Below are 57,671 nucleotides of genomic sequence, written 5' to 3'. Positions count from 1 at the left end.
GAAACCAGTATAATCATAGGGAACATCATCTATATAAAATGCTACTGGATCTCTAGAGAGAAAGTTAAAATTACTTAAACCACGCACGCTGTATTCAACAAAAGTGCGGCTTGGTGCAAAGGTCGAAAAATTTGGGGTATTGGCGGAAATTCCACTCAATGAAGTAATGTCAGCATCTTCAATTTCTTTTTTGGTCAAAGGGGTGATACTGATAGGTACATCCTGCACGTCTTCAGGTCGCTTCTCGGCTGTGACAAGGATTTCAATTGGCTCTGAAGAAGTCACGCTGAGAATCAAACCCTGCTGATTTTGAACCACCTTACCGACAGGTGTCTTGTCAATTCCAGCAACAATCACTTGCACGCTGTTTGCATCAGGAGCCTTTACGGTGATACTAGCAACCCCTGCAACAGGATTTTCTTGACGAAACTCCTTACCAGATGGAAGCTGTAACTGAGCATTAGGAATATTAATAATCAGGCTCTTTCCTTGACTGGAGGAAGAACTCTGAAGTGCTTTACCTCCAGCAGTTTCTACAATGACATCAATACCGTCATCTGTTGGATTGAGTCGCACACCCGTTATCTGAATCGGGGATTGAGACAGAGAACTGGGAGTTGAGGATTGAGAAAGCCACTGTTTAATTGTGGTAGCTCTTGGAGCAATTGTGTTGACTTGCTTGATTTCAGTTATCGGGGGAGAACCGGACGTATTAACCTCTACAGAATTCTCTTGCACTGGTTTAGCTTTAACAGGGAAAGCTATAAAAACTGACATGACAAAACTCATCCATATCCAATTGGATAATTTCTGTTGCTGCACCTAAATTCCTCACATCCTTAGTCGCAGACTGTACGCAGAAGTAGTCTAGTAGATCACCCTATCAATCTGTGTTCACCAGTGTCAAAAGACAATCTGTCAAACTTTAACCTTCAAATAATATGTTGTGAGACAGCATGTCTGTTGACTTAATATAGCTGCTTCACTTAGAGTTTTTTTGGAACTCGAAGTTTAACAATGCGAAAATCAACAGTTTCGAGCAAAGACCGATTTCCACTTTGGCAACCGTTAACTGTACGCGACTTCCGACTTCTCTATATCGGCGAAAGCGTTTCTCTTTTAGGTGATCAATTTTACTTAGTGGCGTTACCTTGGTTGACTATTCAGTTAACTCATTCTCCAATCAGTTTGGGTACAGTGCTGATGGCGGCTGCAATCCCCCGTGCTGTCTTAATGCTTATTGGTGGAGTCTTTAGCGATCGCCTTTCACCTCGATTTATAATGCTTGTTTCTAATGGCTTGCGAGCTGTGCTTACTGTTTTACTGACAGCGCTAATAATGTTCCGGAGAACGCAGCTATGGCATTTGTACGTATTTGCTCTTAGCTTTGGAGTGGTGGATGGCTTTTTCATCCCTGCTGCGAAGTCGATTATACCGACTTTAGTGACTAAGGAGCTTTTAGCAGCAAGTAATGCTTTGAGCCAAGGAACAACGCAACTGTTAGTACTGATCGGACCAGCATTAGGGGGTTTACTGATATCTAGTATCGGTATTGAAACCGCATTTGCAATTGATGCTGCAACCTTCATGTTTACATCTGTAACACTTTTGCTGATGAAAAGCAGCCATCAATCAAGTCCTGAGTCAATCTCAGCAGGTAGGCTTGTTAACTTATTTGGTAGTATTCGTGAAGGGTTGAACTATGTATGGAATAATCGAGAGCTTAGAGTAGTTTTGCTAGTTGTCACTATCCTAAACTTCATTTTCGTTGGACCAATACAAGTTGGCATTACATCACTGGCTCAAAGTCGCTTTTTAGGGGGTGCTATCGCTTTAGGGATTATGAACTCGGCGTGGGGTGGCGGTGGGTTGTTAGGGACACTTATGCCTGGAATATTTCGTCGTCTTCCACCCGTAGGAATTTTAATGCTCACTCTTGCAAGCATACAAGGGTTTGGACTTTTCTTGCTTGGCTTCTTACCAAGCATACTATTGGCTAGCGTAACCATTGCCGTACTAGGTTCCTGTAGCAGCTTTTTTACTGTCGTGGCAATCACTTGGATTCAAAAGCAAACTTCACCAGAGATGTTAGGAAGAGTCATCAGCTTGGGGATGCTTTCTTCTTTTGGGGTTGCTCCTTTTTCTTATGCTTTAGCTGGCGTCTTAGCCGATTTAAATATTACAACTCTTTTCACTGCTACAGGGGGTTTTATGCTGATAATCAGTGTCTTATTGATGATCAATCGATCACTACGTTCAATTAATTGAACAACCGCAAATTTTTTATTCTTCTTCCACAGGCTGGTTTTGTTGTTCGAGATACTTCCTAGCTTCTGTTGTTTCCACCTGAGGGAATTCTAAATAAAAGTGACTAACACTTAGGAAAGATTCGGGTGTTTGGAGAAAAATCAAGCGATCGCCCCATTGTCGCAACCAAGGTAGTAACTTAAATGGTACGACAGGCGCACATAACCAAACTTCTGCGGGAGAGAGTTTTCTTAGAGCTGTTGCAGCTACCGCGATTGTCATTCCTGTCGCGACACCATCGTCAACTAAGATGAGCGTAGCACCCTCTGGGCTGACTTGGGGACAAGCGGGACTAAGCTGTTCTTCTAGCAACTTAGCTTTATTTATAGCTGTATTTATCGCTGTTGACCGCCATGGTAGATTCGGTCTATTACGAAATAGATACTCATCCCACAGAACATTACCCGAAGCAGTTACTGCACCAATTGCTAACTCTGGGTTTTCTGGATGACTAATCTTTTTAGCCACCTCTACTGTTAACGGACAATTAAGGAGACGTGCTATTGGTGCTGCTACTGGTAATCCGCCTCGTGGCAAAGCATAGACAATTGTTCTGGGTTTTTTACCATACTCTGCCGTTTGCTCAGTCAAAACACCGCGAATTGCCAATGCTAATTTTTCACCAGCTTGAGTGCGATCGGCAAAAAGTGCGGTAGATGGCATGATTTACCCAACATGTAAAATACCATTACCTCTATAATGACTGATTTTTATTCATGTGACTGATAAGATGTTTATATGTATTATTTTTAAACAAACACAAAACACAGAACAAGAAATAGCCACTTAAGAGGTTATAAGTCTAACAAACTTTAAACAACTTGTGTATATACCTTAATATATAAATTTTCATGAGCAACGAACACCAACTCAGCCTCTTTGAGGAATCCGACTTTAACCAAAACGACCTAATTCCTCAAGATGCCAAAATTCCTATTCCATCAGGAACCTATACCAGCATGACAGAATTGGCACAGCATTGTAACCAGTGTCAGCGGTGTGGATTAGGAAAAACTCGTACTCATGCTGTTGTTGGACGGGGTAACCTTAAAGCCCCAATTATGATTGTGGGGGAAGCACCAGGTCAAAACGAAGACGAAACTGGATTACCTTTTGTTGGAAAAGCAGGACAGTTATTAGAGAAAATTTTAGCATCTGTACAATTAGATACAGAGAAAGACGTTTACATCTGTAACACGGTTAAATGCCGTCCACCAGAGAACCGCATCCCGACTACTGAAGAAATGGCGGCTTGCAAACCCTACCTTTTGGAACAACTTCGCCTAGTTGACCCAAAAATTATTTTATTAACAGGTGCGACTGCTGTAAAAGATTTAACCGGCGATAAACGTGGTATTACTAAAATTCGCGGACAATGGATGAACTGGGAAGGACGTTTGTGTATGCCGATTTTTCACCCATCTTACTTACTGCGTAACGCTTCTAGGGAAGTAGGCAGCCCAAAATGGTTAATGTGGCAAGATATACAAGCTGTGCGTGCTAAGTTAGATGAAATTAGAGGATAATGGGCATGGCGCATAGGGCATGGGGCATGGGGCATGGGGCATGGGAAGAATTAAACGAAGTACCCAATCCCCAATCCCTATTTCCTATCCCCTAAAAAAGATCCCACCAGATATAGGGAACCGCATAAAATGACTAAATTATCTTGCACAGAAAAAGCTGCTTCTAGCGCCGAAGATAATTCGGGGTAGGTGCTGCAAAAACTCAATGGGCAGATCTTCTGAGCTAGTTTTGCTAATTCATCGGGATCGGCTGAACTATGGTCAGGTACTGGGACTAAATATAATTGGTCATTTGGTCTAAGTAAAGCATTAAAAATGCCTGTATGATCTTTCGTGGAGAGCATTCCCATTACCCAGCTTGTAGATTGGGGGGTGTTGGGTGCGCTTGAAGAGGTGACATCATCCACATAGTCACGTAAAACTTGAGCGGCTGCCGGATTATGAGCACCATCAAGCAATAACTTGTGCTGATTCCAAGTAGTCCATTGCATCCGTCCTAGCCACTTGGTTTTTGTCATACCGTTAACAATATCTACTTCTGGTATTTGCCAACCCTGTTTTCGCAGAATTTCTAGCGCAGCAATAGCCAAAGCTGAATTTGTTAACTGAATTTGACCTTGTAGTGATAAGGGATATTTTATAGTTTTTAGATTGTCACTGTCGCGATTGGAAAAGTTTTCGCTGTTTTCCTCAAAACCCGATTTTTCATCGACTTCTTGATATTCTGCCCATCCTGTAGCGATTTTACGAGCAGCTTGAGGAAAAATATATGGGCATTTTAGTTCCAGAATACGCGATCGCACAACTTTTTGAGCATCTGGTGGCAAAGCTCCAACCACCGCAGGACATCCAGGCTTTAGGATCCCAGCTTTTTCTCCTGCTATTTCAGCAACAGTAGAACCAAGTTGCTGCCAATGTTCGCGGCTAATAGAAGTGATAATGGTAACGAGGGGGCGATCGCATACGTTGGTAGCATCTAGGCGTCCTCCCAATCCCACTTCTACCACAGCCACATCAACTTTTTCTTGAGCAAAATACAACCAAGCCGCCGCCGTAATCACTTCAAACTGAGTTGGAATCTCTTCTTGAGGAGCGATCGCCGCTTGAACTTGTAGTAATAATTGGCACAATTGCTCTTTTGAAATCGGTTGTTCGTTCAGAGAAATTCGTTCTGTCCAATCAACCAAATGAGGAGAAGTATAGCGTCCTGTGCGGTAACCCGCTTCAGTAAGAATAGAAGAAAGATACGCACAAACAGAACCTTTACCATTAGTACCAGCAACATGAATAACTGGTACTTGATGATGAGGGTTACCAAGATTTGCCAACAACTTTTGAATTCGTTCTAGTCCAAGATGAACCCCAAAGCGTTGAAACGGTTTTAGGATAGAGTCGATATCACTCGAGTCCCGGTTTTCGTTCATAATACTTAATTGGGCATGGGGCATGGGGCAGATAAACAGTGAACAGTAAACAGTAACCAGTGATCAAGGCGTAGGATGCAGTGTTCCGCATTCCGATCAACACATTATTCTTAACTGATAACTGATAACTGATAACTGTTTACCTGCTCCCTATTTACGCTTCTTTATTTAAAAAGCTTTGCAATTGTCTTAAAGCAGCAGCACCAATATTAAACACAGCCCAACCAGCAGCAATCAAGATTGGCGCTAAAACAACCGCCACACGTAGATCAATGTCCATTTTTAGATTCCCTCTATTAAGTAAAAATTTAAGTTTTGTCAACTCTTCTAATGTTTATTTTTATCTGAATTCAGGAATTTTTCCAAGCACTATGTAAAGAATGTTTACAGCCAACTTATTACTTGTTAATCATTACCCCATGCCCCATGCCCCATGCCCCATGCCCCATGCCCCATGCCCTATGCCCCATGCCCTATGCCCTCAGCGTGCAACAAAGCCAGCTTTTGATAGTTTTCAGCGTGTTCAATCAGTTCTGCTGCTTCAACGGCAGAAATTTGACGTACTATTTTACCAGGAACACCCATAACAACAGATAAGGGAGGTACATCCTTAGTAACAACTGCCCCAGCACCAATAATGCTACTGGAACCTACTCGCACTCCGTCTAAAACTATTGCGCCAATGCCAATTAAGCAACCACGTTCAATGTAAGCGGAATGTACTACAGCGCGATGTCCTACAGTGACATAATCTTCTAAGATTGTCGGTTTACCAGGATCGCCATGTAGGATTGCTCCATCTTGAATATTTGTACATTTTCCAATTTCAATACGTTCGACATCTCCTCTAATAACTGCTCCATACCAAATGCTAGCGTCTGCTGCTATTTTTACAGAGCCCATAACAACAGCATTTGCTGCGACAAAAGCAGCTTGAGAAATATCGGGAGAAGACCAGTGGAAAGCAGTAGACACGATAGAATATAAATAAGGTACCCAGGAACACTGGAAAAACTCCAACCCTGGATCTGGTTGCAAAACCAGGATATCACGGCGTTAAGCCTCTATGTGTAAGAGGGGGTATAAGTGAAAATACCTTCTACCGCAGCTTAGTATTCAGTACGCAGTAAGTGAGTACACCAATGAGGTGGAGTAGAAGTGTAAAAAAAACTAAGGTTTCTGGTAGATACAAAAATATGTTTGTACGCACTTCATGATGAATCCAGGCTTGCAGTACCCAATATTTGGTCCGGAAATACAGTGTCCCCATTGCCGCCAAATAATTCCGGCGCTGACACTAACAGATACGTATCTATGTCCCCGTCATGGGGCATTTGAAGCTAATCCCAAAACAGGAGAATTGATTCATTTACAGTCCGGTCGCCATTGGCGAAGATGGAATAGTGAATGGTATCGGCAGCATACTCATCCTGACGGCATTCGCTTTGAAATTCACGAAGCATTAGATAAGCTGTATACTCAAGGCTATCGAGCGACACGAATTATCATAGCTCGTCGCTATCAAGAATTAATGAGTGGCTATCTAGAACGCACTACACCTTGGCGTTCTGGACAAACAGAAACAACATCAGCTCGTCTTTACGGGTTACCAGTGGATTTTAGCCCAAGCTCCTCTGATGATACCTGCTGGGAAGTGATTAATTTTGATTTGGAAAAAGAGCCAGGAGTGCCTGTGCGCTACCCTTATTTCCGACTGTTTGAGTAAATTGGGTATTGGGTATTGGGGATTGGGTATTGGGTATTGGGTATTGGGTACTGAAGGTTAGACTACCTACTTCTGTGCTCCCCCTGCTCCTGTGCTCCCATGCCCTATGCCCCATGCCCCATGCCCCATTCTCCATACCCTATGCACCACGCTTCTATTCGTACTGCTAATATCCGAAGAGCGATCGCCTTCTACGAACAGTTAGGCTTCATAGTTTGTGAACGCTTTACTACAGGCTATACCCTAGCTTGCTGGATGGAAGGATTAGGCGGGAGAATTGAACTGATTGAAATTCCACAACCAAAACCTGCTCCTGATGCTTTCGAGGATGAACATTACGTTGGATATTATCATCTGTCATTTGATTTAACAGATTTCACCTCAGATTTACCTAGTTGGTTAAACAATTTAAAACAACGTTTTTCCGTATCACCTCAAAACACAACTGAGCAATTACAACCTCTAAAAGTACTTCTAGAACCTATACAACAGCAAATAGGCAGTCGCATTTACGAAGTTACTTTTATTGCAGATGCTGATGGTCTGCCTTTAGAATTTATTCGCCTCCTCGCAAACCTTGATTAAATAAGATATCAGGGATCTGAAAACAGTGAACAGTTAACAGTTATCAGTGTTCAAGGCTTGTCGTGCGGTGTTAACTGATAACTGTTACTCGTTCTGATTCCTGATTCCTGAACGCCAGATGACGCCAGATTCCTACGCCGGTAAACCCGGCTGCAGAACTGGCTCCTTTATGCTGGGAAACCAGTCCACCGCACTGGCTCCTCCTGACTCCTGACTCCTGAATTCTGACTCCTGAATTCTATTTATTAAATCTCTGTTAATCACTATACTTTTTTTAATTACTTTAGCGGTAAAATAATTCTTTAGTCTTTCTCTGTAGTGTTGCTGAGGCGACATAAATCAGACTGAGATTAGGCTGTATTAACAAAGAAAAAGCGTATCGTTTTTTACTGCTCAAGCAGCTAGTAGGATGTCTGTGTTTTATAAACCACGTCGACGCCGTTTTTATCGGTTTCGATCTTTTCTGTTAATTTTTGGGTTCATTTTTCTGTTATCTGTTGGTGGTGAGTCTGCTTATAGTCACTTGATAGCTGTATCAAAGTGGGTAAATTTTCCTAATACAGAAGTTTCAAAAAAAACATCTGTGTTGTTAACAGAAAATGTACGCAAGACGACGCTAGAAAACGGTCTTACCGTACTCACAAAAGAAGTACATACTAGTCCAGTGGTCACGGTGCAGGTTTGGTACAAAGTAGGTTCACGTAGTGAAGAACCTGGAGTTAATGGTATTGCACACCAGCTGGAACACATGATGTTTAGGGGGACGAAAAATCGTCCAATTCAATTTGGACAATTGTTTAATGCTCTAGGCAGCGACTCCAATGCTTTCACTAGCTACGATCAGACTGCATACTATAACACTGTCGAACCTAACAAACTGAAAGCACTCCTCACGCTGGAGGCAGACAGAATGGACAATTCGGTGATTGATACTAGTAAACTGGAGTACGAAAAACGGGTAGTGATTTCTGAGTTGCAGGGTTATGAAAATAGCCCTAATTATCGCCTTAATCGTGCTGTGATGCGCAAGGCGTTCCCTAATCATCCATACGGATTACCTGTTGGTGGTCTTCGTAGTGATGTGGAAAAGTTTCAAGTTGAGCAGGTTCGTAAGTACTATCGTAATTTTTACAGTCCTGACAATGCAGTATTAGTTATTGTCGGCGATTTTCAAACTGCACCAACTTTAAAAGCTGTTAAACAGACATTTGGAAAAATATCCAAGCAGAAGAGGGAGCTCTTAGCAGAGGCGCAGAGGCGCAGGGGAGTAGAGGAGCAAGGGAGCAAGAGAGCAGGGGGAGGTGCGCCAACAGTTTTGAAGGAACCGGGAGCAGGGAAGTTATTAGAAGCGATATACCCACTACCAAATGTTAATCATCCGGATGTACCGGCACTGAATGTGATGGATAACATTTTGACAGAGGGTAAAAGTTCTCGTCTTTATCAAGCACTAGTGGAAGCAGGGTTAGCTAGCGATGTTTCAGCTTCTGTGGTGAACATCTCAGACTTTGGCTGGTACGATCTCTCAGTGACAGCAGTTGAAAATCAAAACTTAACAAAAATTGACTCAACGCTAAGTGATGCGATCGCCTATTTTATCCAGAAAGGACCTACAGCAGAAGAAGTTAAGCGAGCCAAGACTCAGCTAGAAGCTTCAGTCGTTTTGGGGAACCTTGATATCACTAGTCAAGCTACCCAGCTTGGAAACGATGAAACAACTTCTGGCGATTATCGGTATACAGATCGCTACTTAGCTGCGGTTCGCCAAGTAACCGTGGCAGATGTGCAGCGAGTTGCAAGCAAATATCTTAAACAACAAGTACGTACAGTTGGCTTTTTTGAACCAACCAAACAGGTAGAAACTGCTAGTAGTAAAACCAACTCTACACAAACTACTGAACGTTTCGCTTCTGGGACACCTGTTTCTCCAAAGGAGATCGCAAAATACCTACCACCCGTAGATTGGTCTTACAGCTCGCCTACTACACGCACTCTACCCCAGGAACTTATATTATCCAATAAACTTCGGGTATTGCTTTTGCCTGACAAGAACACTCCGACAGTAACTCTCAATGGCTTCATTAAAGCTGGTACAGAGTTTGACCCAGATAATAAAGTAGGTTTGTCTTCTCTAGTAGCACAAAACTTGATGAATGGCACAAAAACTAAGGATGTTTTAACTATTGCTAAGTCCTTAGACGATCGAGGAGCAAGTCTAACTTTTAAAACTTATCGTGAAGGTGTTCAAATACAAGGCAATAGCTTAGCAACCGACTTATCCGTTTTGATCAAAACTTTGGCAGATGTTATAAAAAATCCCACCTTTCCTGCCAAAGAGTTAGAATTAAGCCGACAAAACGCTTTGACATCCCTTAAGCAAGAACTGGACGATCCTTCAGAAGTTGCGAAAAGAACTTTTGCTCAATCTGTTTATCCAAAAAAACATCCCGCGCATAAGTTTCCAACACAGGAAAGTTTGCAGGCGATTTCTCGTAAAGACCTGATTGATTTTAAAACAAAACTTTATCGCCCAGATACGACAGTTTTATCACTAGTAGGGGATTTTGCTCCTCAGCAAGTGCGATCGCTCCTTACTAAGGAGTTTGGAGATTGGAAAGTTAATGGTCAACCTCCAAATTTGACATATCCAGCCGTATCACTGCCAAAAACAGTTGTGAGTCTTAACCCAGTTATTCCAGGTAAAACTCAAGCGATTACCTATATGGGTAGCACAGCTATTAACCGCAAAGACCCCCGGTATTATGCAGCTACAGTATTAAATCAGATTTTGGGTGGAGATACGCTATCGAGTAGGTTAGGAGCAGAAATACGCGATCGTCAAGGTCTTACTTATGGGATATATAGCAACTTCATGGCTGGTAAAAATGCTGGAACATTTTTAATAGAAATGCAAACCAGTCCAGAAGATACAACAGCAGCAGTCAGTAGTACTCGCCAGGTGCTAAAGCAAATTACTGAGCAAGGAGTGACTGAACTTGAAGTAGAAACCGCAAAACGCGCTTTGCTGAGTAGTTATACTGTTTCTTTAGCTAACCCAGATGAGCTTGGGTATAAAATTCTGATGAATGAGGTGTACGCCCTTTCAGAAGAAGAACTGAGAGCCTTTCGTGAAAAAATCCAAGCTGTTAGCGTAGAACAAGTCAATCAAGCTGCTCGTGAATTGCTGCATCCGGATACAATCGTCGTAGTGACAGCTGGCCCATCTGTGGTGGGGTTAAAAAACCCTTGTGATGGTTGTTCAACCAGCCCCGCAGCAGTAGGAAACAGGAAACCAAAAGCGGGGAACATAGGACAGTAATTGAAAGGTTTTTAGTTGCGCTTCAGCGCACTAAAGTGCAACTACGAACCAAAGATGTACAACTTATCCCAATTCCCGGAGCAACAAATACCGTGTGTAGGGGCGTAGCCTCTGGCTTCTCGAAGAGTACGCCGTTCGCCCCTACAACGTCCTATCTGATTGGAAAGTGCTGTAAACAGCTCTTTACTGTAGATCGTCATTATTTCGCTAATATACAAATAAATAATTCCTCAAAATTTAACAAGCCCAAATGGAAAGGATCAATCTCAAACCTTTTCATTTAAAACCGTCACCGTTAACCATTATGGTAAGGTCATCAAAGAACAAACCAAAAACGCTCATTATTTTAGAGAAAATCTCGGTAACAACATCATCCTAGAAATGGTCGCCATTCCAGGCGGTAAATTTCTCATGGGTTCTCCAGAACATGAAGCAGAACGCTCCAGCAAGGAAAGCCCCCAACACGAAGTAACTGTTCCCCCCTTCTTCATGGGTAAATACCCTGTTACCCAGGCACAATGGCGGGCTGTGGCGGCTCTTCCTCAAGTAAACCGAGAACTTGAACCCGAGCCATCAGGGTTTAAAGGCGATAATTTACCAGTAGAACAAATTTCTTGGTACGAAGCGGTAGAATTCTGTGATAGAGTATCAAAACATACTAAACGAGACTACCGACTTCCTAGCGAAGCACAGTGGGAGTATGCCTGCCGTGCTGGCACGACAACCCCGTTCCATTTTGGCGAGACAATCACGCCCGAATTAGCAAACTACAACGGTAACTGTACATATGCCTCCGCTTCTGAAGGAGAGTACCGTCAGAAAACGACTCCTGTAGGCAGCTTCAGGGTTGCAAATGCATTCAGTCTATATGATATGCATGGTAATGTTTGGGAGTGGTGTGCGGATAAATGGCACTACGACTACGAAGGCTCTCCTAGAGATGGTAGTTCTTGGATTGAAATTGAAGGAAATCTTGTGTATCGTTTGCTGCGCGGTGGATCTTGGCCCTACAACCCCAGGACTTGCCGTTCCGCGTCTCGCTTCTCCGACAATCCGGGCTACAGGGACTATACCTTTGGCTTTCGGGCTGTGGTGTCCGGCGCGAAGACTTAATTCTTTACAGTCGTGTGCTTTCACCTTCTACCATCTTTTCTTTTTTATACTTTCCCCGACCATAAATACTATGAAGCAAATAGTAAATTTTGTCAAGAGGGTGGGATCAGTTATCAATTAACACCGCACCAGACACCTTGATAGCGTCATAACTGTTTTACTGTTTACTGATAACTGTTCATGAATTCGCCACCACCTAGGTAATATGCGCTAGACTGACAGCATTGTCAAAGATAGCTGGCTTGCTTGTCATGGGTCGTTGGTTCAACATCTCAGGTCCCTGTAAACCTGAAAAACACTACATGCTACCACCTACCAAAAGGTTGCCTAAGTTGTCGCGGTTGATTGAGCAAGAAAGCTACTTTGTCATTCATGCTCCGCGTCAAACAGGCAAAACTACAGCAATGCTAGCGCTAGCCAAAGAATTAACAGAAAGCGGACGCTATACAGCAATTACGGTATCAGTAGAAGTAGGTGCTCCTTTTAGTGACGATCCAACGTTCTTTGAAATACCTATTCTCGACTCGTGGAAGGCAATCGCGCAGTTTGATTTACCCGAAGATTTACGCCCTCCTAATAATTGGAATACAGCACAACCAGGACGGAGAATTCAAGGTGCTTTACAAGTATGGGTACAAGCATCTCCAAGACCTTTGGTATTATTTATTGATGAAATTGACTCTCTGCAAGATAATGCATTGATTTCTATTTTGCGACAATTGCGCGATGGTTATCGAGGTCGTCCTACAAATTTTCCCGTAAGTGTTGGGTTGATTGGTTTACGGGATGTGCGAGATTATAAAGTGGCTTCTGGTGGTAGCACAAGGTTAAATACAGCAAGTCCATTTAATATAAAAGATCGTTCACTGACGATGAGAGATTTTAATGCTGCTGAGGTGGGAGAATTATACCAGCAGCATACAGAGGATACAGGGCAGATTTTTACACAAGAAGCGATCGCAACGGCGTATGATTTAACTCAAGGACAACCTTGGTTAGTAAATGCCTTGGCGAAAGAAATAGTTGAAGAATTGGTGAGTGATAGGGAGATAGCAATTACAGCAGAGCATATTCATCAAGCGAAAGAAATACTGATTTCACGTCAAGATACTCACCTTGATTCCCTAGCAGAAAGACTGACTGAATCGAGGGTAAAAGCAATAATTGAACCAATGCTAGCAGGGTTAGAATTAGGTTTGGTATCTAACGATGATATCCAGTTTGTAATTGACCTAGGTTTATGCAAAATGGATCCATTAGGAGGATTGGTAATTGCTAATCCCATTTACCGTGAGGTTTTGCCCAGAGTGTTAACAGTTGCTCCAATGGCTTCTTTGCCTCATATCACACCAACTTGGTTAACTTCTAAAGGTGAGTTAGATGTAAATGCTTTGCTAGATGTATTTATCGAATTCTGGCGTCAGCATGGAGAACCTTTACTTGGTACCACGTCATTCCATGAAATAGCACCACACATAGTACTAATGGCATTTTTACATCGCGTTGTAAATGGGGGTGGAAGCCTAGAACGGGAATATGCAATTGGTCGTGACCGTATGGATTTATGCTTAAGGTACAAAAATATTACCTTAGGAATAGAGATAAAAGTTTGGCGAGATAAAACAAAAGACCCAGAAGAGCAAGGGTTAGACCAACTAGATTCTTATCTAGAGCGGATAAAAGTAAATTACGGTTGGTTGTTCGTTTTTGACCGGCGTAAAAATGCACCACCTTTTAGCGAGCGGTTGCTAACTAAAACTGCTACGACAAAAAAAGGACGTTCCGTGGTTATTATACGGGCTTAGTAAAGCCTTGGATTAATACGATCGCGAATTTCTCCATAAAGATTCACAAGCGTAAACAAAATAGGTCGAAAAATAACTATGATCACAACAGAAGTCGTGATATGGCTACAAGAACGGACGGCTTTAGGAATTTTGCCGCCTGAACCCTTAAATGCGATCGCTCAAGTTATTGAAGAAAAAGTTATTCCAGCTAACCAAACTCTAGTTACCGAAGGCACCGCCCCAGAAGCATTATACATACTTCTAGAAGGTAAACTTGAAAGCCATAGTAGCAGTCAAATAAACCCATCCTTAGCTATTGGGTTTCTTCCCGGATCAGTCATTCACCTCCAAGAATTACACTTGGATGAATTGGCTATGCGCACTATCACGACTGTAACAGAATGCCGTTTGTGGGCTGTGCCTGCAGCTAAGTTTCGAGAATTAGTCAGCAAATACCCCGAAATTAATCAGGCCATTTCTCGTCAAATGGCACAAGAAGTAGTACAGTTAACATCTGCGCTAACTTACGAACAAGAACGTTCTGTAGCCTTGCGACCCTATTTAGTTACCAAAGCAAAACGGGGAATTGTCGGGACAAGTCGTTACGCAATACGTCTGCGAGAAGAAATTAGAGAAGCTGCTGCAGAACGCAAGGCAGTACTTATTTTCGGAGAACCAGGATTAGAAAAAGACAATATAGCGGCTTTGATTCATTTCGGTTCTGCAAAGCGCCGAGAACCAATCATTAAAGTTGAGTGTAGTCTTCTCCAGGCTAGCGGTGCTGATTTGTTTGGTCGGTTTGGGGGTAAGCCAGGACTGCTGGAATGGTTAGGAGAAGGTACTTTAGTACTCAATAACATTCAAGATGCACCCCAAGAGTTAGTGCCTGATTTATGTAATTTAATACGAAATAATACGTATAAACCTGTAAGTCGCTCAGAAGATCCAACCCCTGAACCTCGCATCAGCCAAGCCCGAATATTGATAATATCCGAAAAGAATCAGTCAAAAATAGAGCGTTCGGTTGGTCAGATTATCAAAGTACCACCTTTACGAGTACGAAAAACTGATATTAAAGCTCAGGTGGAATACTATATCAGTCTTTATACGAAGACAAACAGTATTCGTAAACCTAAAGTCACACCAGAAGCCATACGGCGCTTACAATCCTATGATTTTCCTGGTAACCTTCAAGAATTGCAAAATTTGGTAGAACGGGCGATTGTTCAAGCAGAAGGAGCAAAAGAGTTAACAGAAGAAATTTTTTGGTCAGCACAAACCAAGAAAAAGCAATTTCGAGTAAATCTTTTAAACGCCTACCCTGGCTTGCGTAAGTTCCTGCGAAGTCCTTGGTGGACTGATCGAATTAACTACGGTTTTACATTAACTGTATTCCCGATCATTATAGCAATACTATTTATTGGTCCCCAAACTCGCGATCGCAATTTCGCTTTAAATCTATTTTGGGCTTGGTGGTGGCCTTTTTTCCTATTGGCATTTCCCTTTTTAGGTCGCGTTTGGTGTTCCGTCTGTCCGTTTATGATTTATGGAGAAGTCACGCAAAAGTTATCATTGTGGCTGTTTCCTAGACAATTAAAACGTTGGCCTAGACAAGAAGCTGAAAAATGGGGAGGATGGTTTCTGTTTGGGCTGTTTACCTTGATTTTTTTGTGGGAAGAACTCTGGAAGTTAGAAAACACTGCCTACCTATCAGCTTGTTTGCTGCTATTAATTACTGCTGGGGCGATGATTTTCTCTGCTATTTTTGAAAGACGGTTTTGGTGTCGTTATCTTTGTCCAATTGGCGGGATGAATGGTTTGTTTGCCAAACTGTCGATGACTGAACTACGCGCACAGCAGGGTATCTGTTCTGCAACTTGCACAACGTATCAATGTTACAAGGGGGGACCACAAAAAGGCGAGGGGATGGAGACTCTTGGTTGTCCTTTGTACTCTCATCCTGCACAGTTAGAAGATAACAGAGATTGCGTACTGTGCATGACTTGTCTCAAAGCTTGTCCTCATCGTTCTGTGGAATTCAATTTACGTCCTCCGGGGATCGAACTCTGGACAACTCATGTACCCCGCAGCTACGAAGTTGCATTGATGTTTTTGCTATTGGGTGGAGTTTATCTCCATCGTTTACCAGAGTTACAATCTTGGTTGGGATTACACCTAGATTTAACACAGTTTTTACCGCACTTAGGGATATCACTTTTGGCTTTGATGATCCCCGTTGCTATTCCCTTTGCCGCATACGGGTTGATGGTCGGTTTGTACCGGTTATCTCAAAATCGCTTTAAGCCAAGACGATTTGTAGAACTTGCTTATGGTTACTTACCATTGGTTTTGGGTGGTAACTTGGCTCATTATTTGCGTTTGGGTTTAGCAGAAGGAGGGCGGATTTTGCCTGTGACTTTTGCGACTTTTGGTCTTCAAGGTGACCAATTACCTGTATTGGTTGCTCATCCAGCGGTGATTGAATTTTTGCAGGGTACAACGCTGATTGTTTCAGTTCTGTTAACTATAGTGCTGATACAAAAAATTGCTCGCCAACCGATGCGATCGCTCTTTTGGCAGCACTTGGCGGCGATCGCGTTAGGAGCAACTATGTGGAGCATTATTGTTTCACCTTGAATGCATTACCAAAATTCCACTCCCGCCAAAGGATTTAAGGTCAGTTCATAAAAGTGGCGGGAAACCCCATTCCCTTATGGGTGGAGAGGGACAAGCTATTGGTAACTTTTTCCTATGCCCTATGCCCTATGCCCTATGCCCAAATTATATATCTTCAACCTCTAGTTGAGCTGCTGTTACTGCGTCAAAAGCAAAAGCAAAAACTAGCGGCATCGGGCACCTGAATAGGTAACTAGAAACAATGGCAACGATTGTACCCATAACCGCTAATAATGACCAAAATCTCTCCTCAACAGTCAATCCTTTTTCGGATTTAATCACTCTAAGAACGTGAGGTGGGATTGGTTCAGGTATGACTCCTCCAGGAGGAAACGCCCAATAATTGTCACAGCGCTCTATAAATAGCTCAGTCCAGCCATTTTCATGGCACCATTCTTCAATCCATTCGTCACGGTAATGTTTCATATTGTTTCGATTCTGTTGAAAAGTTGTTGAGGAACTCAGATAAAATGTGTTGCAAAAATCCCTCTAAAGGAAGAGGGATTTATAAAAATTTAGTGAATGGTTAAGATTGCAATAATTTAGTTTATTTTACTTTTGTTAAGTATTATTAAAAATAATTTGTCATCTGTAATAACAACTAAAAAAAGAAATTACTTAATTAAAAGACTAGCAGGATATAACACTATCTTGATCGAAAAGAAAATAAACTTTACGTCGGAATTTCAATTACCTTCACTTATCTTCACAAAAGCCGAGACGCTACGTATTAATGCTTGTGAAGCACTAGAATCATGCCAATACTGCTCGGTTAAGGAAGATCGTAGGTTGGGTAGAGCGCATAAGCGTTACCCAACGAACCCTTGTATGTGTTGGGTTTCGTTCCTCAACCCAACCTACATTAAATATAAATTTTTGGCTTAACCGAGCAGTATTGAGAATCATGCTATTTTACTGCCAGACCATATATATCTGAGAAGTAAGAACGTCCATGTAACGGTATTTTGTTACTGTAAAAAATACTTAATTAAAGTTTAACTTACGCTCGTATGACAGTGATGAAACGTTGATTGATTGTGGTTACAATTTCAGTCGATAGGCGCTCTTCAATTGGTAGAGCCTTGCTTCGTCGGTCGAATATGAATAACCAACCAAAGTCTAATCCTAATCGCGCTAAATATGATTCTAATTGTTCGATCCCTTCAGCTTGGGGGTCGCGTTTTTTATCGCGCCAGACTTTTAATTCGATTGCTAGGGTGGTAGAACGGTATCTCAAACATAAATCCATGCGGTCGCTACCAATTGCGTATTCGCGCTCAAGGGTTCCACCACCATTAGCGACACGATGCAAGAAAGCCATTAGTACTATATGAGGAGCAACTTCATGGTATCCAGTACTATTCAATAATGGTTCTCCATGCTGAAGCCAAAATTTTAAACATCGCCGCAGGGTTTTGTCGCAATAAGTTGGTTATTCTTGTAAACTAGGACTCTGCCATAATTTTCGTCTTTAACAGCAACATAAAGATAATTTCTGTTTCTAAACCTGTAGACAGTATCTCCTCTAGAGTTCTTACCTACTGTACCCCCGTCAATTACAAGATTGGGACGTCTAAGATCAGTGGGAATGTTGTAGGCTTTGTAACGAAGGGTTCCATCGCTTAGACGAGAAACTTCAACAATGACACCTTCAGCGCTACAATTAAAGACCGCTCTGGATGCAAGAGCAGACGAAGGTACTCCAAATGTTGCTGTTAAAAGCGAAGCTGTTGCTGTAGCTAATATTGTCCAAAAGGATTTCATTTTTAAGCTTTTCATAAAACCTCGATATATTTGAACACCATGTGGCTTAACAGTTATCAGTGGACAGTAAACAGTTATCAGTTAATCTCCAATAATGAATTGAGGTGACTTAATCACGAAAATATTTTGTTTCTTAGTTGCCTGATAACTGCCTTACCTCCCTTTGTCCTCAACTGTGAGTTATTAGCATGACATCAGGATTAGCTTTAAGTCATCGTGGAAAATAACATCAAAATGCTAAAGCTTATATAAAGGTTGTTTTTGTTCGGTCATCCAGTTGATGCGATAAGCTGAGAAGTAACGATTGTATATAAAACTTATTATTCTATATGCTTTGGCAACGACTGGTAATGTTAGCATTGTTAATCGGCCTGCTTTTATGGCCAACACCAGCTCTAGCAGATTGGACTCATCCAATGTCATTTAGTAACGCAGAGTTGACAAGACGGGATTTTTCTGGACAGAGTTTGCAAGCATCAGAGTTTTCTAACGCTAATATGGAACTCGCTAGCTTTGTTGATGCTGACTTGCGGGGAGCAGTTTTTAGTGCTTCTGTGATGACAAAAGCAAATCTACACTCAGCTGATTTGAGTAATGCAATGCTAGATCAGGTAAACTTGACAGGGGCGGATTTGAGTAATGCTGTGTTAACAGAAGCTATTTTGCTGCGGACTATATTTAAGGATGTGGATATCAAAGGAGCAGATTTTACGGACGCAATTTTAGACAAGGCGCAAATCAAAGAACTGTGTATAAAAGCCAGTGGCGTGAATTCTAAAACTGGTGTGGAAACTCGTGATTCTCTGGGGTGTACATGAAGCGTGTTGGTGTAATTGGTGGCGGACAACTAGCAGCTATGATGGGCGGTGCTGCTCATAAGCTAGGGGTGGAATTGGTAGTACAAACTCCTGGGGTTAATGATCCGGCTGTGGCGATCGCACAAGATACGGTTTTGGCAGCAGTGGACGACGCGATCGCCACAGCTACGTTAGCCACAAAATCCGATTTCATCACCTTTGAAAATGAGTTTGTCAATCTCGATGCTTTATCACCCCTAGCACAGCAAGGGGTGTGCTTTCGCCCTAGACTTGAAGCATTAGCGCCTCTTTTAGATAAATATCACCAGCGCTGCTATTTACGCGATCTGGGTTTACCTGTACCAAAGTTTTTTGCCCTGGAGGAAAACAAGGGCGATTTTTCCGAGTTAGGATTCCCACTTGTTTTAAAAGCTCGACGCCACGGTTACGATGGACAAGGAACTTTTATAGTTAACCATGTCGACGCCTTAGCTGAGTATACCAAAAGTAGTAAAAACTGTTTTTTACTAGAAGAATTTATCCCCTTTGAACAAGAGCTTGCAGTAATAGCAGCACGTTCTGTAACTGGCGATGTGGTTACTTACCCAATAGTGGAAACTCAACAAGAACAACAGGTTTGTAGGCGTGTGATTGCGCCAGCGAAGATCGCACCAGAAGTAGCAGCAAAAATAGAATATATTGCTCAAACTATACTCAATAGTCTAGAAGCCGTAGGAGTTTTTGGAATTGAACTATTTCTCACCACTGATGGCAAGGTACTCGTCAATGAAATTGCACCCCGCACCCACAATTCAGGACATTTCTCTCTAGACGCTTGTGAGACTTCTCAATTTGAGCAACATTTACGAGCAGTTTGTGGGTTACCTTTGGGTAGTACTGCCTTGATTTGCTCCGGTGCTGTCATGGTTAACCTTTTGGGATATGAAACTTCCCAGAGTGACTACATTAATAAACGTGCCTCACTTGAGAAAATTCCCCAAGCTCACGTTCACTGGTATGGTAAAACAGAGTCACGTCCTGGACGTAAGCTAGGACACGTTACGGTTTTGTTGAATAGCAGCGACAAAAATACGGCAAGTCAGATTGCTCAAACTATAGAATCTGTATGGTATCCCAGTTAAATTAGCGAGAAACTTTTAATTTTGGACACACAAAACCAATAGTAAAGATATAATAGAGATGTTTCACTACGACGTTGGTGACTGCCATAAAGTTTTTTGATCTATGCCTTTAATGATAAGGGAACCATTAGATCTCGTGGCAGTAGACCGGGCATGTACCCGGAAACTTTAAACGATGAGTTTGGTGCCCACCTGGTTTAACCAGGTCATAAACTTAGGTAAAACGGCGTTGCGGTGAACTTAAAATAATGAATAAGCTCCTAAGTTACATCTTAGGAGCTTTAATTATTAGAATTTTTTATATCATTGATAAATAATTAAAAATTAGAGATCTATAATCCCATCCATATAGTTTAATAATATAGTGTGATTATTGATTACACTAACTCTTATATCTAAATCACTTACTAACAAGAAATCACCGACCTTCTTATAAAGAGAGACTACGCGTAACTGGAAACTTGTTCTCTGAGAGACATACTTGCTGACTTCTCCCGTCAAGTATCTTGTGAAAAGCGTTCTAATTTATACCAAAGAATGCCTTACAAGTTTCCTACTTTATAAGCAAAAACAAAAAATAGGGAGAACATAACTCCCTTTTTCTATGAGTAAAAATTAATAACCCAACTATTGGGCTATATTGAGAGGAAAACTGTAAAGAACTTGTTACACAAACCAATTAATAGCGTGTTTCCAGCTTCGGTAATTAAATTAGACAATGGCTTAACTGTAATTCATCAAGAAATTCCCACAACCCCTGTTGTTGTGGCAGATATTTGGGTGCGAGCAGGCTCAAGAATTGAGCCAGAACCATGGTTTGGGATGGCTCATTTTTTAGAACACATGATTTTCAAGGGTACTGCAACACTAGCTCCAGGGGTATTCGATCACAAGATTGAAAATCAGGGTGGTATAACAAATGCAGCGACAAGCTATGATTACGCTCATTACTCGTTAATTACCGCCTCCGCTTACCTAGAAGATACTCTGCCTTACCTAGCGGAATTGTTACTAAATGCAGCAATTCCAGAAGACGAATTTATCCGGGAACGGGACGTTGTTTTAGAAGAAATCCGTCAAGCATACGACAATCCAGACTGGATAGGATTTCAATCTCTGATTTCAAGGATTTATCAACGCCATCCCTATGGACGTTCGGTGCTGGGTACTCAGAGAGAACTGATGCAGCAATCACCAGAAGCAATGCGCTGTTTTCACCGCGCTCACTACCAACCAGAAAACATGACTGTGGTTATTGTGGGAGGAATTCCACAGGAGCCTGCTTTGAAGATAGTCAGTAAATCATTTACAGACTTTTCTGAAGCTTGCTGCGGTTGTCTACCAAACGAGGAAGAGATTCCAATCATTGCTGGAATTCAGCGTCAAGAGCTTTCATCACCACGATTAGAGCAGGCACGGTTACTAATGGCGTGGACTGCGCCAGGAGTTGAAGAACTTCGCACTTCCTATGGTTTAGATTTGCTCTCAGTATTACTCGCACAAGGAAGAACTTCTCGATTAGTGCGCATTTTGCGAGAAGAAAAGCAACTAGTGCAGAGCATTTATAGCAATTTTTCGTTACAACAGAAATCTAGTTTATTCACAATTACAGCTTGGTTAAAACCAGAACACATAGAGTACGTAGAAGCCTTAATTTGCCAACACTTGGACGATTTGCTTTCTGTTGGGATTAGCGAGCAGGAGCTAGTTCGTTGTCAACGCTTGCTGTGTAATGACTATGCTTTTTCCACAGAAACACCAAATCAGCTTGCAGGGCTATATGGTTACTACAACACTCTAGCCAGAGCAGAATTATCAGTCACTTATCCAGAACAAATACAATCCTTTGATAGTCAACAACTACAAGAATTAGCAAAAAAGTATCTTTCTTCCAGCAATTATACCATCACCGTACTCAAACCCAGATAGTATTATTCATTACTAACCATACACCCCAGTCCCCAGTCCCCAATCCCCAATCCCCAATCCCCAATCCCCAATCCCCAATCCCCAATCCCCAATGCTGGATATTAAGCAAATACGAGACAATCCTGAATTAATTCAAGAAAAGTTGAATACTCGTGGTGGCAACTACGATATTCAGCAGTTCGTTGAGTTTGATAAACAACAACGAGAATTAGAAGCACGGCGCAGTCAGCTTCAGGCGCGTGGTAACGAAATTGCTAAATTAATTCCTGAAAAGATTAAAGCTGGTAGCGATCCTAAAGGAGGAGAAATTCAAGCTCTAAGGGATGAAGGTAGCTCTGTTAAAACTCTTATTGCTACACTTGAACCCGAGGAAAAAGATCTCACAGCTAAAATTAACGAAGTTTTACTTGCACTTCCTAACTTACCAAGTGACTCAACCCCTGTTGGCAAAAGTGAGGATGACAACCCTGAAGTTCGCCGTTGGGGTGATGAGTACATTCCCCAGAATCCCCATATTCTTCCTCATTGGGAAATTGGTGAAAAGTTAGGGATTCTTAACTTTGAACGTGCGGTGAAGGTTGCCCAAAGTCGCTTTGTAACCCTGATAGGTGCTGGTGCTGGGCTAGAGAGAGCATTAATTCAATTTATGCTCGATCGCCATATTGCAGCAGGCTATGTGGAAGTTATTCCTCCATTTTTAGTTAACACTGATTCTTTAACAGGTACAGGTCAACTTCCTAAATTCGCTGAGGAAAGTTTTAAGTGTGCGGCTGATGACTTATGGCTCACTCCTACGGCAGAAGTACCTGTAACTAACCTTTACCGTGGTGAAATTGTTTCTGCTGACGATTTACCCATCTATCACTGTGCTTATACTCCCTGCTTTCGGCGGGAAGCTGGTAGTTATGGGCGTGATATGCGCGGATTAATTCGCTTACATCAATTTAACAAGGTCGAATTGGTGAAGTTTGTTCATCCGAGCACTTCTTTTGAAGAACTGGAAAAATTGGTGGGAAATGCAGAAGCAATTTTACAGGCTTTGCAGCTACCTTACCGCGTGATAGAGCTATGTACTGGAGATTTAGGATTTTCTTCTACTAAAACCTATGATTTAGAGGTTTGGCTTCCCTCTTCTGGAAAATATCGGGAAATTTCTAGCTGCTCGAATTTTGTAGACTTCCAAGCTCGAAGAGCCCAAATCCGCTTTAAAGAAAGCAGCAAGAAGGGAACCCAGTTTGTCCATACGCTCAATGGTTCTGGTTTGGCAATAGGGCGTACAATGGCAGCAATTTTGGAAAATTATCAACAAGAAGATGGGACTGTGAAAATACCACAAGCCTTACAACCTTATTTAGGACGAGAAATTCTTTAAAGAAGGAGTCAGGAGTCAGAAGTCAGGAGTCAGAATTAATCTCGCCCTAATAAGTAGGAAAATATTCCATTGAGTCTAGTGCAACAGTTGTTCACAATTCTACAATAAAGGAATGTCTCACTCAATAAAGCTCATTAATTTTTATATATGTCAGTTTTAGCGGCGATCGCAGTCTTAGCTGTTCTGATCCTAGTACACGAGCTAGGACACTTCATCGCAGCAAGATCTCAAGGTATTTACGTTAACCGTTTTTCTCTCGGTTTTGGTCCGGTTATTTGGAGGTACCAAGGAAAATTAACTGAATACGCTATCCGCGCATTTCCTTTGGGAGGCTTTGTTGGCTTTCCTGACGATGATCCAGATAATACTATTCCACCAGAAGACCCGAATCTTTTGCGTAACAGACCAATACTAGATCGGGCGATTGTTATTAGCGCAGGAGTGATAGCAAATTTAATATTTGCTTACTTCCTTTTGGTGGTACAAGTTAGTACTGTTGGAATAACTCAAGCTGGACCAGCTCAACCAGGGGTTGTGATACAACAGCTAGCACCAAATGTCAGTTCTGTCGCTACAAACGCGGGAATTCGTCCAGGGGATATCATTTTAGGAGCGAATCAAAGAGAGTTTGGAGCATCACGGAAAGAATTAGAGGCTTTAAGGGAAATTATTAAAACAAGTGCTGATAAGCCTGTTCAACTCAAAATTGCCCGTGGTAAAGAGAATTTATCTGTGACTGTGGTTCCAGAAGCTAAACCAAATGGCGGTACCATTGGCATTGGACTTGCTCCTAACATGAAAGTTGAACGTCATCGTGTGAGTAATCCCGTTCGAGCTTTGCAGATCGGTGCTGCTGAATTTCAACGGATTGTCTTGATGACATTTGACGGTTTTAGACAACTGATCACTAATTTTGGTGAAACAGCTAATCAAGTTGCTGGGCCAGTTAAAATTGTGGAGATTGGTGCTAACATTGCCAAAAATGATGCAGGCAGTTTGTTCTTCTTCGGTGCTCTCATTAGCATTAACCTGGCTGTCATCAATATTTTGCCTTTACCAGCTCTAGACGGCGGGCAACTGGCTTTTCTTTTGATAGAAGGGCTACGTGGTAAACCCTTACCCACTCGCATTCAAGATGGTGTGATGCAAACTGGTTTAATGCTACTTTTAGGCTTAGGGATTTTTCTCATCCTGAAAGAAACTACTCAGCTAGAGTGGGTGCAAAAGTTATTCCAGTGAGTAATAGCAAGATAAGCTTATCCCAAGAGCAACGAGCGTTAGAAATTTTAGTTCGCCTCAAGCATCTTTATCCAGATGCAACTTGCTCCTTGAGCTACGCAACACCAGTACAACTGCTGGTGGCTACTATTCTCTCTGCTCAGTGTACTGATGAGCGAGTCAATAAGGTTACACCAGCTTTATTTAGCCGGTTTCCAGATGCAGCTAGTTTAGCAAATGCAGATTTGGTCGAGTTAGAGGATTTGGTTCGTTCAACTGGGTTTTACCGCAATAAGGCTAAGAATATCAAAGCTGCTTGTTCAATGATTGTTACGAACTTTGGTGGTGAAGTTCCTCAACAAATGGAACTGCTATTACAGCTTCCTGGTGTAGCACGAAAAACAGCAAATGTAGTCTTAGCTCATGCTTATGGAATTAATGCTGGCGTTACGGTAGATACCCACGTTATGCGTCTGAGCCAGCGCTTAGGGTTAACTGAACACTCAGATCCTATCCGCATCGAACGAGATTTGATGCAGCTATTACCTCAACACGATTGGGAAAATTGGTCCATCAGGCTAATTTATCACGGTCGTGCTGTTTGTAAGGCACGCTCTCCTTTATGTGAGGCTTGTCAACTTGCTGAGGTTTGTCCTTCTAGGGAATAGGGCAAGCCCCTTTGGGGAAGTCAAAAGTCAAAAGTCAAAAGTTGGGAAGTAGGGTGTATCAGAAAAAATATCATGTGATAGTATATATTATGGAAGATGCTGTCTTTTATGATTTATAGGTTTTATGGCAAAAAAGAGCATGATTGAGCGCGAAAAGAAGCGCGCTAAATTGGTTGAGAAGTACGCCCAAAAGCGGGAAGCATTGCTGGAAGAGTTTAGACAGGCAGAATCTCCTTTAGATAAGCTTGAGATTCATCGTGAAATTCAACAGCTACCCCGCAATAGCGCTCCTAATCGTCGTCGTAATCGCTGCTGGCTTACTGGTCGTCCAAGAGGAGTTTACCGCGATTTTGGACTTTCTCGAAATGTGCTTAGGGAATGGGCGCACGAAGGGCTTTTACCTGGAGTTGTTAAGTCTAGCTGGTAAGTTAGCGGTTAGTGGGAATTTATTGACGACTAACAAGCATTCATTGTCCGCAACATCTATCAATTCCCAAACTTTCTAAAAGTAGATCGCTAACAGCGTTGGCGATCGCAAATTCCCCATAAAAGCTTTTAGAAAAATCAAACGACTGCATCTCTGTGACAATAGCAATCACTAAAGAACCTAAGTCGTTTTCTCCTTCCATTCGTTGTCGTACAAAAATTTGTGCGGCACGTGTGGCAATTGTATGATTAACTGCTTCTGGAAGAAACTCTTCATCTAGCCATCGATGCAAACGCTGTTGTAACCATTCTCCCTCAAGTTTGGGATCTGTGGGCGCTGGTAAAGTGATTGATGGAATAGGTTCTGTCATTTTCTTGTTTTTTTATCACATTTGTCTGTGGGTTGTTGTTTATTAAAACAACTCACGCTAACTGCTAGCTATGCAATATGACACTGCTGCCATTATTCAAGGCTATGCTCAAGGATATTTTCTCATGGCTGATGAGAATGATGAGTTGGGGTGGTATAGTAGCCGCGATCGCACTCTGATTCCTTTAGATCAGAAATTTCACTACCCCAAATCCCTACAGCGTGTTCTTAATCAAGAACGTTTTAGCGTAGCGATTAACCGCGATTTTAAAGCGGTGGTAGCTGGATGTGCTAATAGAGAGACTACTTGGATTTCACAAGAGTTACAACAAATTTATTGGGAACTTTACCTGGCGGGCTGGGCGCATAGTTTTGAAACTTGGCAGAATGATACACTTGCTGGGGGAATTTTAGGGATTGTGATTGGAGGTGCTTTTATTGGCGAGTCGATGTTTTACCACATCTCTGAAGGCTCGAAAGTGGCGATGGTAAAGTTAGTAGAAAGATTACGGGAAAGAAAGTTTATATTATTTGACGCTCAGATGATGAATCCTCATTTAGAAAGGTTTGGTGCTTATCAGGTTGGGGATCAAGAATATAATACTTTACTCAAGCTAGCTTTACAGCAAAAGTGTTCTTTTTTGTAAGTAAGTCGGTGAGAACATGATAACTGATAACTGATAACTGATAACTGTTCACTGATACCGCTTTTCCGTAACTAATGTAAGACTTGTCCATTCACCTTTATCGTCGTAGCTGCGAATCATTCTTTGGCGTAAGTTGGGTTGAATTAACCAACCAACCTCAAGAAATAAGCGTTGACGTAATTGTACATTGAGTGGTGAAGTAGCAGAAGCTCCATCGGGTAGAAGGAATACTTGTACCTGCTTTTGAGGATTTTGGTCAAAATGAATAATCGAGCCTTTTATGGTAGCAGTTGAGGTAATCGTGTGGTTGCCAAGCGTCGTACTTTGTGTTAACTGATTGGAATTATTAAGTTCTAATTGCATCTTGACTGGGTAAGTTTCAGGAGAACGCCAGTCTGGATATATAGTAGTGGCTTCACCAAGCCATTCTCCAAGTAGATCATCTATTGTTAGAGGTGGGTTTTGTACTCGTTGGGTTCCAGCAAGATGTTCTCGGATTAAGGTGAGTCTCTCTAGTTGAAGATTTTTATTAAAAAGTTGTACGAGGCGTAAGCGCCGATTTTCATAAATTAAACCGAGTTCAGCCCCAAACTCGGAAAATGGAGCAACCTGTACTATACCTTGAGAAAATGCTCCATTTTCAAAAAATAGTGTATTTCTTCCCAGAGAATTGTACTCCAGAACTAAATCTTGTTCTCCTTGACGTCGGACGATCTGGCGCATTGTCTGGTTATTATTCAAGCCCTCGAAAGAAACTACACTTTGGATATCTTCCAAAATTTCGCCTTGTGGTGAAATGCGCGTGAATGAACCTTGCCATTCACCAAGATTTTTCAGCAGAGCTTCCCATTGTGATGTCATAGAGCAGGAGTCAGGAGTCAGGAGTCAGGAGTCAGGAGGGATCTTAAGAATAAAAGGGTTCAAATTTAAATGCCTATCTCATTGATTCTGAATTCTATCTTCTGAATTCAGAATTCTCTCTTCTGACTCCTTGTTTAGTTTACGGCAAATAGGCTACCTAATAATCCTACTGCTGCACCAGATATTAAGAGAATCAGAGGTAATAGTATAGTTTGTGCGGGAGTCAGTTGTATGCCATTACTGAGAAATTGGATAAATTCTGGTTGATTCGCTAGTAATTTTGCTAGAAACTGTTGTATTAGGGTAATGAGTGAGCCTGCGATCGCGCCCGCGACTAAGCCAAAAGTCATTCCCTGTAAAATAAATGGTAGATGAATCCACCTTGAGGTTGCGCCTACAAGCTGCATAATCTCAATTTCTTGGCGTCGCGCTATAACGATCAGGCGAATGGTGGTTGTGGTAACGGCGATCGCAGTTAATGTCAGAATACTTGTGATTGTTAGCGAAATCCAGTTCAAACCTCGATGCAACTGAGAAATCCTTTTCACTGCTTCATCGACATACTCCACTGCATCAACTTCGTGTAACTTGGCTAGCTTGGTTGCTAAACTTGTTACAATAGACGAGTTCCGTGCCCTAACCTTTATCTCATCAACTAAAGGATTTTCCCCTAACTGATCAGTAGCACTCTCAATATCCGAAATTTTAAGATCTTGAACTAATTTACTCCAAGCTTGGTCTTTGGTAATTATTTTAATATCGGCAACTTCTGGCATTTGTGCTACGAGTGGCTGAATATCTTGTGCTTCCGCATCTGATTTAAGATAAACTGACAGCTCTAACTGGCTACCAAATTGGTTAAGCAGTTTTTCTAATTGCCAGGAAGTTTGCAAACTCATCCCAAATAAAAATAGTAACACTGTGATAGTACTTATAGCAGCCCAATTCATCCAGCCGCCGCGTTGCAAACCAAGAATTGTTTCTTTGAGTAAGTAATCGAGTTTGTTTAGTGACTTAAACACTCTACACCCCAGGGTTTACAGTTATCAGTTATCAGTTATCAGTTATCAGTCAAGAATAATGTGTTTATCTTGACGAAACAACACTTTAACAGTTATCAGTGAACACCGCACCATACTCCCTAAGCACTGATAACTGTTGACTGTTCACTGTTTCAGCTCCTTGATAACTGATAACTGATAACTGTTCACTGTAGAAGGTTAGGAATTGTTAAGATGAACAATATATAAAATTGAGCGAGTCACAGAAGTATGCCTGTAGAAATTGCTGTAGAGAAGAAAAAGTTAAAAAACCCGCCATTAGAACTTCATTACCTGGGTAATCGCGTTCTACGTCAACCTGCTAAGCGTGTTTCTAAAATAGATGAAGAGCTACGTAAGACGGTGCGCGAAATGCTGCAAACAATGTACAGCAATGATGGTATTGGGCTAGCAGCGCCTCAAGTAGGAATTAACAAACAACTGATAGTCATTGACTGTGAACCAGATAACCCCGCCAACCCTCCTCTGGTGTTAATTAACCCAGTTATCAAACAGTTCAGCGGTGAAGTGTGCCTTGCTCAAGAAGGGTGTTTGAGTATTCCGGGAGTGTATATGGATGTTAAACGCCCGCAACTTGTAGAAATTGCCTATAAAGATGAGTATGGGCACCCTAAAACCTTGAAGGCTGGAGAATTACTAGGACGTTGTATTCAACACGAGATTGATCACCTCAACGGTGTGGTATTTGTAGATCGTGTGGAAAATTCTTTGGCTTTAGTACAAGAATTATCTAAGCATGGGTTTTCACATCAAGCTGTTAAACCAATTGTATAGGGTGGTGTCTTCGTGAATACAATGACTCCCAAAAGCGGATTATTCCTTGCTTGTTCGTGTATAGCAGCGATCGCCGCAGTTGGATCGATTTTTGAACTGTCCTCTGGGCAACCAGATTTAGGTAACCAGGTAACAACGATTATCTTGGCGGCAAGTATTCCACTTACAGGATTATTTTTTGTTGCTGCTGTGAAGGACGCAAAAGCTAATATGAAATAAGTATCCTTCAGTTAACTTCATATATAACATTAGCTACTTATGCCAAAAGCAACTTGGAACGGAGCAACTTTAGCCGAAAGCGATAAAACCGTCGTTGTGGAAAACAACCATTACTTTCCTCCTGACTCTGTTAACAAGGAGTACTTTAAGGAAAGTAACACCCACACAACTTGTCCTTGGAAAGGTGTTGCAAGTTACTACACTATTGAAGTTGATGGACAAGCTAACAAAGATGCAGCTTGGTACTATCCCAGCGCCAAGGAAAAAGCAAAGCAGATTGAAGGGTATATAGCCTTCTGGAAAGGAGTTAAGGTAGAACCTTAAAACAGTGAACAGTGAACAGTTATCAGTTAACACCAAATTCTTGACTGATAACTGATAGCTGATAACTGTTAACTGTTAAGGATCATCAGATATTTCATTTAACCTAAGCTCCCAGGGTATGCCTTTGTCGCTCGGTGGACAAAGGCGAATTTTTGCATTGTCGGAAAACTGCTTTAACTTACCGACTATATGAGGAATAGCGTTTGTGAGCTGCCAATAGCTTTCTATGTCATAACAGACAATAATCAGGGTCAAAGAACTAGGTTTGGTTGTAAAATACCAGTGACAACTTGATAATAAAGCCCTTGTAATAGGTCCACAAGATTGGTAAAATCGTCTACCAGTTGCTTCTTCTAGTTGCCTTAGCAATAAGGCATCGAGTTCCGTAGACTGAACTGGAGGCATATCATCTGGAGGAAGGGAGTATTTATACATAATCAAAGCCCTTTCTGTATGATGGGGTATTTGCTTTAGGGCTTACGCAAAGAATTTGATTTAAACAACAATCGTTTGTTTAGTAACCAGATACTCAAATTAAGTCTAATCTGGGACACATCACGTATAACTCATGTTGCACCCTTTTATGATAATGGGTCAAACTCTCAAGATTTTTTTTAAGATCTAAGTTTATTAGTAACAAAGCTTTTAATTTTTTTTATAAAAGTTAATACTTTTGCACTTTATTATTCCCTTTGACTTCCTAACAGAGCTAATACTGCTCGGTTAAGAACCGGGAAATAAATTTCCCGGCTCAAACCTGAAACCCATTAAAATAGTCACCCCACCAAGGCAAAGGGGATTGGCATTAGTAAGATTCTCCCATGCCCCATGCCCTATGCCCCTTTTTGATTAATTACCTATAGTTGTTTCTGCTACGGGGAAAATTATAGAATCCAATGTTCGTAGTAATTCTTGCTCATTGTAGGGTTTGGAGAAGTAAGCTCGCGCCCCTAATTGCATTGCTAATTGACGATGTTTATCACTACTACGAGAAGTCAGCATCGCGACTGGTATATGTTTAAAGTCATCATTGGATTTTATACGCCCTAAAAAGCCATAACCATCAATACGAGGCATTTCAATATCACAAATTACGGCTTGAACTTTCAGCCCACTCTGCAGTTTTTCTAAAGCATCTTGCCCATCTTTAGCTTGTTCTACCTGATACCCTCCTTTTTCAAGAGTCATAGCTAAAAAGCGTCGAACATTAATTGAATCGTCTATAATTAAAATTGTTCCTTTTTGGTTTATTAATGGTGTTGTGAATTTATCACTAGTTGGGGAAAGAAAAGCTGTTTTTAATCTTGCTGATGGTAATTGACTAGTTCTGGATGTACGTTCATGAGTAGCGATCCAGTACAACAGCTCGTTTGTATTAACGAGTGCCACTACTCGACCATCGCCCATAATTGTACAGTTATTAAAGCCAGTAGGTAGAGAGATATTCCCCTCAACACGGCGCATAGCAACTTCCTGTTCACCCCAACAACGATCAACTTGTACTGCGACTGGTTGATTACCTTGGTTAATAATCAATGCACTCATCGCATTAATTGCTGGAGGGCTTTCTAAGTTAGGGCTGTCGTAGCGCGGGCAATTAAACTCTAAATAACGGCTTAAGCGAATCAGTGGTAGCATATTTCCTTGCCAATTTAGCACTTCATTGCTACCCATGGATAAAATCTGCTCGTTTTCGAGTATAAAGATCTCAGAAACCATATCAGTAGGAAATGCTAGTAACATTCTGTTACTTTCTACTAGCAGAACCCGCGCCACTGAGAGAGTAAATGGTACTGACAGTGTAAAGGTGGTTCCTGCTCCTGGTACTGTGTCGACTTTAATATCTCCGCGAACAAGTTTTAGCTTATTGCGCACTATGTCCATACCGACACCGCGCCCAGATAATGCAGTTACTTGATCAGATGTACTAAATCCTGGTTCAAAAATCAGGGATAATAGTTCCTCGTCAGTAGCTTGAGCTAGTAAAGCAGGCTCAAGCCCCATAGCTAAAGCTTTAGTGCGAATCTTTTCTAAGGAAATACCACGACCATCATCTGAAATAGTAATTATTGTACGATTACCATAATGATTAGCTTTAATTTCAATCAATCCTTGTTCTGGCTTACCGTTACCACGACGAGTTGCTGGATCTTCTATACCATGATCGAAAGCATTTCGCAATAGGTGCATTAAAGGCTCATTCAAAGCCTCTAAAATACTACGTTCAATCAAAGTATTAACGCCGTCAGTTTTCAACTGGACATTTTTGCCGTACTCCACACTCATATCACGCAAAGCTCTAGGAAAGCGATCAAGTAGATCTGTAAGCGGGCGCATTCGCACTTGAGTAAGCTTTCGCTGTAATTGCTTTGATGTTTTATTCAGTTTGCGGGAAATGAGATCTGTATCATCCAGGCTAAGTTGAATATCCGTGGTAACTTCTTGTACCTGAACGATGGTTTCCATCACTTCTTGAGATAGCAAGTTTAATTCGTTATAGCTATCCATTTCTAAAGAATCAAACTCGTTTCTGAGTTCTTGTGTCTGATAGCTATACTCGGATGTCACGCTTTCTTCAACTGAGTTATCAGATGCAAATTCTAGTGGTAAGAAACTAGATCTTCCTACATGTCCTGTAGCTATTCTGTCGTATGCTGTACGTAGTTGTTGGTTTTCTCGATCTAATACTTGGACTCGTTGGCTCAGACTACGAACAAGTTTGCGTAATCTTTCGAGATGCAAACTCAATCCGTTGCGCTGGATAATCAGTTCCCCAAATAAATCATTAATTTGTTCAAGTTGTCGGCTGGGAACTCTGACTGTATTTTCTTGAATTTCGCTCTTGCTAGTACCAAAAGCTGTTTCATTTTTGTGTTCGACAAATTTGTAATCTTTGGTGGTAATTTCCCGAGCCACTACCGTAGCTAGCTCTGGTAGGCTGTCATCGGGAATTGTGTTATCAGCAAACGCTGCTTCCAAAGCTTCAAAATCTGCTGCAATAATTTCTTGATCTAGCCAAGCTTCTTCAGCATTTTTTGCGCTTGTTGTTTGCTCTGCGTAGGAAGCGATCTCTTCTGTATTTAATAGGTAGGTTGTTTCTACTTGTGTAGAAAGCAACTCTGTTTGGGCTGGTACAGCTTCTACTTCTTCATCAAGTGTAGTGGGCAAGCTATCTAATTGATTTATAATCACCAAAGCTTGCGATCGCCTCCATGCTGCCAATGCTGCACGAGTAATTTCTTCTACCCGTGAAGGTTCGGCTGCTTCCAAGCGATTGGATACAGAGGCACAAAGCTGAGTAAAGGCTTTTAGCTGAAGCATTTCGCCCAAACCACCTAACTCAGCCGCCATAGTAGAGACTTCTTCTTTTAAAGATAGTCCTTCATTATCTGCCAACAAAGCTTCTAAACGCTGCAAACACCCTTCTACCTCTGTTTCAAACAGCAAGGGGAGAATTTCTTGTCCCTCTTCTGTTGATAACATCGTTGTGGCGTCTTCTGGGCTAGGATCCCCTAAACGCTCATGAAGTTCTTCAAAAACTGGCAAACAGAAGGTAGCTAACCACTGATCATCTACAGTATTCCCTTCTATCAGCAAGTCTACTATCTGCCGTAACCAATCCACCCCTGATAAAAGTAAACTGTGTAACTCTGTATCAAGTTCAAGAGAGTTTTTCTGAGTTTTTAAAACTTTAAAAGAATCTTCCAGACGGTGAGCCAACTCCGAGAGTGGGCGAAATCCCATCATCGCAGCGCCACCTTTTATAGAATGAGCAGCGCGGAGTGCAGCATTGATTTTTTCTGGAGCAATGCGATTACTTTTATCGATTTCTAACAATACCCCTTCCAGGGTATTGAGGTAATCTGTCGCTTCCTCCAGAAATTGCATCTGGATTTCAAGTTCTTTGTCCTGTGACATAGTTTTTAGTATTAGTCATTGATCATCATTAATCGTTAGTTAGCTATTAATCATTAGTCCTCTAAAAATGACAAAGAACACTGGACAAATGACTAATTTACTTTAAAAGTACCCACAGTTGCTTGTAACTGTTGTGAAATCTCCTTAGTTTGTTGTAAAGATTCAGAAACTTCGTGGGAAGAAGCACTTGTGCGTTGCGACACAACAGCGATTTCTTTCATCAAAGAGCTGACTGTTTGTGATGTTTGTGCTTGAAGTGCAGTGGTATTTGAAATTGATTGTACCAGTGCATCTATTTCGCGAGAAACCTCCAATATCTGATTTAAACTTTGCTTAGCATCCTCAACAATCCGTGTACCTTCTACTACCTGAGTTGTTCCTAATTCCATCGCCATAACAACATCGGTGGTTTCCCGTTGAATGTTTTCGACGATTTGTTCAATTTCTTTGGTAGCGACTGCACTACGCGCTGCAAGTTCCCCAACTTCTTCTGCTACCACAGCAAAACCTTGCCCTTCTTCACCTGCTCGCGCTGCTTCAATCCCAGCGTTGATCGCGAGTAAGTTGGTTTGCATAGAAATTTGGTTAATCAAAGCAACTACGCGGCTGATTTGTTGAGTCGACTCTCCCAGCCGTTTGACTTTCTTAGCAGTTTCGCCGACAGTTTCACGTAAATGCAAGATATTTTGCACTGTTAAATCCATTGCTTCTCCACTCTTTTTAGCTGTGCGAGAAGCATTTTGCGCAACCGAGGCGGCTTGCTGGGCGCTTGCTGCTACTGCTTGCATGGAATATGTCATGTCATCAACAGCATTTAGAGTCATGTTGATTTCTGCTGCTTGTTTGAGGGCTTCTTCTGCTAGCTGGCGGATCGCGCCTTCGTTGGAACCAATCGCCTGGTTCACCTTTGTAGCAGCATCTTTCACTTGGGTTACAATATCTCGTAAACTTTCAATAATAGAGTTGAAAAAGTCAGCAACTGTACCAATTTCTCCAGCTGTCACTTCAGCACGTACCCTTAAGTCCCCGCTTGCTGCACCTTCTACCTCAGAAAGCAGTTCTAGAAGTTGCATCTGCATAGCTTCTTTTTGTTGTCTTTCTTCAATCGAAGCTTTTTCCGCAACTGCTCTTGCTTTTTCTACCTCACTGATCAATTTTGCTTGCTCTAAAGCAAACCCTACTTGAGTTGCTAGCTGTTTAAACAAATCAATTTCTGGTTGCTGCCACACCCGAGGTTTGTCACAATGGTGAGCAATCATTAACCCTACGAGTGCATCACTAGAAATAATTGGTGCAATTAAATTTGCTTTAACTGCAAATCTTTCCAACATTCTGATATAGCAATTTGCATTGCTCAAATTTGGATCTTGATAGATATTATTAATGGCTCTTATGCGACCATCTCTATAAGTTTGTGCATGACGTTCTTGAAAACAAGGATCGTCGATTTGTATACCCAACATTTTTGGTAGATCTGCGCTAACTGCCTCAGCAACAACGACTCCATCCCAAGTATCTTGATTGAATTGATAAATAATCACCCGATCTGTTTTCAATGCTTGACGAATTTCTTTAACTGCTGTTTTATAAATATCGTCTGCTTTGAGACTTCTACGAGTACGCAGCGTCATTTCTGCAAGTAGCTTTACTCTTTCAGCATCCAATTCTTGCTCTTCTAGAAGAGTCTGTAATTGTCCTGCCATGTGGTTAATATTGGCACTCAAAATACCTAATTCGTCTTGTGATTCCACCTTTAAGCGGGTATTGAGTTCGCCTCTGCCGAGTTTTGCTACTGCTTGCGTAGCGTTTACAATTGGTTGTGTTGTACGTTTAGCTAACCAAGCTGCAACAAGAGCGACGATTAAGGATGTTATACCTGTACCTATGGCTATTGTCAAAAGCAATTGTCTTTGAGGCTCAAATGCAACTGCCGTATCTGTAGCTAGAATGACTTGCCATTTCAAATTTGGTAAATTTTCCAAGGTGCTAGATGCATAGCTTACCAAATAATCTTTGTGGTCAGGGGTGTATGTTGTGATGAAAGCATCTTGTTGTTTTGTCGCTTGCCGTTTTTCCCACCCAATAAAATCTTTTTTAGCATTTTGACCTAATTCTTTCTTTGCGGATGCTATGAAAAATTTCCCGAAAGCATCGCTCAAAAAGTATTGCCGCCCGCTATCGTCATGAATTGTAAGGACTTCCTCTAAAGAGGTTACAGGCATACGGGCTCGGATTATGGCCACAGTTTTACCTGTTACAGTATCTTTAATTGGTGCGCCTGTATAAACACTTAGTTTATTGGTCTCTTTTGATACTTCAGGTTGAGTGATAAAAGGGTTGTCGTTTTGGTTGGGGTTTTGGAAATTATCAGGATTATTACGATTAGTAGATTCGTTGGTTTGGCTAACAACTATTGGGTCACCTTTTAAATCGAAAAGCCCAATGCTATCATAGACTTTGTACGTCTCAACGAACTTGTCCAGAACTGCTTGTTTTTCTTTAGAAGTGGTAGTGTCTCGGAATTTAGGATTTGCGAAAATTGGCAGACTAGCTATGCTTTGAGGATCTTGATATCGCGAAAGCATGAAGCGGTTGATCTTATCAGCTAAGGATTTAGCTTCATCTGCTTGAATTTGAGCAATTTTATGGGTAATAGATCTACTAGCTAATTGATAAGCCAAAGTACCAATTGCGAGGATCGGCAAAGTGCCAATTGCGATCGCCAGTATTGTAGCTTTAGTACTTAGGCTCAGTTGTCTAAAATTTGCCCCTATAGAATTCATAGGAGAATGGGAACTAGTTTCGGTAATAGGCTGAGATGGTTTTACTATATCTCCTGAGGAGATGGCTCCTGATGAATTAAGCGATACATCAACATCCGTATCACTACCTTTAGGTGTATCAGTTTTATTAATCATAAAGTGATTTTGTTGTAGAGCAGTTTTTTTAGTAGCACACCCTAATCAGTACGGAGAATAGATGACTGCACAATAGCCTGTGCATCTAATACCAGCATTATTTCCTTCTCTTGGATAACACAACCGCGTAAATATGGGACTAAACTTGAAGCAATGTGACCTAGAGGAGAGCGAATATCATCAGGCATAAACTTAGCTGTACCCTTAATTTCTTGCACCACTAGCCCTACAAGCATTGATTCCACCCTAATAACTATGACGTTATGTTGTCTTAGCCTGTTGTCCAGGTATTCTAGATTCAGCATCCTTGGTAGATCGATCGCCCAGATTATGCGACTCCGCCAATTCATCAACCCAAGTATACAAGGGGGCATATTTGGCATGGAGGTCACAGCCTCGAAAGGTATAATAATAGCTTCTTGCGTATGCCTCATCGATAATAAGGCTGAAGTTTGTCTATTAAGCTGAAACTTAAGATACCCATCTCCTAAGTTATTTTGGTCATGATTAATAGAGAGCGCAATTTTTGAACTATTCATTGATTTAATTCGCTACTGATTTAATAGCACGCAGGAGTTGTTCGCGAGTATAAGGTTTAGTTATATAAGCATCGGCACCTTGTCTCATTGCCCATAAACGATCAATTTCTTGATTTTTGGAACTACAAATGATAATTGGTACTTTTTGAGTAGCTGGATTTCTTTTTAAGGAGCGGCACAATTCAAACCCACTCATTCCTGGCATAACTACATCAGTAACTATTACATCTAATTCATGAGATAAAGCTTTTTGTAAAGCTTCTTTTGCGCCTGTTGTTTTAATAACATTGTACCCGCTTTCTTTTAAGTAATAGCTCATTAGCTCCAATTCACTGGGGGAATCTTCTACTATTAGAATTGTGCCAAGCAAAGTCAGACTCACTTTATAAATCTCCTAAATAACGTTTATTTATCTAGTTATGGATCATCTTTAGTTGTAGACTATACATTTTGCGTACGTACTACAAATCTTGATGTGTAAAGATTCTTTCGGCAATACACGGCGTTAAGTTTAAGTTATATGTTTAAATAACATTTTTAATAAGTCCGGTTTTGTAAAAGGTTTTGTCAAATATCCTGATGCTCTGACAATCTTTGCCTTTGCTCGGTCTATAAACCCTGTTCTCCCAGTTACCATAATGATTGGTGTATTTTTAAAAGCTGAATGCCTCCGTAAAAGAGAACATAACTCGTAACCGTCTAAGTTCGGCATTTCGACATCTAGTAAGATTATATCTGGCTTGCTACGAAGAATTTGCATCAAAGCTTTTACTGGATCGTTGATCATTACAACTGAAAAAGTATTATCATCTAAAAACTGTTTTATAGAATTTAATACCGTAGGACTATCGTCAATGCAAGCTACTGTATATGTACTTTGCCCAGAGGGTTGCTGAAAATTTTTCTCATTCTGAACGGAATTATCAAAACTCGGTGGTTTTGGCAACTGTCTATCGACTGTTATTTGCGTTGATGGTAGCTTTGTGGTTGATGTAGGCAAACTATGACTTGTTTCATATTCACTAACTGATTGTCGTTCATTTCGCCGAGTCCTTAACTGCTTTTGACAATACTCAACTAGCACGCGCAAATCAAGGCGACAGAATTTTGGAAGATCATCTATTAAACCGACACTGTTAAATTCATAATTGCCTTCTTTTAAGGTAAGAAATGACTCCAAAACTTCTTTAGCTAATTCATCAATCAGCTCTGCTGCTTGTGGGGGAGTAATATAGTTCTTTTCCACCAACCAGCAAATAGCTTGATAGTCAGCTTGAGAGCGCTTCTCGCTGTTCGTGTCAAATAAAGCTGGTACCTGGGTAAAATCTGTAAGGTTAAGCGAGGGATATTTCTCACTTAGGCGTTCTAAGTGATTTTCTAGCCTTTCAAACAGTTGATCTGAACAGGAAGCATAAGTAAGTTTACCATCCTCTAAATAAATTGACCAAGAAAATGGCTTGAGGAAGACGCGTAAACATCCTGTAGCGCGTCGGCTGGTTAATTGTGCTAGTAGAGAGAGAGGGTGCAGTTTCTGCGAAAATTTGTAGCTACCTATGGGAGTTGTGCTCATTTTGCTTTTACTTAGGCTAAATTCAATACTTGTGTGAGTTAAACTTTTTTATTAAGGCTTGAAAAACATAAAAGTTTAAATTCAAGGTCTGTGGCGAAGTTTGATGGCTATACCCTTCTTTAGTAAGATAAGAAAGTCCCACTCAGTTTTATAAATTACAGGTTCAATTTACTTAATTTATACCGAGATGACCAGGCATTGTTATTCTCTAAGTAAAGAAAACGTCAAGACTCAATAAAGCCACTTACCTTAGAGTAAATTTTATGGTGTGACTACAATCACAATCATATCGTTTTTGTGCAAACATAAACATTACTTATATAATAAATACTCTGACGTTCCTATTTAATTCGTAGACTTACTGGGACAGCAAGAAAATTGAAAAGTTGATTGTTTTTTTACAAATTACACAGTAATCCTAATATTTGCTTTAAACTAAGTTGTGTTTAAACAACTCAGTGACAATAAGATTAGTTATGTAAATTTTTGTGAAAAAACTAACTTCATATTTATGCTAACCCTGTGGGGAGCCACTAAGTCTAGAGAACACGCTCCAGGTGTAGCTTAATTTCGCAAACGTGTACATGTAACTACAAATGAAATGTACTTACACAACATTCAAACCCTCATGACTTAAGGAATTTCAGGGAACAAGAAGATTTATTTACAAAGAAAAACTCTAGAGGAGCAGCTAGCACCAATGAGTTTTAAAAGAGTATATTTTTGATTTAAAATGCGGATGAAAGGACTTGAACCTTCACGCCTCTCGGCACTAGAACCTAAATCTAGCGCGTCTGCCAATTCCGCCACATCCGCATTACTAAGTAACGATAACACAAAAATTCATTTATAGCAATAGTTATTCCATATTTCCCAAAAACGAGTTGCACCACCCTCAATACTGCACGTAACTTTTTCCCATGCCCCATGCCCCATGCTCCATGCCCAGAAACTATTATGTTACATCAAAGCCACACGAGGTAGGCGGTGCTTAAATCCACAAAGAATTTCCCAAGAAATGGTGTTTAGTTGATTAGCCCAATCTTCAGCAGAGATTTGTTCCGATCCTTGCTCCCCAATTAAGGTAACCACTTCCCCTTCTTGTATATCTGGTAAGGTGCTTACATCAAGCATCATTTGATCCATCGTAATTGCTCCAATTTGTGGTACTCTTTGACCACAAATTAAGAAGCTCATTTTTTGTGAAAGATTGCGAGGAACTCCATCAGCATAACCAATTCCTACTACGGCAAGGCGGAGTTCGCGATCTGCTATGAATTTATGACCATAGCTGACACCAGAACCTTTGGCAATGGTTTTGACTTGTGTAACTCTTGCCTTCACTTGCAGAACAGGCTTGAGTTGAATCCGCGATCGCAAATGATGAGCTGGATAAAGTCCGTAGATAGCTAAACCTACTCGTACCATGTCGTAGTGTAGTGCTTTTTCGGTAAGGGTGGCGGCTGAATTTGCCAAGTGCAGAAGTGGTGGTTCGATTTCGCTTGCTTTGATTTGTGCGATCGCTTCCTCAAACCGTTCTTGTTGCTGTCTCATTACGGTTTGATCCTGATCTTCCGCTGTTGCTAAGTGGGAGTAGATACTCGCAATCTCTAAATTTGGTAGTCTTTCCACCAACTTGACAAATTCAGTCGCTTCCTGCCAAGATGGCCCAAGTCTCGACATTCCTGTGTCAAACTTGATATGTACAGGTAGATTAGATGGATAATTAATAGCTTCTAATGTGTCAGAGAAGACTAATGCTTGTTTAGGACTTGTGAGTGTTGGCTGAAGATGCCAATAGGCGATCGCGTGGATTTGCTCCAAAGTAGAAGTCGGGCCTAAAATCAAAATAGGAGCTTTGATCCCAGCTTCTCGCAATTCAATCCCCTCTGGAACCGTAGCAACACCCAACCAACTAGCTCCTGAATCTAGTACTGTCTGAGCAACTGCTACTGCTCCATGTCCATAGGCATCAGCTTTTACCACTGCCATTAACTTAGTAGAGGGCGATAATAACTTTACAACCTGTCGCACATTATAAGATAACGCTAATAAATCAATTTCCACCCAAGCACGTTGTGAGAACCAAGCGTAGGGATTGCACTGGTGGTATTCAACCTTAAAAGTTTCCTCATGGCTTAACATCTTCGTTTACTCACTACTACTTGTTGTACAAAATTAGGTGTTTGGGGATAGAGACTTACAGAAGATAAATATACATAATAATTACGCGCAAATATTTATGGTTGAAAAAAGACAACAGGCAATCATGCTCTCAGGCAAATGCTTTGAGTATTGTTGGCATTTATCCACACGCGTTTGCTCTAGCTAAGGAACATCCCAATTTTCTAAAAAAGACGGCAGTGGCAGCAGGAAAGATCCCTAATTTTTTACCTACCGAAGCGGGCATCCTCTCCCCTGCTCCGTAACTTTTGACTTTTGACTTTTGAACGCCAGGTGCTTTAAGCCGCGAAACCCGTCCAACGCACTGGCTCCTTTTGACTTCCCCAAAGGGGCTGCTCCCTCTTAAATTTACAGAATGTTCAGTAATTTTCCCTAAGACGCTTGCATATATACTGTGTATAGTTTAACTAGATATAGTAGATTTTTTGTATAAAAACTATCCAAGGTTTAATTACACAATTTAATTGTGTATTCATTTTTGTATGACTCTAAAACATAACAAAATTAAGTTTCCTCTTTGGCAATATCTAAACCAACCAGTTTTTACTCCCTATATTAAGCCGATATTGAATCCTCGTCGTTTCGCGTATTATTACAGAGTCCAACTACTACAACGATGTTGGACTAAAGAATGTAATGTTAATAGACCTTACCAGAACTGAAACCACCAACAACTCAACTAACCCGTCAGGAGTCCCCCACTGAATTCTGTACTCAGAATCAGTGGTCGGGAGGAATGGCGGGGGAATTGTGTCGCATCCTCCGACTGCATCTTTAACGCAGTTAAAGTTATGAGAGGGATAGCGACACAATTCCCTATCTCAAGAGCGGGAAACACATAGCTTAGAACTCCTTTGAAGTAACCGGACGTTTCTAGGGTCAAACTGCCCAACCCGTGACCAGTTGTGGTCATAAACTGAAACATTCTTTGTTTTGGTGGTACTGGTAAAGCCGCCAATCCAACCACGTACAATTCCACTTTTTTGGGAAACCTCGACATAATCACCAGAGCGGAACCCAAAGGGTGTAACCGTTCCACCAAGGCGCTTAAGAATTCCACCCTTGGAGTAATTTTCTTGGTGCAATTTACGTCGAAACAGCTTAGGGCGAGTCAACACAATGAACGGCGCTGGTGTTACTTTGCATTCCCCAGCCCACTCGTGTCCGTGAGTCTTGGCAGTAACAAAAGCTTTGTATTCTATGAACGCGCTGCTTGCAAGCGCTATTGCATCGTTTGCATGAGTTTCTGGAGTCTGTCTTGATTTATTGTTTTTATCTTTGACAAGTCCTAGGCGGTCAAGGTATTTTCCTGTATCCAATGAATCAACCTCTACGAGAAGTGCAATTATGTCGCATTGTGTTCTAAACCATTCTTGACCAACAGTTACAGGTGAAATTCCTTTGCCATTTTTCTTGGTGCTACCCCCACAAGCTTCATCCCTAATTTCTGAAATTGGCAAGATTAAAGCCATTTCCCGAAGAATTCTTAGTTCCATTAGTCGGTTAGATAAAATACTTGGAGGAAGTTTCTTTTTCCGTCTATTATTGAACCGTTTTTCTCTGTGATTGCGCAATTTAAAAAGTTTAGAACGGTCTATTCTTGAAGAGCGACGAGTGCGTCTTAACTCGGATCTCTTATCCATCTTTCCTGTTACAGATTGACGATCTAAAGTTTGATTCTTTTTACCCAGGTTTTTGGATTTATAGAACCCAGGCAAACAAGCATGGAATAATGCAATGGTTGCTAGCTTGGTTTGAAATGCAATACCCGTAAAGGCTTTTCCTCTATCTGTTCCTGCAACTATTGGTTGTGTTTTGTAACCAGATGGCTTTTGTTTAAGCTGCACGTAGAACACACCCAACTTATTACGTTTACAAGCAGCTTTGCCTGACTCTATCCACTTCCTTGCCCTAGCTGGTGTTGTGGGCATTAGCGGCTTTCCACGCTCGTCTACTACTGGTAATCTTGTTGCTTGATTCATGGAGATAATCCAACGAATTGTATTTGAACTTTTAGCTCGTCCCTTCGGGCAATTTGGTAGGCTTGTCTCCCGTTCACGACCGGGCAGTACAGTGGTACAAACTAGGGAAATATTTGTACGTGTAACCCTACCAAATCTCGTCGCCCTAACCAACTCTTACGTCGCATACCGTGAGCCTAGCCGCTTACTAGGTGTTTTGCAAGCCCACACTTACCCGTCCCTTGCGCGTCTCCGCAGGAGAAGGGAAGTGTCGGTAGTTGACGAACGTTGTACTCGAATTTCGCTAGAAATAGAGAGTATCACAAATTTAGCAGTTAGCGTCACAGCAATGACAAATCAATGTTCATATTGCAATCATCAACTTAACCGTGGTGATAAGTTCTGTAGTGCTTGTGGAACTCCTATTAACGACAACGGTGTAAATCCTAAAGAGTATCAGCAGATGGGCACTCCAATGCCTGGCTTTAGTGGCGAACCGATCCCTGAATTGAGAAATCCTCAAGGAATCCTTCGTTCTGGTGACTTATCACTAAGAATTGAAGGAGAAGTAGTGCCCATAGTCGATGTAGAGTTAGGGCAACAACAATCAGTTTACTTTGAACATCACATCCTTTTATGGAAGCAGCCTAATGTTCGCTTAGGGATGAAGGGTTTAAAAGGAGCCATGAAGCGGTACTTTGCTGGATTGCAAATTTTTATTAGCGAAGCACATGGACCAGGAAATATTGCCTTCTCTCGCGAGGCTCCTGGACAGATTGTAGCATTGACATTAGACCGTGGACAAACCGTGGATGTACGAGAACATCAGTTTTTATTAGCTACTAGTAATGTTGAGTATACGTTCTTTTTCCAACGAGGACTCGTAAATCTTTTGTTTAGCCGTAGTGGCGGGTTCTTCATTGATCGCTTTCAATGTAAGCGAGAAGGAGGGTTGCTTTTAATTCACGGCTATGGTAACGTTTTTGAAAAATATCTAGCGCCTGGAGAAATGCTGGATGTAGAACCGGGAGCATGGCTATGGAAAGACTCATCTGTAAGGATGGAAACAGTGACCGCCCTGCAATCAAGTGGTGGTATTATGGGAGCAATCGGTGTGCTTATGGGTGGTATTTCATTCACGCTTAACCGTTTTATTGGGCCTGGTCGCTTAGGATTACAATCAATGACATACCATCCTCCAACCCCCGAAGGTGCAACTCGTGTGGGAGGTAGCAGTAACTTGGATCCAGATAACTGACACACTTAAGTTACTGATTCCCTATCTTCACAAGATGAATTTGATTTTGCGGAACTACTTTTTTGAAAGAAAAAGCCTCTAATCTCAGAGAAAAATTAGAGGTTTTGGGTTTATGGATATCAATGTTGTCTTTATAGACTTTACCTCTAGTTCTATAGTCGATACGACTACCTATAGAATGAATCGCGGTTAAGCTGGTTAGTAGTCATCTATACAATGGAATATTTTATGAAGATTTATTTAGTGAAAAATATGGTGTAGAGTACTATTGGGTATTTAACTTGTATATGGATGGGACGCGGGCAAGATGCCCGCACTACAATAATTTTACACAGGATGCTGTGCATCAGCGTACAACCTAGCGGGAGTGGTTGCTTGGGATTGCAGCAAAACCTGTATATTGCCGTACTTTAGGGTGACGAAAACCAAGAACTATATCTTCTTTCGGAACTCCTGCTTCGAGCAAATCAGTTGCTACACCTTCTTCAGAATCATCACATTGAATCCAAATCTTGTCACCAATTAAACTTAAATGGATCGGTGTGGTATGGAGATATTTATCACCACTCCAACCTATATCCAAAACTAGGTATTCTCCGTGCTCGTCATCAAATAAAATGTGAGAGGTGTAATCATCCGGTAGTGCAGTTCGATAGTCAGCATGATTTTGGAGTACGCTTTTAATAATGTCTTGGTATTTTAATCGGGTATCCATTGCGCGATAACCTCACTTATATCATCAAAAACGACTAGCTTGATAACTCGGTTTTTGAGCAACACTTGCCCCAATTCTATGCTAAACACGCTGTTAAACGTTAGTTGAGAAACGGCAAGATAAAGTTCGCGTTCACTCCCCATTTCATTCAAGATTTGCTGATACAGGACATACTGTCCCAATGCTTGCTCCAAATCTTTTACATCAGATTGTCCGACAAAACTCTTTACTTCAACAACAATTCTTCGAGTTTCTTTTTCAGCACTGACTAGACGTTCTGCACCCAAATCAGCAGATAGGCGCTTTTTGCCTATTTGCAATGGAAAGGGATCATGGGTAATTGTCCAACCATCTTTCTGCAAGGCACATTTCACAGTATTGTGGTAAATATCTTTTGCTGGCACAGAAAAATCCTAACTTCTAAGATATTACGCTACACCATAATCCGTATACTGACGCTTGTAGGGAGCTTGCAGACCTAAAACGATATCCTCTCGTGGTACTCCCATCATGACCAATTCTTCAGCCCAACCTTAATGTTGCATAATAGTAGTTATGGCTAATTAGAAATATGTATGGAGAAAAGCTTTGGCAACTATTACTGATATTAGTACCCTGATTACTAGAGACCCGCGGCTACAAGGTGGTCGTCCCGTTATTGCGGGAACAGGTACATCTGTCTGTCGAATAGCAGCTTTGTACAAGCAAGGTTACAGCGCAGAAGAAATTACTGCTGATAAGAATCATTTAACAATCCTACAGGTTTATGCAGCACTAACTTACTATCACGCAAATCGAGAAGAAATTGATACAGATTTAGTCGAAGAACAGGCGGAATATGAGAGATTAGCTTTACTAAATAAAACTTTGAAGGAGATATAAATATGGATACGCTGATTCTAGAGCAGCTAATTGAAGAATTAAAAGTTATGCCTGAAAACTTACAATATCAAGTGCTAGAGTTTGCCCGAACTCTAGTAGGTTCGCAAATTCATGGTGTTCCAGGTAGGGAATTATTAAATTTTGCAGGTACAATACCGCCAGATGATATCCTGCTAATGAGTAGAGCAATTGAACAAGGATGCGAGCAGGTAGATATAGATGAGTGGTAGATATCTACTTGATACTAATATTATTATCGCGATATTTGCAAATGATAAAGAGGTGAATAATCAGCTGGGAAATGCAAATGAAATTTTTATTCCAAGTGTCGCTATTGCTGAATTATTTTATGGAGCAAGAAAATCGGGGCGATCTCAAAATAATATAGAACGTATTGAAGAATTTATTGCCAGAAATACGGTTATTGGATGTGATGTAGAAACTGCTCGTCAGTACGGTAAAGTTAAGAATGGATTACGTCTGAAAGGTCGTCCACTACCTGAGAATGACATTTGGATTGCATCTATTGCAATTCAGTATAACTTAATTCTTGTGACGCGGGATGCTCATTTTCAAGAAGTTGAAAACTTACAAACAGAGGCTTGGTGAAGATGCTTAAATAGGGTTTGCTAAACCTGCAACTTCGAACCAAAACGCTACGGATTGATGTACTTAGCTCATGAATTCTCATCAACTATCACGGTAGAATCAGCCGATCGCCCAAATTCTTCTGGTGAATATTGTAAGTGAACTTGTGAACCTGGCCAAGCAAATGTGCCTGGAGTCACAGAACGCACTAGATAATGAAGGCTGTAAACTCCTGGATCTAAGTGATCGCTATAAGCAACGACGCGATCGCGATAAATTGTCTTAAACCCAAGCTCCCAACTATCTGCTATAGCCTGTAATGCAGCTGTCGTTGTTTGGAAACTCGCGTCTACTGCTTCAAATCCTGCTGGTAAGGGATCGCTAATCACTACATGTTCCACAGGATGATCAGCAATAATCTCCAAACCAATATCAAATACCTGCCCACTTTGTAAAGATAATGGTTTATCAAAACTATACAGCCCTATCTTTTGCAGAACTTGTTCTTCACCAACTCGGCGAATTTCTCTTGCAACTCGTAAACCGTTAAACCTACCTGGTTGATTTCCCTGTAAGCGATAGCGATAAGCAGCTAAATAGTGTAGCGTTCCTTTACCTGATTTTTGCAGCACCAAATCATGACGACCACGGGGTAACTCACTCATTGGTACATTAACTTGTAAACTAGGATCGCGGTACCCTTCAAATCGTTTCTCTGCCAACTTCTTACCAGCTAATTGTACTTTGGCAACAAAATTGGGCGGTGTGGGTTGTAGCTTGGCGTATTCTACTAAAGCTGTTAAAGCTTGAGCATTATCATAACTAGTCTCCCACGTTCCATTACGCCGCAGGACTAGCAGACTTTGCAATAACTCATCTATAAATTCTGGTTTACCGTTTTGAGCAATAAATAACCGTAAAGCTTGTGCTTGTGCTACGGTTGGTGAACTCATCCATTCCCAACTACGGGGTAGACTAACAACTGCTGTACGACCAGTATCATATATAGATTGTTGTAATTGGCTCAACAATCGTTTAGATTCCCCAAGCCATTGCGGAAACTGGGATAAGTACCGCACCAGTTTAATCTGAGTGACTAAATCAAAATCATCGCGTTGTCGATAAATATCTGGAAGAAAACTATTGCGCTTGTCACCTAGTTGCGATAAAGCTATCAAAGCGTTAAGGCGAAGCTGGTTTTTACACAACTCCTGTTTACAATAATCATACTGTCGCGGGTTTGCTAGAACTTTCTGTAAATACCCTTTGAGACGAGACATCATCCCAGGATCAACCAAATTAGGGAATGTTCGACTAGTTCTAGCTAGAGACTCAGCTACATAAGAAGAAACCCAAGGATCAGACTTTTGTTGTCTAGGAAAAGCAGCAAACCCACCATCTGCTAGTTGGAGTTTTCCTAATCGTTCAATTGCTTGGGTTGCTTGTTTGTTGGGATCAAATTGTGCGAATATCTGATTGTATTTTTCAGACAGAGTTTGTAGATTACTAGCAATGATTAACTGACTTGCGGTAGGCTCTGTGAAAGGCAAATCATTATTCTCAAAAATCTGCTGTGCTGGTGCTTTCAGTTCTGGAATCAAGGTACTTGCTAGTTGAACATCTAATCCTCCCCCTTCAGAAGCTGTGTTTTTATCCACGTTGAGAGGAATTTTCACCTGATTTGCAGTGATACCGGCTTCAACGACTTGTTCTGTAATTTCTGGCTTGTTAATTTCTAAAGGAATTTCAAAAGCATCTGCTGTTGTATGATTCAGTTGAGTCGTAAACCGAATTTTACTGACTCCCGCACTACTAGCTAGCATTGGAAAACGATAAGCATGAGTTGCTGACTCTGCTTTCGTTTCTAAGGTGACGGTTTTGGGGTTATTTTCAGCAAATTTTACGTTATTATCTAGTTCTCCGTTGATTGTCAGAGTTCCTGTTTGATTAGTGCTATTGGTTATAGATAAGCCACCGAGGATGCGATCGCCAACACGAGCAAACTGGGGCAATATAGCATTAGTCACCAATGGCTTTGTCGTGATAAACGTTGCTTCTGAGTTACCAAAGCGCAGATTTCCATCAGTCGCGATCGCCATCACCCGCCATGTGGTTAAATCATCAGGTAGTTTAAAACTAACTTGTGCCTTACCTGTATCATCAGTAAGGATAGAACCATTGTAGTAAGCTAAAGCCTGAAAATTCTTGCGAATACGGGTACTTGCTGCACCAGATGAAAACCCACCACCATAACCCCAACCTTTAGGTTTAGTTACAGTTTGTTGTTCCAGCACAACATCTCGACGGTTATCACTAAAGCGTGTAGAGATAGGCTGTTCAGCGTAAACCGTGTTAACCAGATCTGGTGGACGATACCCAGAAAGCTGTAACACCGCTTCATTAACCACCATAACTGTTAACTGTCCTTTAACTGGATTACCCTGGTTGTCTTTTAGTTCCATTTGTAGCGTTTGTTCTGCACCAGGTTCCAACGATGCTTGTACTGGAGTGGCTTGGACTTTTAAATATTTATCTTCCAAATTGACTTTAAACGGAACAAAACCAATTTTTACCAGATTGTCTATACTTGCCGGTTCTACTTGATTGAGAGGTTTACCCTGTCGTACCAAAACAGCTTGTAGCGCAGCATTTGGTAACATTTCTGGTGTAACTTGGAACTGAATTTGCGGTGCGCCTCCCTTCACTTTGACTATCTGTTGATAAAGAGGTTTATCTTTAACAACAGCAAAGTACAATTCTCCTTCTGGATAAGGCGATTGAATCAGTGCACTCGCAGTTTCACCAGGTTTAAAAGTTGTTTTTTCTAGTTTAACTTCTAGGCGGTCTTTTTCTGCTGAACTCCAACTAACTGCATTGTCCCCAGTTACCCAAATTTGCAAATCTGACGCTGTCAAGACGTTATTATCGCCGAAATTAGCTCTAATCCGATAAGAACCAGATTCAGGTGGCGTCAGCATTACAGATTGAGGATTGCTTGCAGAATTTACTTCTGTTTGTCCCACCGTTTTGTATTCAACTTGATTTTTTTGCGTCTGACTTCCTTCTACTACCTGAGTGACGCTGCTATATTTCATCTGTTGGAGTTCCAGACGGACTTGTTGACCGGTGATGACTTTTCCTTTAGGATCAGTAAGAATCACTTCTACGGGAAAAGGTTTACCTGCTTCTGCTACGAAATTGCTTTTTAGACCGATTAGGCGATCGCTAGGTAACGCTGTAAAAGTCTGGGAATTTGTGACAGACAAATTAGAAACATCTGCAACTTGAACATCCACCCGGTAAGTCATCGGGTAAAGTAAATCCTTACTTACGTTTACCGTTTGACCACTTTTACCCTCAGCATCGAGTTTTGCCTTAGCTTGTAAAACATCGCTAGGTACAGAAGGAGTTTCTTCGGGGAAAAACCATTGTCTACCAAAAGTAAACGCTTCCCAACCTTTAGGAACAAAATGAACCGGCTGGCGAGTTACAAAATATTGAGCTTTTCCTCCTTCTACAGGAGAACCAAATAGATAACGGCTAGTAGCTTTAGCCTCTACTTTATCATCAATCAACGCAAACTCTTTATCTAAAGAGAGTTCCACCTTAAAATTAGGCGCCTTAAACTCAGCCACGCGAAACTCACCAGAAATTTCTTGTTGATTCTTCCCCTTAGCTTTGATTGTATAGTAACCTAATTGTTGATTACTTTTAATTGGTAATTCTAAAGAAAACGTACCAAATTCATTTGTGACTTGTGTACCTAACTCGGTCTTTTTCCCATCAGGACTTTCAAGAGTTAATTGATAACTAGAATTTTTATCCTGCTGGATAGTTCCATTCTGTAAGTAATCAGCAAAGCCAGTAAAGCTAGCCTTTTCCCCTGGTTGATACAGTCGTCTATCAGAGACAATAACCCCACGTGATTTTGGCTTACCATTTGCCCAATCTGCATCAATCCCGTAACCGTAAGAACCGCTATATTCGTCAGTACGAGTAAAAGCCCAATCTTTATTTTCTCGTGCAATGACTAATAACTTAGGTTCTTTTACAAAGCTTTTATTTCCAGCAAAACATTGCTTTAAATTTTCATTACTAACTCTGAAAGTACCACCTTCATCAGTTTTACCAGATGCACAAGGTACAACCTGAGTAGGGAATTTTTCTTCTAATTTTGACTCGTAGATTTCGATACTAGCAGCGTTAACTGGAGAACCATCTGTAAGATGATGTACTCGAATTAAACCTGACTCAGGAAACCACTGTGTAAACACACCTAAATTGGTCAGTTGAACCATACCGTAAGTTATAGGTTCTTGCCACAGTTGCTTACCATCTTCTTCATAAGTATTAGTGCGCGCCTGCACTCCGTAAGCTAACATTCCAGTACTAGCACCAATTTTCTGTCGTAAAGGCACAGTAACGTCAACTGATTGGTTTTTCTTCGCAGATACTTTGAAGCTTTGCCATTGAGTAGGGTTAGGTAGTAAATCATTACCATTTCCTTTAGGCACAGCAGACTCAAAATAAACTAAATCTGTTGGTTGAACAACTCGATAAGCTGCTTTGTACTTAGATTCTGGTAAGTTTACCACAGAAATATTTAACCGTAGATCTTTACCAGCAGGGAAAATATTCAAACTATCAGGAGTCCAGATATTACCAGCCAAATCTCCTGTTTCATACTTAACTTTTACAGGCTTACCCAAAGTTTGTCCAAACTGATCTTTGAGATTTTCGTCGATAGTGATTGTATAAGTAGTCTTTGGTTCTAACGCATAAGGGTTGATGCTAACAAATTTATCTTTATCATTAATTTGTAAAAGCCGAGAAATTGACTTTGGTTGCGGATTTATCTTAATATTTTCAATAGCTGAGTCTGCTACTAAGTTATTATTAAATTCTAGCTGAGGACTGCCTTTAACAAATCGCCCATAGGTTCCGTTAGCATCTGGCTGTCCATAATATGTAATTTCTTTAAATTTTAGAGGCGAGTAAGTTGTGACTTTACTATTAAAAGCTTGAGTAGTAGATAAGTTCCCATAAGCTGGGAGTATTCCAGGAGCAAATTCTAAGCGATAATTGGTTGCTTTTTCTAAGCTTTGTTGCGGTGTTAAATTATAAATCCAATTCCGTTTTGATGGATCAAACTTTTCTAGAGGATCTTCTGGTTTTTTCGGCTCTTCTTCTTTTGCTAAATCAACTTTGAATTGTACGCCTTTCTTTTTACTTTGTTGAATTAGCTGTACATGGTCTTGTACTGAAGCTAAATCTAGTTCTACATTTGATGTAAATTGCAAATTTTGCTGTATATCAATTGGTTCAGTCTCAGAATCTTCAACTGGATTCTTGCCTGGTAAATGCGTTAACTTGATAGATTCAGTATTAAAAGTCCACGCCAAATTATGTAAAAGACGATGATTTTTTAAATCTCCTAAACCTGCTTTGAGAGTGACTCGAAATCGTGTAGCGTTTGGTAGTGCCTTTTGCGCTTCAAATCCTACCATGCGCGGTGTCAGAAATCGAAATTGACCGGGTAACGGTGGTACAAGTTCAAATTTCTCTAACAAACTCTGCTGTTGTGGACTGTCGAGACTTTCAACTGGGATTAAAGCCTCTTTAAATCGGATACGAATTTGGTTGAGAGGTTTAGCATCTCCTACTGGACTAATCTGTTCAATCCAGTCTGGTAACTTTGGTGGACTGAGGGGAGCAACTGCTGGAAGCCGTTCTTTACCTGGAGAAACACTAACTGAATTACACCCTGTTATGTTTAGTACCAATGTGACAATTAGCAGGGATTGTATTAAAAATTGAAAGCATCTAACGGGAGTTGGCATCTCTTGCTTTTGATATCAGCATAAACCAGGTATCACTTGTTGTACTCGTTTCTGATTACTCTGTCAACCGAAAAATGATGAGTTGCGATCAACGTGGGGAGCAGCAATTGCGACGTTTTGTTAAGTCAGGCTTACAACAGCGCATCGTAACCACGATTGCTGTTCAATTGTCTCGACAAAGACTGAACAGTTCCAGACTATATTTATCCTGGTGTAACGAGTGGAACCAATACTGCTCGGTTAAGAGCCAGGAAATAAATTTCCTGGCTAAAAGCTGAAACCCATTAAAATGGGTTAAAAGATTACCCAGGTATTGTAGGGTGCGCTCTTACGGAGTCGTAACGCACCATTGACACCAATGATTACTTCATTAAGGAGGTAGACAAAATTTTAGGAATCCTGGCGATGACTCTAACACCAACACATGGTAATGTTTAGCTTTAATTGCTAGGTTCCTAGTTCAGCAAACTACCCTCTACTATGACTCGCTGTCCTCAATCGATAAATTCATCACTATCTGATTTTCTGAAGGATGTTTGTAATGAGGTTGATTAATCGCGGGACATAAATAGTCAAAGGAATTATCAGTATGTTCTAGCTGCATGTTGCGGGGTGTGTCTAAAGCAATCACCGCATCCCCAATCTTTTCACAGCGCTTGCAATTGCAGGCTGCTGCTCCAGTTGCTAATATTTCTTTGAGGTTATTGGCAATATTGATAAATCCTCTAGTATTTGTATTTTTGGGTAGTTGGGTGGCAATTTGAACTATTCGCTCAATTTCGTCACGGTATTGTGCTAAAAGAAACTGGTCAATTTGACACTTGCTGTGACAAGTTTTTACATCACCAAATTCGTCGGCAAACTGCTTTAATCCTAAGACAGGATTTTTTAAATCAATGTTAAGCGGTACAATAGCGCGAGCACAGGCAGTTGAATCAATATTGGTATTATTAAACTTTCTTCTTAGAATTAGTTCAAAACGTTTGATATAAATTCCCAAAATAGAAAGAGCAAGTTCTTTATCTTGGGGACTGCTAAAATTAAGTTTGTGCGTGCTGAAAAGTTGGGGTATAAGCTGTAAAATAGCTTTGAGTTCGCTAGTTTTAAATCTATTGCTCCACAAAGCGATCGCATCTCCAATATTGTTGATAGTTTCTAGGCGCAACACAAAGTAGAACGAGATAAGATTAATTAGGTAACTGCGCTTTATCTACATCTGAACGTAATTGGAGATATAAAGCGGCTCGTCGCCAAATAGAGATTGAAAGTATTGTTTGTAGGTTTGCGTACCAAGTAACTTTGAGCGTGCAACTGAGGTGTCTAAAAAGTGTTGTCGTCCAGATTTACCCTCCATGCGCGTGTTATTCCTCGTCTAAATTACCATGTTGGTTGTCGTCAAGTTGCACCCCAAATGGTAATGTATCAAAGCCTAAGTCTTCTAAAGTTAAAATTGCTGACTCTACTTCCAAATTGGTGATTGAAACAAGAGTGAGCAGGGATGCAAGTAAATCATAAGCTCCTTGGTACTGAGTCGCGGTATAATCAATCCAGCGGTTAGAATATGCAAGTGCATCATGCAGTGCCATTACCACTTCTGTTAATGGGTCAGCAGTGTATTTATCACGCATAATACGCATGGTACGCATTAGGTTATCTACATAGACTGCTGCCATAGGTTCTCCAGAGTAAGAGGAGAGTTTCTGCAAATCGACCAATATAGCGTTGGTCATTTCTACTGTGGAGATTTCTTTGACAGTTTGTGAGGTATTCATTGTATTCCTAACAGAATTTTGAATTTTGAATTTTGAATTTTGAATTCCGCCTTGCGGTACTAGGTTTGGTTTCCCTTCTTCTCCCTAGGAACAACTACAAACAATTCACCCATACCACAGCCAAAAAAATCACATAGAACCGCTAGAGTATCAACATCGTAACGCTTTGCGGTGTTATCGCATAATCCTCTTATGGCTGCATTAGTTAGTCCTGTTAGCTGAGCCAATCCTGATCTAGTCATATCTTGAGCGTCAATCAAATCTTGCAAGCGACAATGAATTTTAACTTGAGATTGCTGCACGGCTTTGCGATCATCTCTTTTGGTGAATTTTGGTGGAACGGGAGAATTCATTATTCACTGCTGTTATCTACTTGGACTTTGTTTCTATTGTGGATTATTGATTGAGTTGTTTTAACGATTAATTGATTAATTGATTGATCGTTTAATCGTTTAATGGGCTATGATGGGAAATAACAAAGGCGATAGCGAAGCGCTGCCCGCAAAGCGGGATCGCCAAAAACCAACAGTGATCTGAATATATATGACCGAAAATCTATTAGATATCGAAGAACCAGCCTTCAGTGATGATGAGAAAAATAGGGAAACAATCAAGCATCTGCTAGTGGGTTCCCCCAAAGCAGTGACTAACACCATCCACGCTTTGTTTATGCTGGGATATGCTGATCCAACAGCTTGGAGTCAGCCAATACCAACCAATAAGCCTGGGGAAGTCGTGAGTATTTTGATCCGGTCTATTTTGGTACATTAAGAAGGGTTTATTGATGGGGATATCATACACCCCATCAATAAACCCTCAGAGATTTAATATCATCTTTACATGAAGACGCATAGAAAGAATGTCACCGCCTTCTTTCCTCCCCTTGGAAAGGGGAGGTTAGGAGGGGTAAAAATAATGTGCAGCTTCACAGAAAATTGGTATAAGGAATATGTTCAAAAGTTCATTTGTGCTGTAAAAATTTCTCGTGCAGTTAGATTCAATTCCGGAAATACTAATGATTCTATACGGTCATTTCTTCTAAATTGTTTATTTTGATAATTACCTTGATCATTTCGAGTATAAATACTAATGGTTGGTAGTTTACCTTCACCTATCATTAATTCAGTACCATAAGGGTAATAATCTACAATCCAGTATTCTTGTATTCCCATTTCATCATAATCAGCAAGCTTTTTCAGATAATCATCTCTCCAATTTGTACTGACCCTTACGGGTTCGTCAGTTGCTTCAACGCGGGGAACCCGCGCAACGCACTGACTCACTACTTCAATAACAAACACTATCGACTCAGATTTACTCACTATTGATTCATCTTCCCAATACGGTTCGTTTACTAAATTAGTAAAATTTAATAAAAGTACATCCGGATAGTATCCAGATTGTTTCTTTTCAGGTCTTACTAGTCCTTTGTTCGGTACAAAATAATTAAGCTTAAGTCTCAAACATTCACCGATTATAATTTTTACCAAAAATCCTACAATTTCCTCATGTTTTCCTTTTGGTTGAGGCATTTGTACAATCTCTCCATCGTATAATTCGTAGCGAATACTTTCAGGTTGTGCTTGTAGAAAATCTACGAATTCATCAAATGTGGTTAAATTTTCTATTGGTTGTCTCATGGCTTTTTACTGAATGTTCTGTAAATATGTATTCTCTATTATTAATATTATTTTCCTGGATTATAAAGATATTCATTTTTTGTTTATAAGAAAATATTCTGACGTTTCAGAATATTATAACCCACATTCAGCAGGTTAAATTGCAACGCCAGTTACTTTAACGTATCCGTATATTGGGGTAAGTGAGGCAACACGGGAACTTTACTAGTACAACACGGCGTAAATAAAGCAACCATTTCAAACACCCAGAAGCCTTAATTTATAGCAGTTATCATTTGTATTAAATACACCCCTTTGTAAGGGCGTAGCCTCCGGCTTCTCGCAGAGTAAGCCTTTCGCCCCTACAAATGTATTGCACGCAATCGAGAACCGCTATATAAAACTTTTGAATGCTTGACTTTTGAATGCTTGACTTTCAAGGGAGCGGTACTAGCCCTCAGTCGATTCTTGGTAAATTTTGGTGAGCTGGATTAAGATAAGGCAGCTATGCTCACTACAGAGGGAAGAAAGCCGCAGGTGAGATATGAAAAAACTCTGCTAATTCTTCAATGTGTCTGCTAGTAAGCTTACGTTTCTTGTTGAGTATGGCGGACACTATAGATTCTGTTTTGAATATAGGTATTAAATCTTTCTGACGTAACCCATTATCTTCCATTAAAACCTTGAGAAGATCTACACCATATATATCAGGGATAGGCTCTTGTGTTTGCTCATATTCATAAACTAAAGTACCTAAGACATTTAAGTAATCTGACTCATCGGGTGTTAGTGGAGCACGGTCAATCAGCGAATTAATTACCCTTTGGGTAGCTAGCAGTTCCTCCTGTGAATTAATAGGTCGGGGAGGAAATTCTTGCAGTAGTTTAATGTAAGTTGGTCTATTATGTAAACCAGTCATCTTTTTTCCATTTGTCTGTGTCGTACTCTGCATGTGTTAAGAAATTACGAATAAATACCTTTTTCTTTTGAAAGTCAATATAAGTAATAAGGCGATAGTCATTACCTTTAATGTTAAAAACAATGAGATTACCAACTTGGTCAGCAGAATTAAAGCTTTGGCGCACTTCAACAAGATTTTGCCATTTAGCTAGGGTTGTACATTTGCTCCAAGTCAGCAAACTAGACTTGGCGTCAGGATACTTTCCATAAAACTTTTTTAGTGATTGTACAGAAATAATATGCATTTTGACTTTCTATTAGTTGATGAGCCATATCAATTCCTTTCCCGTGGTATATGCTTTCTAGAACAGGTTTGTGAACCCTATGTGTAACTTAGCGTTTTGCTAAGTTTATGTCAACTGCCATTTTGGCTTATTTATATTGAAGCCTAGCAGAAAAGCCGAGTTGCATGAAAGCAACCATAGTGGGTATGTGACAATCAAGGCATCAAACACCTACCGAAAGAAAAAAATATCGTACAATATCACTACCTATTGCTTCCCGAATGACTCCTGTATAGCCCGATCTTTTTCAAGACGACTTTATCAAACATTATTTAATGTGGAATTTCTAAATATAAAGCCATACTGCAACAAACAGCATGGCCTGTGGTTCGGTATAGTGTTTTAATTTAGTTAAATAGGACTACAACATCAAATTCCAGCATTCCGGATTGGACTGCAATATTTATTTGATGGTGTGCGTGGATGTGTGTTATTGAAAATTGCCAGAATCGTAGGTTGGGTAGAGCGATAGCGAAACCCAACAAACCCCTATAAATGTTGGATTGCGGAAAAAGACTATTTAGAGGAAACGGCTAAACAGAAGGAGTAACAAAATGGTTGAACAAAATGATGTTCATGTTAGCTGTGGAAATGTTTTTGAAGACTTAGGTTTACCAGATGCTCGAGA

51 protein-coding genes, 1 tRNA gene, 1 other RNA gene and 2 pseudogenes (1 of these 55 running past the window's edge) are annotated in these 57,671 nt (G+C 40.9%); 25 read left to right on the top strand and 30 right to left on the bottom strand.

What is annotated here, in order from left to right:
- Positions 1 to 777: the 5' end (the start) of a TonB-dependent receptor domain-containing protein gene (locus G4P69_RS01455; RefSeq protein WP_208338307.1), read on the bottom strand. Its footprint begins 1,743 nt before the window's first position; the window shows 777 of its 2,520 coding nt (coding positions 1-777); the start codon lies at positions 775 to 777; its stop codon lies off the left edge, out of view.
- A gap of 240 nt (positions 778 to 1,017) precedes the next feature.
- On the opposite strand from G4P69_RS01455, the gene G4P69_RS01450 reads away from it, so the two are divergent.
- Positions 1,018 to 2,268 carry an MFS transporter gene (locus G4P69_RS01450; RefSeq protein ID WP_208338308.1) on the top strand — a complete coding sequence of 417 codons (1,251 nt, stop codon included), beginning with the start codon at positions 1,018 to 1,020 and terminating at the stop codon, positions 2,266 to 2,268.
- Positions 2,269 to 2,283: 15 nt separating this feature from the next.
- On the opposite strand, the gene G4P69_RS01445 is transcribed toward G4P69_RS01450, so the two are convergent.
- On the bottom strand, positions 2,284 to 2,970 hold the full coding sequence (locus G4P69_RS01445; protein ID WP_208338309.1) for a phosphoribosyltransferase: 687 nt from the start codon (positions 2,968 to 2,970) through the stop codon (positions 2,284 to 2,286).
- Between the two features lie 188 nt (positions 2,971 to 3,158).
- On the opposite strand from G4P69_RS01445, the gene G4P69_RS01440 reads away from it, so the two are divergent.
- Positions 3,159 to 3,833, top strand: a complete 675-nt coding sequence (locus tag G4P69_RS01440) for a uracil-DNA glycosylase (protein ID WP_208338310.1) — start codon at positions 3,159 to 3,161, stop codon at positions 3,831 to 3,833.
- Positions 3,834 to 3,910: 77 nt separating this feature from the next.
- On the opposite strand, the gene G4P69_RS01435 is transcribed toward G4P69_RS01440, so the two are convergent.
- The 3 genes from G4P69_RS01435 to G4P69_RS01425 all read right to left on the bottom strand — a co-directional run bounded on the left by G4P69_RS01435 (position 3,911) and on the right by G4P69_RS01425 (position 6,232).
- Positions 3,911 to 5,257 (bottom strand): bifunctional folylpolyglutamate synthase/dihydrofolate synthase, encoded by a 1,347-nt coding sequence (locus G4P69_RS01435; RefSeq protein WP_208338311.1) that lies wholly within the window; start codon positions 5,255 to 5,257, stop codon positions 3,911 to 3,913.
- Positions 5,258 to 5,411: 154 nt separating this feature from the next.
- Positions 5,412 to 5,537 (bottom strand): photosystem II protein Y, encoded by a 126-nt coding sequence (locus G4P69_RS01430; protein ID WP_208338312.1) that lies wholly within the window; start codon positions 5,535 to 5,537, stop codon positions 5,412 to 5,414.
- 179 nt (positions 5,538 to 5,716) lie between these two features.
- Positions 5,717 to 6,232 (bottom strand): gamma carbonic anhydrase family protein, encoded by a 516-nt coding sequence (locus G4P69_RS01425; RefSeq protein ID WP_208338313.1) that lies wholly within the window; start codon positions 6,230 to 6,232, stop codon positions 5,717 to 5,719.
- A 241-nt stretch (positions 6,233 to 6,473) separates the two neighbouring features.
- Between G4P69_RS01425 and G4P69_RS01420 the strand changes: the two genes are divergently transcribed.
- The 6 genes from G4P69_RS01420 (at position 6,474) to G4P69_RS01395 (ending at position 16,424) form a co-directional block, all read left to right on the top strand.
- Complete coding sequence (locus G4P69_RS01420; protein WP_452039077.1) at positions 6,474 to 6,983, top strand: TIGR02652 family protein; 510 nt, start codon at positions 6,474 to 6,476, stop codon at positions 6,981 to 6,983.
- Positions 6,984 to 7,124: 141 nt separating this feature from the next.
- Positions 7,125 to 7,568 carry a VOC family protein gene (locus tag G4P69_RS01415; RefSeq protein ID WP_208338337.1) on the top strand — a complete coding sequence of 148 codons (444 nt, stop codon included), beginning with the start codon at positions 7,125 to 7,127 and terminating at the stop codon, positions 7,566 to 7,568.
- A gap of 409 nt (positions 7,569 to 7,977) precedes the next feature.
- On the top strand, positions 7,978 to 10,887 hold the full coding sequence (locus G4P69_RS01410) for a M16 family metallopeptidase (protein ID WP_208338315.1): 2,910 nt from the start codon (positions 7,978 to 7,980) through the stop codon (positions 10,885 to 10,887).
- Between the two features lie 381 nt (positions 10,888 to 11,268).
- Entirely contained in the window at positions 11,269 to 12,000 is a 732-nt protein-coding gene (locus tag G4P69_RS01405; protein WP_310833506.1) for a formylglycine-generating enzyme family protein, read from the top strand.
- 251 nt (positions 12,001 to 12,251) lie between these two features.
- A complete protein-coding gene (locus G4P69_RS01400; RefSeq protein ID WP_208338339.1) occupies positions 12,252 to 13,805 on the top strand; it encodes an AAA family ATPase in 1,554 nt (517 codons plus the stop codon).
- A gap of 78 nt (positions 13,806 to 13,883) precedes the next feature.
- Entirely contained in the window at positions 13,884 to 16,424 is a 2,541-nt protein-coding gene (locus G4P69_RS01395) for a sigma 54-interacting transcriptional regulator (RefSeq protein ID WP_208338316.1), read from the top strand.
- A gap of 144 nt (positions 16,425 to 16,568) precedes the next feature.
- Here the strand turns inward: G4P69_RS01395 and G4P69_RS01390 are convergent, their stop codons facing one another.
- From G4P69_RS01390 to G4P69_RS01380, 3 genes and pseudogenes are all read right to left on the bottom strand, one after another.
- The gene (locus G4P69_RS01390) at positions 16,569 to 16,889 is read right to left on the bottom strand and encodes a slr1957 family protein (RefSeq protein WP_208338317.1); all 321 of its coding nucleotides are present in this window, start codon (positions 16,887 to 16,889) and stop codon (positions 16,569 to 16,571) included.
- A 574-nt stretch (positions 16,890 to 17,463) separates the two neighbouring features.
- A pseudogene (locus G4P69_RS01385) lies at positions 17,464 to 17,868 on the bottom strand (ATP-binding protein); the annotation flags it as partial.
- Entirely contained in the window at positions 17,859 to 18,227 is a 369-nt protein-coding gene (locus tag G4P69_RS01380; RefSeq protein WP_243902060.1) for a hypothetical protein, read from the bottom strand. The pseudogene G4P69_RS01385 and the gene G4P69_RS01380, both read right to left, overlap by 10 nt.
- 350 nt (positions 18,228 to 18,577) lie before the next feature.
- Here G4P69_RS01380 and G4P69_RS01375 point away from each other — a divergent pair, with 350 nt between their 5' ends.
- The 8 genes from G4P69_RS01375 (at position 18,578) to rpsN (ending at position 25,780) form a co-directional block, all read left to right on the top strand.
- Complete coding sequence (locus G4P69_RS01375; RefSeq protein ID WP_243902862.1) at positions 18,578 to 19,045, top strand: pentapeptide repeat-containing protein; 468 nt, start codon at positions 18,578 to 18,580, stop codon at positions 19,043 to 19,045.
- Positions 19,042 to 20,166 carry a 5-(carboxyamino)imidazole ribonucleotide synthase gene (locus G4P69_RS01370; protein ID WP_208338320.1) on the top strand — a complete coding sequence of 375 codons (1,125 nt, stop codon included), beginning with the start codon at positions 19,042 to 19,044 and terminating at the stop codon, positions 20,164 to 20,166. Before G4P69_RS01375 ends, G4P69_RS01370 begins: the two co-directional genes overlap by 4 nt.
- Before the next feature lie 60 nt (positions 20,167 to 20,226).
- Positions 20,227 to 20,408, top strand: a non-coding RNA gene (gene ssrS, locus G4P69_RS01365) — 6S RNA.
- Positions 20,409 to 20,853: 445 nt separating this feature from the next.
- On the top strand, positions 20,854 to 22,095 hold the full coding sequence (locus G4P69_RS01360; protein WP_208338340.1) for a M16 family metallopeptidase: 1,242 nt from the start codon (positions 20,854 to 20,856) through the stop codon (positions 22,093 to 22,095).
- Between the two features lie 91 nt (positions 22,096 to 22,186).
- Positions 22,187 to 23,467 carry a serine--tRNA ligase gene (gene serS, locus G4P69_RS01355; protein WP_208348178.1) on the top strand — a complete coding sequence of 427 codons (1,281 nt, stop codon included), beginning with the start codon at positions 22,187 to 22,189 and terminating at the stop codon, positions 23,465 to 23,467.
- Positions 23,468 to 23,614: 147 nt separating this feature from the next.
- Positions 23,615 to 24,706, top strand: coding sequence for an RIP metalloprotease RseP (gene rseP / locus G4P69_RS01350; protein ID WP_208348175.1), 1,092 nt, complete (start codon positions 23,615 to 23,617; stop codon positions 24,704 to 24,706).
- A complete protein-coding gene (gene nth / locus G4P69_RS01345; RefSeq protein WP_208346622.1) occupies positions 24,682 to 25,353 on the top strand; it encodes an endonuclease III in 672 nt (223 codons plus the stop codon). The genes rseP and nth overlap by 25 nt, the downstream gene beginning before the upstream one ends.
- A gap of 124 nt (positions 25,354 to 25,477) precedes the next feature.
- Entirely contained in the window at positions 25,478 to 25,780 is a 303-nt protein-coding gene (gene rpsN / locus G4P69_RS01340) for a 30S ribosomal protein S14 (protein ID WP_208348165.1), read from the top strand.
- Positions 25,781 to 25,820: 40 nt separating this feature from the next.
- On the opposite strand, the gene G4P69_RS01335 is transcribed toward rpsN, so the two are convergent.
- The gene (locus G4P69_RS01335; RefSeq protein ID WP_208348155.1) at positions 25,821 to 26,150 is read right to left on the bottom strand and encodes a hypothetical protein; all 330 of its coding nucleotides are present in this window, start codon (positions 26,148 to 26,150) and stop codon (positions 25,821 to 25,823) included.
- 70 nt (positions 26,151 to 26,220) lie between these two features.
- Here G4P69_RS01335 and aat point away from each other — a divergent pair, with 70 nt between their 5' ends.
- Positions 26,221 to 26,796 carry a leucyl/phenylalanyl-tRNA--protein transferase gene (aat, locus tag G4P69_RS01330; protein ID WP_208348152.1) on the top strand — a complete coding sequence of 192 codons (576 nt, stop codon included), beginning with the start codon at positions 26,221 to 26,223 and terminating at the stop codon, positions 26,794 to 26,796.
- 48 nt (positions 26,797 to 26,844) lie between these two features.
- Here aat and G4P69_RS01325 read toward each other — a convergent pair whose 3' ends face one another.
- Positions 26,845 to 27,657, bottom strand: coding sequence for a DUF3598 family protein (locus G4P69_RS01325; protein WP_208348150.1), 813 nt, complete (start codon positions 27,655 to 27,657; stop codon positions 26,845 to 26,847).
- Between the two features lie 134 nt (positions 27,658 to 27,791).
- A complete protein-coding gene (locus tag G4P69_RS01320) occupies positions 27,792 to 28,679 on the bottom strand; it encodes a cell division protein FtsX (protein ID WP_208348147.1) in 888 nt (295 codons plus the stop codon).
- Between the two features lie 249 nt (positions 28,680 to 28,928).
- On the opposite strand from G4P69_RS01320, the gene def reads away from it, so the two are divergent.
- From def to G4P69_RS01305, 3 genes are read left to right on the top strand one after another with little or no spacing between them, the layout of a single operon-like run.
- Positions 28,929 to 29,492: a peptide deformylase gene (gene def / locus G4P69_RS01315; RefSeq protein WP_208348137.1), complete on the top strand. Its 564-nt coding sequence runs from the start codon at positions 28,929 to 28,931 to the stop codon at positions 29,490 to 29,492.
- A gap of 21 nt (positions 29,493 to 29,513) precedes the next feature.
- Positions 29,514 to 29,711 (top strand): hypothetical protein, encoded by a 198-nt coding sequence (locus G4P69_RS01310; RefSeq protein WP_208348186.1) that lies wholly within the window; start codon positions 29,514 to 29,516, stop codon positions 29,709 to 29,711.
- Positions 29,712 to 29,750: 39 nt separating this feature from the next.
- Complete coding sequence (locus G4P69_RS01305; protein ID WP_208346122.1) at positions 29,751 to 30,035, top strand: DUF427 domain-containing protein; 285 nt, start codon at positions 29,751 to 29,753, stop codon at positions 30,033 to 30,035.
- A 75-nt stretch (positions 30,036 to 30,110) separates the two neighbouring features.
- Here G4P69_RS01305 and G4P69_RS01300 read toward each other — a convergent pair whose 3' ends face one another.
- The 9 genes from G4P69_RS01300 to G4P69_RS01260 all read right to left on the bottom strand — a co-directional run bounded on the left by G4P69_RS01300 (position 30,111) and on the right by G4P69_RS01260 (position 43,146).
- Entirely contained in the window at positions 30,111 to 30,470 is a 360-nt protein-coding gene (locus G4P69_RS01300) for a hypothetical protein (protein ID WP_208346123.1), read from the bottom strand.
- A gap of 414 nt (positions 30,471 to 30,884) precedes the next feature.
- Positions 30,885 to 33,953 (bottom strand): hybrid sensor histidine kinase/response regulator, encoded by a 3,069-nt coding sequence (locus tag G4P69_RS01295; protein WP_208348130.1) that lies wholly within the window; start codon positions 33,951 to 33,953, stop codon positions 30,885 to 30,887.
- 92 nt (positions 33,954 to 34,045) lie between these two features.
- Positions 34,046 to 36,871, bottom strand: a complete 2,826-nt coding sequence (locus tag G4P69_RS01290) for a methyl-accepting chemotaxis protein (protein WP_208348119.1) — start codon at positions 36,869 to 36,871, stop codon at positions 34,046 to 34,048.
- 41 nt (positions 36,872 to 36,912) lie between these two features.
- Positions 36,913 to 37,410, bottom strand: a complete 498-nt coding sequence (locus G4P69_RS01285) for a chemotaxis protein CheW (RefSeq protein ID WP_208341420.1) — start codon at positions 37,408 to 37,410, stop codon at positions 36,913 to 36,915.
- 4 nt (positions 37,411 to 37,414) lie between these two features.
- Entirely contained in the window at positions 37,415 to 37,792 is a 378-nt protein-coding gene (locus G4P69_RS01280; protein ID WP_208341421.1) for a response regulator, read from the bottom strand.
- 129 nt (positions 37,793 to 37,921) lie between these two features.
- The gene (locus tag G4P69_RS01275; RefSeq protein WP_208341422.1) at positions 37,922 to 38,980 is read right to left on the bottom strand and encodes a response regulator; all 1,059 of its coding nucleotides are present in this window, start codon (positions 38,978 to 38,980) and stop codon (positions 37,922 to 37,924) included.
- A gap of 734 nt (positions 38,981 to 39,714) precedes the next feature.
- Positions 39,715 to 39,796 (bottom strand) — tRNA-Leu (locus tag G4P69_RS01270).
- A gap of 144 nt (positions 39,797 to 39,940) precedes the next feature.
- Positions 39,941 to 41,125 carry an alanine racemase gene (gene alr / locus G4P69_RS01265; RefSeq protein WP_208341423.1) on the bottom strand — a complete coding sequence of 395 codons (1,185 nt, stop codon included), beginning with the start codon at positions 41,123 to 41,125 and terminating at the stop codon, positions 39,941 to 39,943.
- Between the two features lie 860 nt (positions 41,126 to 41,985).
- Positions 41,986 to 43,146 (bottom strand): RRXRR domain-containing protein, encoded by a 1,161-nt coding sequence (locus G4P69_RS01260; RefSeq protein ID WP_208341424.1) that lies wholly within the window; start codon positions 43,144 to 43,146, stop codon positions 41,986 to 41,988.
- Here G4P69_RS01260 and G4P69_RS01255 point away from each other — a divergent pair.
- Entirely contained in the window at positions 43,145 to 44,383 is a 1,239-nt protein-coding gene (locus G4P69_RS01255) for an AIM24 family protein (RefSeq protein ID WP_208341425.1), read from the top strand. The genes G4P69_RS01260 and G4P69_RS01255 overlap by 2 nt on opposite strands.
- A gap of 358 nt (positions 44,384 to 44,741) precedes the next feature.
- Here G4P69_RS01255 and G4P69_RS01250 read toward each other — a convergent pair whose 3' ends face one another.
- From G4P69_RS01250 to G4P69_RS01240, 3 genes and pseudogenes are all read right to left on the bottom strand, one after another.
- Positions 44,742 to 45,098, bottom strand: coding sequence for a XisI protein (locus tag G4P69_RS01250; RefSeq protein WP_208341426.1), 357 nt, complete (start codon positions 45,096 to 45,098; stop codon positions 44,742 to 44,744).
- Positions 45,083 to 45,502, bottom strand: coding sequence for an element excision factor XisH family protein (locus G4P69_RS01245; protein WP_208341427.1), 420 nt, complete (start codon positions 45,500 to 45,502; stop codon positions 45,083 to 45,085). Before G4P69_RS01245 ends, G4P69_RS01250 begins: the two co-directional genes overlap by 16 nt.
- A 24-nt stretch (positions 45,503 to 45,526) precedes the next feature.
- Positions 45,527 to 45,625: pseudogene (locus G4P69_RS01240) on the bottom strand (element excision factor XisI family protein); the annotation flags it as partial.
- 61 nt (positions 45,626 to 45,686) lie between these two features.
- Between G4P69_RS01240 and G4P69_RS01235 the strand changes: the two are divergent.
- The 3 genes from G4P69_RS01235 to G4P69_RS01225 are packed head-to-tail and all read left to right on the top strand — an operon-like array spanning position 45,687 to position 46,589.
- The gene (locus G4P69_RS01235) at positions 45,687 to 45,980 is read left to right on the top strand and encodes a DUF433 domain-containing protein (protein ID WP_208341428.1); all 294 of its coding nucleotides are present in this window, start codon (positions 45,687 to 45,689) and stop codon (positions 45,978 to 45,980) included.
- A gap of 2 nt (positions 45,981 to 45,982) precedes the next feature.
- A complete protein-coding gene (locus G4P69_RS01230) occupies positions 45,983 to 46,210 on the top strand; it encodes a hypothetical protein (protein WP_208341429.1) in 228 nt (75 codons plus the stop codon).
- Positions 46,200 to 46,589 carry a type II toxin-antitoxin system VapC family toxin gene (locus G4P69_RS01225; protein WP_208341430.1) on the top strand — a complete coding sequence of 130 codons (390 nt, stop codon included), beginning with the start codon at positions 46,200 to 46,202 and terminating at the stop codon, positions 46,587 to 46,589. The genes G4P69_RS01230 and G4P69_RS01225 overlap by 11 nt, the downstream gene beginning before the upstream one ends.
- A gap of 68 nt (positions 46,590 to 46,657) precedes the next feature.
- Here the strand turns inward: G4P69_RS01225 and G4P69_RS01220 are convergent, their stop codons facing one another.
- The 4 genes from G4P69_RS01220 to G4P69_RS01205 all read right to left on the bottom strand — a co-directional run bounded on the left by G4P69_RS01220 (position 46,658) and on the right by G4P69_RS01205 (position 54,533).
- A complete protein-coding gene (locus G4P69_RS01220; protein ID WP_208341431.1) occupies positions 46,658 to 52,408 on the bottom strand; it encodes an alpha-2-macroglobulin family protein in 5,751 nt (1,916 codons plus the stop codon).
- Positions 52,409 to 52,886: 478 nt separating this feature from the next.
- Positions 52,887 to 53,576 (bottom strand): hypothetical protein, encoded by a 690-nt coding sequence (locus tag G4P69_RS01215; protein ID WP_243902353.1) that lies wholly within the window; start codon positions 53,574 to 53,576, stop codon positions 52,887 to 52,889.
- 193 nt (positions 53,577 to 53,769) lie between these two features.
- The gene (locus G4P69_RS01210) at positions 53,770 to 54,180 is read right to left on the bottom strand and encodes a hypothetical protein (RefSeq protein ID WP_208341432.1); all 411 of its coding nucleotides are present in this window, start codon (positions 54,178 to 54,180) and stop codon (positions 53,770 to 53,772) included.
- Between the two features lie 59 nt (positions 54,181 to 54,239).
- The gene (locus G4P69_RS01205) at positions 54,240 to 54,533 is read right to left on the bottom strand and encodes a helix-turn-helix domain-containing protein (protein WP_208341433.1); all 294 of its coding nucleotides are present in this window, start codon (positions 54,531 to 54,533) and stop codon (positions 54,240 to 54,242) included.
- Between the two features lie 190 nt (positions 54,534 to 54,723).
- On the opposite strand from G4P69_RS01205, the gene G4P69_RS01200 reads away from it, so the two are divergent.
- Complete coding sequence (locus G4P69_RS01200) at positions 54,724 to 54,951, top strand: hypothetical protein (protein ID WP_208341434.1); 228 nt, start codon at positions 54,724 to 54,726, stop codon at positions 54,949 to 54,951.
- Between the two features lie 182 nt (positions 54,952 to 55,133).
- On the opposite strand, the gene G4P69_RS01195 is transcribed toward G4P69_RS01200, so the two are convergent.
- The 3 genes from G4P69_RS01195 to G4P69_RS01185 all read right to left on the bottom strand — a co-directional run bounded on the left by G4P69_RS01195 (position 55,134) and on the right by G4P69_RS01185 (position 57,004).
- Positions 55,134 to 55,820 (bottom strand): Uma2 family endonuclease, encoded by a 687-nt coding sequence (locus G4P69_RS01195; protein ID WP_208341435.1) that lies wholly within the window; start codon positions 55,818 to 55,820, stop codon positions 55,134 to 55,136.
- Positions 55,821 to 56,313: 493 nt separating this feature from the next.
- Entirely contained in the window at positions 56,314 to 56,718 is a 405-nt protein-coding gene (locus G4P69_RS01190; RefSeq protein ID WP_208341436.1) for a helix-turn-helix domain-containing protein, read from the bottom strand.
- A complete protein-coding gene (locus G4P69_RS01185; RefSeq protein ID WP_208341437.1) occupies positions 56,702 to 57,004 on the bottom strand; it encodes a type II toxin-antitoxin system HigB family toxin in 303 nt (100 codons plus the stop codon). The genes G4P69_RS01190 and G4P69_RS01185 overlap by 17 nt, the downstream gene beginning before the upstream one ends.
- Between the last annotated feature and the right edge of the window lie 667 nt (positions 57,005 to 57,671).

The sequence above is a fragment of the Aetokthonos hydrillicola CCALA 1050 genome (assembly GCF_017591665.1).
Lineage (GTDB): Bacteria > Cyanobacteriota > Cyanobacteriia > Cyanobacteriales > Nostocaceae > Aetokthonos > Aetokthonos hydrillicola.
Note: the sequence above shows the minus strand (reverse complement) of the source record. Positions and strands in the feature narration are given on the sequence as shown.

Bases quoted from the DNA above. Each gene is read 5' to 3' on its own strand.
- G4P69_RS01450 (WP_208338308.1), top strand. From the start codon at position 1,018: ATGCGAAAATCAACAGTTTCGAGCAAAGACCGATTTCCACTTTGGCAA.
- G4P69_RS01445 (WP_208338309.1), bottom strand. From the start codon at position 2,970: ATGCCATCTACCGCACTTTTTGCCGATCGCACTCAAGCTGGTGAAAAA.
- G4P69_RS01440 (WP_208338310.1), top strand. From the start codon at position 3,159: ATGAGCAACGAACACCAACTCAGCCTCTTTGAGGAATCCGACTTTAAC.
- G4P69_RS01435 (WP_208338311.1), bottom strand. From the start codon at position 5,257: ATGAACGAAAACCGGGACTCGAGTGATATCGACTCTATCCTAAAACCG.
- G4P69_RS01430 (WP_208338312.1), bottom strand. From the start codon at position 5,537: ATGGACATTGATCTACGTGTGGCGGTTGTTTTAGCGCCAATCTTGATT.
- G4P69_RS01420 (WP_452039077.1), top strand. From the start codon at position 6,474: ATGAATCCAGGCTTGCAGTACCCAATATTTGGTCCGGAAATACAGTGT.
- G4P69_RS01415 (WP_208338337.1), top strand. From the start codon at position 7,125: ATGCACCACGCTTCTATTCGTACTGCTAATATCCGAAGAGCGATCGCC.
- G4P69_RS01410 (WP_208338315.1), top strand. From the start codon at position 7,978: ATGTCTGTGTTTTATAAACCACGTCGACGCCGTTTTTATCGGTTTCGA.
- G4P69_RS01405 (WP_310833506.1), top strand. From the start codon at position 11,269: ATGGTCGCCATTCCAGGCGGTAAATTTCTCATGGGTTCTCCAGAACAT.
- G4P69_RS01400 (WP_208338339.1), top strand. From the start codon at position 12,252: ATGGGTCGTTGGTTCAACATCTCAGGTCCCTGTAAACCTGAAAAACAC.
- G4P69_RS01395 (WP_208338316.1), top strand. From the start codon at position 13,884: ATGATCACAACAGAAGTCGTGATATGGCTACAAGAACGGACGGCTTTA.
- G4P69_RS01390 (WP_208338317.1), bottom strand. From the start codon at position 16,889: ATGAAACATTACCGTGACGAATGGATTGAAGAATGGTGCCATGAAAAT.
- G4P69_RS01380 (WP_243902060.1), bottom strand. From the start codon at position 18,227: ATGAAATCCTTTTGGACAATATTAGCTACAGCAACAGCTTCGCTTTTA.
- G4P69_RS01375 (WP_243902862.1), top strand. From the start codon at position 18,578: ATGTTAGCATTGTTAATCGGCCTGCTTTTATGGCCAACACCAGCTCTA.
- G4P69_RS01370 (WP_208338320.1), top strand. From the start codon at position 19,042: ATGAAGCGTGTTGGTGTAATTGGTGGCGGACAACTAGCAGCTATGATG.
- serS (WP_208348178.1), top strand. From the start codon at position 22,187: ATGCTGGATATTAAGCAAATACGAGACAATCCTGAATTAATTCAAGAA.
- rseP (WP_208348175.1), top strand. From the start codon at position 23,615: ATGTCAGTTTTAGCGGCGATCGCAGTCTTAGCTGTTCTGATCCTAGTA.
- rpsN (WP_208348165.1), top strand. From the start codon at position 25,478: ATGGCAAAAAAGAGCATGATTGAGCGCGAAAAGAAGCGCGCTAAATTG.
- G4P69_RS01335 (WP_208348155.1), bottom strand. From the start codon at position 26,150: ATGACAGAACCTATTCCATCAATCACTTTACCAGCGCCCACAGATCCC.
- aat (WP_208348152.1), top strand. From the start codon at position 26,221: ATGCAATATGACACTGCTGCCATTATTCAAGGCTATGCTCAAGGATAT.
- G4P69_RS01325 (WP_208348150.1), bottom strand. From the start codon at position 27,657: ATGACATCACAATGGGAAGCTCTGCTGAAAAATCTTGGTGAATGGCAA.
- def (WP_208348137.1), top strand. From the start codon at position 28,929: ATGCCTGTAGAAATTGCTGTAGAGAAGAAAAAGTTAAAAAACCCGCCA.
- G4P69_RS01310 (WP_208348186.1), top strand. From the start codon at position 29,514: ATGACTCCCAAAAGCGGATTATTCCTTGCTTGTTCGTGTATAGCAGCG.
- G4P69_RS01305 (WP_208346122.1), top strand. From the start codon at position 29,751: ATGCCAAAAGCAACTTGGAACGGAGCAACTTTAGCCGAAAGCGATAAA.
- G4P69_RS01300 (WP_208346123.1), bottom strand. From the start codon at position 30,470: ATGTATAAATACTCCCTTCCTCCAGATGATATGCCTCCAGTTCAGTCT.
- G4P69_RS01295 (WP_208348130.1), bottom strand. From the start codon at position 33,953: ATGTCACAGGACAAAGAACTTGAAATCCAGATGCAATTTCTGGAGGAA.
- G4P69_RS01290 (WP_208348119.1), bottom strand. From the start codon at position 36,871: ATGATTAATAAAACTGATACACCTAAAGGTAGTGATACGGATGTTGAT.
- G4P69_RS01285 (WP_208341420.1), bottom strand. From the start codon at position 37,410: ATGAATAGTTCAAAAATTGCGCTCTCTATTAATCATGACCAAAATAAC.
- G4P69_RS01275 (WP_208341422.1), bottom strand. From the start codon at position 38,980: ATGAGCACAACTCCCATAGGTAGCTACAAATTTTCGCAGAAACTGCAC.
- alr (WP_208341423.1), bottom strand. From the start codon at position 41,125: ATGTTAAGCCATGAGGAAACTTTTAAGGTTGAATACCACCAGTGCAAT.
- G4P69_RS01255 (WP_208341425.1), top strand. From the start codon at position 43,145: ATGGAGATAATCCAACGAATTGTATTTGAACTTTTAGCTCGTCCCTTC.
- G4P69_RS01260 (WP_208341424.1), bottom strand. From the start codon at position 43,146: ATGAATCAAGCAACAAGATTACCAGTAGTAGACGAGCGTGGAAAGCCG.
- G4P69_RS01250 (WP_208341426.1), bottom strand. From the start codon at position 45,098: ATGGATACCCGATTAAAATACCAAGACATTATTAAAAGCGTACTCCAA.
- G4P69_RS01230 (WP_208341429.1), top strand. From the start codon at position 45,983: ATGGATACGCTGATTCTAGAGCAGCTAATTGAAGAATTAAAAGTTATG.
- G4P69_RS01225 (WP_208341430.1), top strand. From the start codon at position 46,200: ATGAGTGGTAGATATCTACTTGATACTAATATTATTATCGCGATATTT.
- G4P69_RS01220 (WP_208341431.1), bottom strand. From the start codon at position 52,408: ATGCCAACTCCCGTTAGATGCTTTCAATTTTTAATACAATCCCTGCTA.
- G4P69_RS01210 (WP_208341432.1), bottom strand. From the start codon at position 54,180: ATGAATACCTCACAAACTGTCAAAGAAATCTCCACAGTAGAAATGACC.
- G4P69_RS01205 (WP_208341433.1), bottom strand. From the start codon at position 54,533: ATGAATTCTCCCGTTCCACCAAAATTCACCAAAAGAGATGATCGCAAA.
- G4P69_RS01200 (WP_208341434.1), top strand. From the start codon at position 54,724: ATGACCGAAAATCTATTAGATATCGAAGAACCAGCCTTCAGTGATGAT.
- G4P69_RS01195 (WP_208341435.1), bottom strand. From the start codon at position 55,820: ATGAGACAACCAATAGAAAATTTAACCACATTTGATGAATTCGTAGAT.
- G4P69_RS01190 (WP_208341436.1), bottom strand. From the start codon at position 56,718: ATGACTGGTTTACATAATAGACCAACTTACATTAAACTACTGCAAGAA.
- G4P69_RS01185 (WP_208341437.1), bottom strand. From the start codon at position 57,004: ATGCATATTATTTCTGTACAATCACTAAAAAAGTTTTATGGAAAGTAT.